The sequence below is a fragment of the Siminovitchia fortis genome, from assembly GCF_003605365.2.
Classification (GTDB): Bacteria; Bacillota; Bacilli; order Bacillales; family Bacillaceae_C; genus Siminovitchia; species Siminovitchia fortis.
On sequence record NZ_QYTU02000005.1, the window covers coordinates 1 to 57,373 of the forward strand.

58 protein-coding genes and 2 other annotated features (1 of these 60 cut by a window edge) are annotated in these 57,373 nt (G+C 44.7%); of the genes, 17 read left to right on the forward strand and 41 right to left on the reverse strand.

The window, feature by feature from the left end; all coding sequences use genetic code 11:
* Positions 1–199: 199 nt before the first annotated feature.
* Positions 200–1,654: a cardiolipin synthase gene (cls, locus tag D4N35_RS03880; protein ID WP_120070267.1), complete on the reverse strand. Its 1,455-nt coding sequence runs from the start codon at positions 1,652–1,654 to the stop codon at positions 200–202.
* 340 nt (positions 1,655–1,994) lie between these two features.
* On the opposite strand from cls, the gene D4N35_RS03885 reads away from it, so the two are divergent.
* A complete protein-coding gene (locus D4N35_RS03885) occupies positions 1,995–2,822 on the forward strand; it encodes a leucine-rich repeat domain-containing protein (RefSeq protein ID WP_164876278.1) in 828 nt (275 codons plus the stop codon).
* 263 nt (positions 2,823–3,085) lie between these two features.
* On the opposite strand, the gene D4N35_RS18040 is transcribed toward D4N35_RS03885, so the two are convergent.
* From D4N35_RS18040 to D4N35_RS03945, 11 genes are all read right to left on the reverse strand, one after another.
* Positions 3,086–4,483 (reverse strand): murein hydrolase activator EnvC family protein, encoded by a 1,398-nt coding sequence (locus D4N35_RS18040; protein ID WP_164876279.1) that lies wholly within the window; start codon positions 4,481–4,483, stop codon positions 3,086–3,088.
* An 81-nt stretch (positions 4,484–4,564) separates the two neighbouring features.
* Positions 4,565–5,449 carry a permease-like cell division protein FtsX gene (gene ftsX, locus D4N35_RS03900; RefSeq protein WP_120070278.1) on the reverse strand — a complete coding sequence of 295 codons (885 nt, stop codon included), beginning with the start codon at positions 5,447–5,449 and terminating at the stop codon, positions 4,565–4,567.
* Positions 5,439–6,125, reverse strand: coding sequence for a cell division ATP-binding protein FtsE (ftsE, locus tag D4N35_RS03905; RefSeq protein WP_120070281.1), 687 nt, complete (start codon positions 6,123–6,125; stop codon positions 5,439–5,441). Before ftsE ends, ftsX begins: the two co-directional genes overlap by 11 nt.
* A 575-nt stretch (positions 6,126–6,700) precedes the next feature.
* On the reverse strand, positions 6,701–7,045 hold the full coding sequence (gene cccB, locus D4N35_RS03910; protein ID WP_120070284.1) for a cytochrome c551: 345 nt from the start codon (positions 7,043–7,045) through the stop codon (positions 6,701–6,703).
* A 122-nt stretch (positions 7,046–7,167) separates the two neighbouring features.
* A protein-coding gene (gene prfB / locus D4N35_RS03915; protein ID WP_120070288.1) for a peptide chain release factor 2 occupies positions 7,168–8,266 on the reverse strand; the annotation gives its coding sequence in 2 pieces (ribosomal slippage) (positions 7,168–8,193 and positions 8,195–8,266; 1,098 coding nt in all).
* Between the two features lie 47 nt (positions 8,267–8,313).
* Positions 8,314–10,827, reverse strand: a complete 2,514-nt coding sequence (gene secA, locus D4N35_RS03920) for a preprotein translocase subunit SecA (protein ID WP_120070596.1) — start codon at positions 10,825–10,827, stop codon at positions 8,314–8,316.
* A 711-nt stretch (positions 10,828–11,538) separates the two neighbouring features.
* Positions 11,539–12,096 carry a ribosome hibernation-promoting factor, HPF/YfiA family gene (gene hpf / locus D4N35_RS03925; protein ID WP_120070290.1) on the reverse strand — a complete coding sequence of 186 codons (558 nt, stop codon included), beginning with the start codon at positions 12,094–12,096 and terminating at the stop codon, positions 11,539–11,541.
* 159 nt (positions 12,097–12,255) lie between these two features.
* Positions 12,256–12,603 (reverse strand): flagellar protein FliT, encoded by a 348-nt coding sequence (gene fliT / locus D4N35_RS03930; protein WP_120070294.1) that lies wholly within the window; start codon positions 12,601–12,603, stop codon positions 12,256–12,258.
* Positions 12,600–13,007 (reverse strand): flagellar export chaperone FliS, encoded by a 408-nt coding sequence (gene fliS / locus D4N35_RS03935; RefSeq protein WP_120070297.1) that lies wholly within the window; start codon positions 13,005–13,007, stop codon positions 12,600–12,602. Before fliS ends, fliT begins: the two co-directional genes overlap by 4 nt.
* Before the next feature lie 41 nt (positions 13,008–13,048).
* Positions 13,049–15,034, reverse strand: a complete 1,986-nt coding sequence (gene fliD, locus D4N35_RS03940; RefSeq protein WP_120070300.1) for a flagellar filament capping protein FliD — start codon at positions 15,032–15,034, stop codon at positions 13,049–13,051.
* 25 nt (positions 15,035–15,059) lie between these two features.
* Positions 15,060–15,419 (reverse strand): flagellar protein FlaG, encoded by a 360-nt coding sequence (locus tag D4N35_RS03945; RefSeq protein WP_120070304.1) that lies wholly within the window; start codon positions 15,417–15,419, stop codon positions 15,060–15,062.
* A 197-nt stretch (positions 15,420–15,616) separates the two neighbouring features.
* On the opposite strand from D4N35_RS03945, the gene D4N35_RS03950 reads away from it, so the two are divergent.
* The 3 genes from D4N35_RS03950 to D4N35_RS18500 all read left to right on the forward strand — a co-directional run bounded on the left by D4N35_RS03950 (position 15,617) and on the right by D4N35_RS18500 (position 16,783).
* Positions 15,617–15,808, forward strand: a complete 192-nt coding sequence (locus D4N35_RS03950; RefSeq protein WP_120070307.1) for a hypothetical protein — start codon at positions 15,617–15,619, stop codon at positions 15,806–15,808.
* 153 nt (positions 15,809–15,961) lie between these two features.
* Positions 15,962–16,564 carry a Dph6-related ATP pyrophosphatase gene (locus D4N35_RS03955; protein ID WP_120070309.1) on the forward strand — a complete coding sequence of 201 codons (603 nt, stop codon included), beginning with the start codon at positions 15,962–15,964 and terminating at the stop codon, positions 16,562–16,564.
* Positions 16,565–16,654: 90 nt separating this feature from the next.
* Complete coding sequence (locus tag D4N35_RS18500) at positions 16,655–16,783, forward strand: hypothetical protein (RefSeq protein WP_260842109.1); 129 nt, start codon at positions 16,655–16,657, stop codon at positions 16,781–16,783.
* Positions 16,784–16,981: 198 nt separating this feature from the next.
* On the opposite strand, the gene D4N35_RS03960 is transcribed toward D4N35_RS18500, so the two are convergent.
* Positions 16,982–17,854 (reverse strand): enhanced serine sensitivity protein SseB, encoded by an 873-nt coding sequence (locus D4N35_RS03960; RefSeq protein WP_120070312.1) that lies wholly within the window; start codon positions 17,852–17,854, stop codon positions 16,982–16,984.
* An 823-nt stretch (positions 17,855–18,677) separates the two neighbouring features.
* On the opposite strand from D4N35_RS03960, the gene D4N35_RS03965 reads away from it, so the two are divergent.
* Both D4N35_RS03965 and D4N35_RS03970 read left to right on the forward strand, forming a co-directional pair.
* A complete protein-coding gene (locus tag D4N35_RS03965; protein WP_120070317.1) occupies positions 18,678–19,166 on the forward strand; it encodes a helix-turn-helix domain-containing protein in 489 nt (162 codons plus the stop codon).
* Positions 19,167–19,769, forward strand: a complete 603-nt coding sequence (locus tag D4N35_RS03970; protein WP_120070320.1) for a PIN domain-containing protein — start codon at positions 19,167–19,169, stop codon at positions 19,767–19,769. It begins immediately after the preceding gene.
* A 212-nt stretch (positions 19,770–19,981) separates the two neighbouring features.
* Here the strand turns inward: D4N35_RS03970 and csrA are convergent, their stop codons facing one another.
* From csrA to D4N35_RS04025, 11 genes are all read right to left on the reverse strand, one after another.
* A complete protein-coding gene (gene csrA, locus D4N35_RS03975) occupies positions 19,982–20,209 on the reverse strand; it encodes a carbon storage regulator CsrA (RefSeq protein WP_120070323.1) in 228 nt (75 codons plus the stop codon).
* 4 nt (positions 20,210–20,213) lie between these two features.
* Positions 20,214–20,648: a flagellar assembly protein FliW gene (gene fliW / locus D4N35_RS03980; RefSeq protein WP_120070326.1), complete on the reverse strand. Its 435-nt coding sequence runs from the start codon at positions 20,646–20,648 to the stop codon at positions 20,214–20,216.
* A 13-nt stretch (positions 20,649–20,661) separates the two neighbouring features.
* The gene (locus D4N35_RS03985) at positions 20,662–21,231 is read right to left on the reverse strand and encodes a DUF6470 family protein (protein WP_120070329.1); all 570 of its coding nucleotides are present in this window, start codon (positions 21,229–21,231) and stop codon (positions 20,662–20,664) included.
* A 58-nt stretch (positions 21,232–21,289) separates the two neighbouring features.
* Positions 21,290–22,192, reverse strand: a complete 903-nt coding sequence (flgL, locus tag D4N35_RS03990) for a flagellar hook-associated protein FlgL (protein WP_120070332.1) — start codon at positions 22,190–22,192, stop codon at positions 21,290–21,292.
* A gap of 13 nt (positions 22,193–22,205) precedes the next feature.
* Positions 22,206–23,642, reverse strand: coding sequence for a flagellar hook-associated protein FlgK (flgK, locus tag D4N35_RS03995; RefSeq protein WP_120070334.1), 1,437 nt, complete (start codon positions 23,640–23,642; stop codon positions 22,206–22,208).
* 36 nt (positions 23,643–23,678) lie between these two features.
* Positions 23,679–24,164, reverse strand: coding sequence for a flagellar protein FlgN (locus tag D4N35_RS04000; protein WP_120070338.1), 486 nt, complete (start codon positions 24,162–24,164; stop codon positions 23,679–23,681).
* 19 nt (positions 24,165–24,183) lie between these two features.
* Positions 24,184–24,450, reverse strand: coding sequence for a flagellar biosynthesis anti-sigma factor FlgM (gene flgM / locus D4N35_RS04005; RefSeq protein ID WP_120070341.1), 267 nt, complete (start codon positions 24,448–24,450; stop codon positions 24,184–24,186).
* Positions 24,451–24,534: 84 nt separating this feature from the next.
* On the reverse strand, positions 24,535–25,236 hold the full coding sequence (locus D4N35_RS04010) for a ComFC family protein (RefSeq protein WP_120070344.1): 702 nt from the start codon (positions 25,234–25,236) through the stop codon (positions 24,535–24,537).
* The gene (locus D4N35_RS04015; RefSeq protein WP_120070347.1) at positions 25,229–26,656 is read right to left on the reverse strand and encodes an ATP-dependent helicase ComFA; all 1,428 of its coding nucleotides are present in this window, start codon (positions 26,654–26,656) and stop codon (positions 25,229–25,231) included. The genes D4N35_RS04010 and D4N35_RS04015 overlap by 8 nt, the downstream gene beginning before the upstream one ends.
* Before the next feature lie 156 nt (positions 26,657–26,812).
* Complete coding sequence (locus D4N35_RS04020) at positions 26,813–27,493, reverse strand: response regulator (protein ID WP_120070350.1); 681 nt, start codon at positions 27,491–27,493, stop codon at positions 26,813–26,815.
* Positions 27,494–27,521: 28 nt separating this feature from the next.
* Positions 27,522–28,661 carry a sensor histidine kinase gene (locus D4N35_RS04025; protein WP_120070353.1) on the reverse strand — a complete coding sequence of 380 codons (1,140 nt, stop codon included), beginning with the start codon at positions 28,659–28,661 and terminating at the stop codon, positions 27,522–27,524.
* 153 nt (positions 28,662–28,814) lie between these two features.
* On the opposite strand from D4N35_RS04025, the gene D4N35_RS04030 reads away from it, so the two are divergent.
* On the forward strand, positions 28,815–29,450 hold the full coding sequence (locus D4N35_RS04030; RefSeq protein WP_120070356.1) for a YigZ family protein: 636 nt from the start codon (positions 28,815–28,817) through the stop codon (positions 29,448–29,450).
* Positions 29,451–29,526: 76 nt separating this feature from the next.
* On the opposite strand, the gene D4N35_RS04035 is transcribed toward D4N35_RS04030, so the two are convergent.
* Positions 29,527–30,390: an ROK family protein gene (locus tag D4N35_RS04035; protein ID WP_120070359.1), complete on the reverse strand. Its 864-nt coding sequence runs from the start codon at positions 30,388–30,390 to the stop codon at positions 29,527–29,529.
* 109 nt (positions 30,391–30,499) lie between these two features.
* Between D4N35_RS04035 and D4N35_RS04040 the strand changes: the two genes are divergently transcribed.
* Positions 30,500–31,684 carry a M14 family metallopeptidase gene (locus tag D4N35_RS04040; protein WP_120070362.1) on the forward strand — a complete coding sequence of 395 codons (1,185 nt, stop codon included), beginning with the start codon at positions 30,500–30,502 and terminating at the stop codon, positions 31,682–31,684.
* On the opposite strand, the gene D4N35_RS04045 is transcribed toward D4N35_RS04040, so the two are convergent.
* The gene (locus D4N35_RS04045; protein WP_120070366.1) at positions 31,655–32,062 is read right to left on the reverse strand and encodes a VanZ family protein; all 408 of its coding nucleotides are present in this window, start codon (positions 32,060–32,062) and stop codon (positions 31,655–31,657) included. The genes D4N35_RS04040 and D4N35_RS04045 overlap by 30 nt on opposite strands.
* Before the next feature lie 71 nt (positions 32,063–32,133).
* A complete protein-coding gene (tagU, locus tag D4N35_RS04050; protein WP_120070369.1) occupies positions 32,134–33,060 on the reverse strand; it encodes a polyisoprenyl-teichoic acid--peptidoglycan teichoic acid transferase TagU in 927 nt (308 codons plus the stop codon).
* A gap of 169 nt (positions 33,061–33,229) precedes the next feature.
* Between tagU and D4N35_RS04055 the strand changes: the two genes are divergently transcribed.
* A complete protein-coding gene (locus D4N35_RS04055; protein ID WP_120070372.1) occupies positions 33,230–33,688 on the forward strand; it encodes a low molecular weight protein-tyrosine-phosphatase in 459 nt (152 codons plus the stop codon).
* A gap of 116 nt (positions 33,689–33,804) precedes the next feature.
* Here the strand turns inward: D4N35_RS04055 and D4N35_RS04060 are convergent, their stop codons facing one another.
* Positions 33,805–34,944 carry a YsnF/AvaK domain-containing protein gene (locus tag D4N35_RS04060; RefSeq protein ID WP_144462169.1) on the reverse strand — a complete coding sequence of 380 codons (1,140 nt, stop codon included), beginning with the start codon at positions 34,942–34,944 and terminating at the stop codon, positions 33,805–33,807.
* Between the two features lie 211 nt (positions 34,945–35,155).
* On the reverse strand, positions 35,156–35,623 hold the full coding sequence (locus tag D4N35_RS04065; protein ID WP_120070379.1) for a hypothetical protein: 468 nt from the start codon (positions 35,621–35,623) through the stop codon (positions 35,156–35,158).
* A gap of 215 nt (positions 35,624–35,838) precedes the next feature.
* Between D4N35_RS04065 and D4N35_RS04070 the strand changes: the two genes are divergently transcribed.
* The 5 genes from D4N35_RS04070 to D4N35_RS04090 all read left to right on the forward strand — a co-directional run bounded on the left by D4N35_RS04070 (position 35,839) and on the right by D4N35_RS04090 (position 44,877).
* A complete protein-coding gene (locus D4N35_RS04070; protein ID WP_120070382.1) occupies positions 35,839–37,362 on the forward strand; it encodes a TIGR02677 family protein in 1,524 nt (507 codons plus the stop codon).
* Positions 37,337–38,509, forward strand: a complete 1,173-nt coding sequence (locus D4N35_RS04075; protein WP_120070385.1) for a TIGR02678 family protein — start codon at positions 37,337–37,339, stop codon at positions 38,507–38,509. The genes D4N35_RS04070 and D4N35_RS04075 overlap by 26 nt, the downstream gene beginning before the upstream one ends.
* Positions 38,496–42,617: a TIGR02680 family protein gene (locus D4N35_RS04080; protein WP_120070388.1), complete on the forward strand. Its 4,122-nt coding sequence runs from the start codon at positions 38,496–38,498 to the stop codon at positions 42,615–42,617. Before D4N35_RS04075 ends, D4N35_RS04080 begins: the two co-directional genes overlap by 14 nt.
* 6 nt (positions 42,618–42,623) lie before the next feature.
* Complete coding sequence (locus D4N35_RS04085) at positions 42,624–43,928, forward strand: TIGR02679 family protein (protein ID WP_120070391.1); 1,305 nt, start codon at positions 42,624–42,626, stop codon at positions 43,926–43,928.
* A 307-nt stretch (positions 43,929–44,235) separates the two neighbouring features.
* Entirely contained in the window at positions 44,236–44,877 is a 642-nt protein-coding gene (locus D4N35_RS04090) for an NAD(P)H-binding protein (protein WP_120070414.1), read from the forward strand.
* A gap of 41 nt (positions 44,878–44,918) precedes the next feature.
* Here the strand turns inward: D4N35_RS04090 and D4N35_RS04095 are convergent, their stop codons facing one another.
* The 9 genes from D4N35_RS04095 to brnQ form a co-directional block, all read right to left on the reverse strand.
* A complete protein-coding gene (locus D4N35_RS04095) occupies positions 44,919–45,281 on the reverse strand; it encodes a DUF2512 family protein (RefSeq protein WP_120070417.1) in 363 nt (120 codons plus the stop codon).
* A gap of 64 nt (positions 45,282–45,345) precedes the next feature.
* Positions 45,346–46,182 (reverse strand): metallophosphoesterase, encoded by an 837-nt coding sequence (locus D4N35_RS04100; protein ID WP_120070599.1) that lies wholly within the window; start codon positions 46,180–46,182, stop codon positions 45,346–45,348.
* A gap of 179 nt (positions 46,183–46,361) precedes the next feature.
* Positions 46,362–46,631, reverse strand: coding sequence for a YbyB family protein (locus D4N35_RS04105; RefSeq protein WP_164876280.1), 270 nt, complete (start codon positions 46,629–46,631; stop codon positions 46,362–46,364).
* 64 nt (positions 46,632–46,695) lie between these two features.
* Complete coding sequence (gene trpA / locus D4N35_RS04110; protein WP_120070420.1) at positions 46,696–47,490, reverse strand: tryptophan synthase subunit alpha; 795 nt, start codon at positions 47,488–47,490, stop codon at positions 46,696–46,698.
* Complete coding sequence (gene trpB / locus D4N35_RS04115; protein ID WP_120070423.1) at positions 47,483–48,688, reverse strand: tryptophan synthase subunit beta; 1,206 nt, start codon at positions 48,686–48,688, stop codon at positions 47,483–47,485. Before trpB ends, trpA begins: the two co-directional genes overlap by 8 nt.
* A 15-nt stretch (positions 48,689–48,703) precedes the next feature.
* Entirely contained in the window at positions 48,704–49,312 is a 609-nt protein-coding gene (locus tag D4N35_RS18345) for a phosphoribosylanthranilate isomerase (protein WP_235870283.1), read from the reverse strand.
* Complete coding sequence (trpC, locus tag D4N35_RS18350; protein ID WP_235870284.1) at positions 49,313–50,101, reverse strand: indole-3-glycerol phosphate synthase TrpC; 789 nt, start codon at positions 50,099–50,101, stop codon at positions 49,313–49,315.
* A 1-nt stretch (position 50,102) separates the two neighbouring features.
* Positions 50,103–51,128 (reverse strand): anthranilate phosphoribosyltransferase, encoded by a 1,026-nt coding sequence (trpD, locus tag D4N35_RS04125; RefSeq protein ID WP_120070426.1) that lies wholly within the window; start codon positions 51,126–51,128, stop codon positions 50,103–50,105.
* 68 nt (positions 51,129–51,196) lie between these two features.
* Positions 51,197–51,448: a binding site (T-box leader), on the reverse strand.
* A 34-nt stretch (positions 51,449–51,482) separates the two neighbouring features.
* Positions 51,483–51,735: a binding site (T-box leader), on the reverse strand.
* An 82-nt stretch (positions 51,736–51,817) separates the two neighbouring features.
* On the reverse strand, positions 51,818–53,188 hold the full coding sequence (brnQ, locus tag D4N35_RS04130; protein WP_120070432.1) for a branched-chain amino acid transport system II carrier protein: 1,371 nt from the start codon (positions 53,186–53,188) through the stop codon (positions 51,818–51,820).
* Positions 53,189–53,403: 215 nt separating this feature from the next.
* On the opposite strand from brnQ, the gene D4N35_RS04135 reads away from it, so the two are divergent.
* The 3 genes from D4N35_RS04135 (at position 53,404) to wrbA (ending at position 55,284) form a co-directional block, all read left to right on the forward strand.
* Complete coding sequence (locus D4N35_RS04135) at positions 53,404–53,835, forward strand: MarR family winged helix-turn-helix transcriptional regulator (protein ID WP_120070435.1); 432 nt, start codon at positions 53,404–53,406, stop codon at positions 53,833–53,835.
* Between the two features lie 159 nt (positions 53,836–53,994).
* Positions 53,995–54,618, forward strand: a complete 624-nt coding sequence (locus tag D4N35_RS04140; protein ID WP_120070437.1) for an alpha/beta hydrolase — start codon at positions 53,995–53,997, stop codon at positions 54,616–54,618.
* A gap of 54 nt (positions 54,619–54,672) precedes the next feature.
* Positions 54,673–55,284 carry an NAD(P)H:quinone oxidoreductase gene (gene wrbA / locus D4N35_RS04145; RefSeq protein ID WP_120070440.1) on the forward strand — a complete coding sequence of 204 codons (612 nt, stop codon included), beginning with the start codon at positions 54,673–54,675 and terminating at the stop codon, positions 55,282–55,284.
* A 365-nt stretch (positions 55,285–55,649) separates the two neighbouring features.
* Here wrbA and D4N35_RS04150 read toward each other — a convergent pair whose 3' ends face one another.
* The 3 genes in view from D4N35_RS04150 to D4N35_RS04160 are tightly spaced (at most 49 nt apart) and all read right to left on the reverse strand, a layout consistent with a single transcriptional unit that may run on beyond the window.
* Entirely contained in the window at positions 55,650–55,871 is a 222-nt protein-coding gene (locus tag D4N35_RS04150) for a hypothetical protein (RefSeq protein WP_120070444.1), read from the reverse strand.
* A 49-nt stretch (positions 55,872–55,920) separates the two neighbouring features.
* Positions 55,921–56,706: a TatD family hydrolase gene (locus tag D4N35_RS04155; RefSeq protein ID WP_120070448.1), complete on the reverse strand. Its 786-nt coding sequence runs from the start codon at positions 56,704–56,706 to the stop codon at positions 55,921–55,923.
* Positions 56,703–57,373, reverse strand: the 3' portion of a protein-coding gene (locus D4N35_RS04160) for an ABC transporter ATP-binding protein (protein ID WP_120070452.1). The gene runs 85 nt beyond the window's last position; only the last 671 of its 756 coding nucleotides appear in the window; the start codon falls outside the window, past its right edge; the stop codon is at positions 56,703–56,705. The genes D4N35_RS04155 and D4N35_RS04160 overlap by 4 nt, the downstream gene beginning before the upstream one ends.

Sequence of the window (57,373 nt, forward strand, 5' to 3'; positions counted from 1 at the left end):
CGCTGGCATTCATCCCGGCATTGAAATGCCGGGCCTTCTGCCAGTTGTTCGTAAAGGTCTGCTGCCTGCTTTTTTCGCTGAAGTCTTAAATATACATAAACACTGACAAAGGCGGCAGCAACAGCCGCCCAGAAAGCAGGAAAGGACAGAGTTCCAATCGAATACCATTTCATCACAATAACCTACTTCCAGGGTATTTTTATAAAATGGGTGAAAGCAGGCGTGAGATCGACTCCTTGAAACGGATGATTTTCGGCCTTCTCAAATATTGATCGTATGTCAGCGCACGGGATAATGAAGCATCTTTTTCAAAAATATCGACAAGCTCCTGAACGAGTTCCTGATCATATAAGAAGGCATTCACTTCAAAATTCAGGCGGAAGCTCCTCACATCAATATTGGCTGTTCCCACGCTTGCAATTTTTCCGTCAGCAATCATCGTTTTCGCATGAATGAAGCCATTTTCATATACATACACCTTTGCTCCTGTCTTCAACAGCTCCCCAACATAGGAGTACGTCGCCCAATAGACGAAGGCGTGATCCGGTTTATTGGGAATCATCAGCCTGACATCCACACCGGATAATACAGCAATTTTCAACGCATCATGCACACTGGAATCCGGAATGAAATACGGCGTCTGAATGAGAATATAGTCTTTTGCCGAGTTGATCAGCTTAATATACCCATACTTGATCTGCTCCCATTCTGAATCAGGACCGCTTGAAACAATTTGAACATCAGTATTGCCCATCGGCCCGATTTCCGGGAACAGCCTGTCTTCATAGCTGATTTTATTCGATGAGGCCTGGTTCCAATCAAGGATAAACCTTGTTTGCATTGCATAAACAGCTTTCCCGTAAATTTTTAAATGAGTATCCCGCCAATAGCCGAATTTCTTGTTCAAGCCAAGATATTCGTCACCAATATTGAAGCCGCCGATATATCCGACAGCACCGTCAATAATGGCCAGCTTTCTATGGTTGCGGTAGTTCACCTGCAAGTTCAAATGGGGAATAATGGCTGGAAAAAAAGCACTTACCCTTCCGCCTGCAGCGATCAACGGGCGGAAAAATTTCCTGGGGAGCCTTCTCGACCCCATCGCATCATAGAGAACCCGCACCTCCACACCTTTCTTGGCCTTTTCCACAAGGAGCGCTAACAAGTCGTTGCCCAGCCTGTCGTTGCGCATAATGTAATAAACGAGATGGACATGATCTTTCGCACTGCGTATGTCGGCCATCAGGGATTGGAACTTTTTATTTCCATCTGTAAAAACATCCACTTTGTTATCCTGTGTCAGGACGGCGCTGTCATTGACAAGCAGCATGTAAATCAAATCCTTGTACTGCGCCGTTTTATTGTCATGGAAAGGGAAATCACCGCTTCTCAGCATATCAATTTGGGTATCCGTAATTTCCATGATCCCTATTTTCTTTTTATCTTTCCATTCAAAAATTTTTTTCCTGCTCAGGTTCTGGCCAAAAATCAGATAAAGGACAAATCCTACAACCGGAACAAAAAACAAGACAAGAAGCCATGCCCATGTTGCGCCAGCGTCCCTTCTTTCCAGAAAAACAACGAAGCCGGCAAGCACAATATTCAAAATGAGAAATATACTTAATACAGCCGTACTGATCGTAGCAATTGTCATCGTCTCAACCTCGCAGCTCATTTAGATACAAAGACAAAACTCTCATTCATTTTACCATATAACTCCAACCGAACATATAAACTGTCAATGGTTTTAAATGATCGGTTCCTGTTCATTCAAAATCATTAATAGACTGAATTTTCCAATTTAGTTAAATGAAACCAAAGGTGGAGTTGTTTCGTACATTAATAATAAGAGTTTTTAAAACGGCTTTATGTACATAACAGTCCTTTATTTACTTTTTTGCTCTTCTATTTATTAAATGAGGGTGAAGTATATGAAGAGAGCATTTGTATGTTTATTTGTATGTTTATTTGTATTATTCCTTTGTTCAGGATGTATGGGGGAAGACCGTCAAAAACAGCAGCCTGCTGAGACGGAAACCGCCGCCGTGCAACTCCCGGAAAAAAAACCGGATCCAGTCATGCAGAAGGCTGTCGACAGCTACGAAGGGATTGAAGATCCCGTTTTACGCGAACGGGTGCTGGAAGAATTGGGGCTTGAAGAATATGCAGCCGACAAAACAAGGCCGACTGTCGAAGACATGGAAAAGCTGATCGTTTTCAGGGCTGACGATAGATGGAGCATCACCTCCCTGAAGGGGCTGGAAGTTGCTTTCAATCTCAAAATACTGAGTCTTGACGGTACTGGTGTCAGCGATTTGCAGCCAATCTCACATTTGCCTTCTCTGGAAAAACTGTACCTGTCCGGAAATGAAATCAGGGATATCAGCCACTTATCAAGTTTGACTTCTCTCCAGGCGCTGACATTATGCGGTAATGACATTGTTGACTTTTCCCCGTTAAAAGAGCTGAAAGAACTCCGGATTTTGGGGTTGGGTACAAGCGGTTTGACTGATATTTCCTTTTTATCGCATTTAACTGAATTGGAAACTTTGAACTTAAGTGGAAATCAGATAACGGATATATCGCCTTTATCAAAACTGACGTCATTGTCAAAATTGGATCTGTCCAGCAACAGCATCGAAACAATTGACGCCTTGTCAAACCTCGATTCATTGACGACTCTCATTTTATCCAAGAACGCCATTAAAGAAATTGATCCTTTAACGAACATGACATCCCTGCTTCACCTGGACCTTTCCGAAAATCACATTGATGACTTCAGCCCGGTGGAGGATCTGGAACTACTTGAACTGATAAGATAGATACCCCTTATGGGCCAATGAAAAAAGCGAATACAATGGTGGAATGATTGGTTCAATTATATGAAAATCAATCAATATCAAAAGTAGAATCCACAAATAACCGGGAGAATACAAAGACTAAAATGGCCGCTTTACTTACATTGCTCTTACCTTTACCCCTGAAATGGAACGACAAGGGGGCATATCCGGGCAGCCCATGAGATGGAGTGCTGTAGAAAGAAGAGCCGCATCCATTTGGATGCGGCTCTATATATTTTAGAGATTTATAAATTTATATAACCTGCCGGATTTACACGGCTTCCATTCTTAAAGATCTCAAAATGAAGGTGTGTTCCATCTCCGCCTTTTCCTGCTACAACATCTCCTGTGTTACCCATAGCTCCAATTACCTGACCCTTGGATACTTTGGTACCTACTCCAACAGAGCGGCTGCTCATATGGCCGTAAAGTGTTTTATAGCCATTCCCGTGGTTAATGATGATAACATTTCCATAGCCACCCCAATTTCCAGGTGAACCAAATGTTGAAACCTCTACAGTTCCACTTGCTGCCGCTACAATCGGCGTACCTTTTCCTGCTGCAATATCTACCCCATTATGCATTGCACCCCAACGGGTACCGAATCCGGATGTAAATATTCCAGAAGCAGGACGTGTAAACATTCCTGAGCTTACTGCAGGTGCTTTACCTACAGGAGCAGAAGGCTTGTGGTATGTAGTAGTTACTTTACTTTTTCCTGGTGAAGAAGATTTTGATGCTGTCTTCGTTCCAGATGAAGTAGTTCCAGATGAAGTAGTTCCTGATGAATTGGAAGCTTCGTGTACACGGGCTGTCGCTTTAGCTTTCTCTGCTTCTTCTGCCTTTCTGGCTTCTTCTGCAATACGGGACTCCTCAGTACTAATGGCCCCTTGGATTTCTAACTGCTTGGCATTAAGCTTTGAAATTTCTGCTTCCAGAGATTTCTTTTCATCTGAGATGCCTGCTTGTTCAGCCTTCACATTTTTCATTGCTTCATTTTTTTGTGCTTTTTGAGAGTTAAGATCGGCTTTCAAGTCTTCCAACTCTTTAAGCATACCATTCAATTTTTCCAGATTCTTTTTGACCTTTGCCTGCTTTTCCTCTAGTGCATCCTTATCTCGCTGCTGCTCTTCCATGATTTCTTTATCTGCACTGACAATAGTTGTTACTGCAGAAACTCGGTCAACGAAATCGCTAAAACTTTCAGCCCCTAGCAAAACATCGATGTAATCGACTGATCCGCCATTTTGTTGGATGCTCCTTGCTCTTTCTTTAAGAAGTTCACTTCTTTTTTCTATCTTTTGTTTCAATACTTCTATTTCTTTTTCAAGCTTTTCAATTTCTGCTTTCGTTTTTTCTATTTCCTGCTCTTTTCCTTTTATTTTTGTATTAGTGGTATCTATTTCCGTTTCCAGCTTCTTTACTTCAGCTTGCATATTATTAAGCTGGTTTGTCAAATCAGCCAGTGCACTTTCTTTCTGGGCTAAAGAATTGTTAATATCGGACAGTTCAGAAGCAACCTGAGACTGTTGGTCTTTCAAGTCAGATAGTGATGTTGCGGATGCCCCGCCGGCTAATGAGAATGTTCCTCCAAAACCTATGACGCCTGCTACAGTAATTGATAGTAATGAACGTTTCTTCAAGAACTAATTCCCCTTTCTCCCTGGCACGAAATTTTTATTTACGTTTCAGATTTTACCGTCTGGGTAAAATTAACTATATACTCATATTTTCAAAAAGCGTTTGACAGATATAAAGCTACCCCAGGCACCGATAATGACACCGATCAACAGCATCAGTCCAATTAATTGGTATACAAATGGACTATAAGAAAGCGGTTGAATGACCTGATTCGGAATACGCGAAGCCAAAAAGTCATAGGCATAATAGTAGCCTGCCGCCACAACTGCAATCGGAATAATCGCACCGATCAATCCGAGCCACATGCCTTCAAAGAGAAACGGCCAGCGTATGAACCAATTCGTCGCTCCTACCAGTTTCATAATCTCAATTTCCCTGCGTCTTGCAAAAATAGTGATCTTAATAGTATTTGAGATTAAGAACATTGCTGTAAACAGCAATCCGACAATCAGAACAAGACCAATGTTACGGCTTGTCTTTAACGTATTGAATAATTTTTCGACTTTTTTCTCTCCATAGAGCGCTGAGTCAACAAAATCAAAAGAGCTGATTTTCTTGGCAACTACCGGCGTGTCAACCGGTCTTTTCGTTTTCACAATAAAGACATCATGCAACGGATTTTCCTGCTCATACAGCTTCCAGTCTTTTCCCATTGTTTTGATCAAATGGTCCAGTTCCTGCTCTTTGGATGAAAATGTAACTGATTCCACCTGATCGATTTCTTCAATTTTTTTCTTTAGCGCTTCCTTGTCTTCTTTCTTGGCCGTCAATTCTATATGCGTACGAATTTCGACATCATTCTCAATATCTGTGGCAAATTTATTCATATTCAGCATGATGACGAAAAAAACACCAACGAGCAGCAACGTGACAGTGACTGCGCTTGCGGAGGCAAAGGTCATCCACCCATTGCGGCGCAGACTTTTGAAGCTTTCTCCCAGATGGCGCCGAAACGTCCTAGCTTTCATAACCGTATTCCCCCTGCTGTTCATCACGGACAATGATTCCATTTTCAATGGCGACAACCCGGTGCTTGATCGTATTTACGACTTCGCGGTTATGGGTAGCCATAATGACCGTTGTGCCTTGTGCATTGATTTCTTCCAATAAATTCATAATCTCCCAAGATGTTTCAGGATCCAAGTTCCCTGTAGGCTCGTCAGCTATGACAACCTGCGGCCTATTGACTATTGACCTTGCGATCGAAACCCGCTGCTGTTCCCCGCCGGAAAGCTCAGATGGAAGCATTCGGACTTTATGCTTCAAGCCGACCAGTGCCAAAACTTCCATGACCCTTCTCTTAATCTCTTTGGGATGGTGTTCAGTGACCTCCATCGCAAATGCTACATTTTCAAAAACTGTAAGAGTCGGAAGGAGTTTAAAATCCTGAAAAACCACTCCGATGTTTCGACGTAAATATGGAACTTCCCTATTCTTAAGTTTTGATATGTCCACTCCATTGACAATGATTTTTCCTGAAGTAGGACTTTCCTCCCGGTACACCATTTTAATAAAAGTTGTCTTACCAGCACCGCTGGGACCTACTACATATACAAATTCACCTTGGTTAATCAGGATGTCCAAGCCGTTTACAGCAATAATACCGTTAGGATATTTCTTGCTTACATCCTGCATTTCAATCATACAAACCACCTTACTCCTTTAAGTAAATCATTCGCTATGTATTTTGCTCACATTGTGTCAAGGTGAAATTCCTCATGACAAGTGGATGGAAAATAAACATTTCCATACAAAGCGCGGCTTATCCGGTAAGCCGCATGTTATGAAAAACTCGTCAAATTATATCGAAATTTAAACCCAGACCCATTATAACACTTGGCGTCCATAATTTAAGGTACATTTATATTACATTTGTGTTTCAAAATGTCATATTACGGTAATATTCGAGATGATTAGACATTCATGAAAAAACTGCCTGCTCCGTAAAAATATCCCTTTTAAGCATTTACTGACTACCGGATATAAAGACCTATGACAAACGGATTGATCGGTTAAGCGATTAACAAAGGCCGAACAGTTTTCTTCAAAAAAAAAAGAGACAAGCCGATCCATTTTCAGCTTGTCTCTTTTGTCCAGCTCCAGGCGCCATCGGCGCCAGGATTAAGCCAATCGCTGATGAAGGCAAACCACGCCGTCTTCAGCGATTGGCTTATGCTTGTCACCGATAGACGGGCGCCTTGCGCTTTTCTTAATCCTATTTACTTTTTCTCTGCCAGCCATGCAGCCACTTTGTCTGCATCATCACCTTTGATGATGCCTGCCGGCATTCCTGGCCTTCCATTTTCGATTACATCATGGATTTCATCTTGGCTTAATGTTCCGCCGATTTTTTGTAGATTAGGGCCATTGCGTCCTTCCAAGTTTTCACCATGGCAGCTTGAGCAGTTTTGCTTGAAAATAGCTTCCGCGTCATTTGTAGCAGTTGCTCCGCCGCCTTCATTTCCTCCGCCGGCATTGTCATTATCATTGCCGCCACCGCCGCAGGCAGCAAGTCCGATGGCCAATCCAGTACTCATTATTAGGGCCCACATTTTTTTCTTCAAGGTATACATCTCCTTTTTAAAAATGGTGCTCTTTTAGTATACCAATTAACATGCTTTTTTAAACAAATAAGGATGCGGGCATTTCCTTATAATGGAAAATTAGTGACAACTATTGGGACCCTTTATAAACGTGAACGCAAAAACGCGTTAATGAACACATCAATGTCTCCATCGGTCACCGCCTGGACGTTTCCGACTTCTGTATTTGTGCGGTGATCCTTTACCATGGAATATGGATGGAACACGTAGGACCGGATCTGGCTGCCCCAACCAATCTCCTTCTGCTCCCCTCTGATGTCGGCAATCTCTTTTTCTTTTTCTTCGATTTCGCGCTGGTAAAGCTTGGCCTTCAACATTTTCATCGCACTTTCCCGGTTTTTGATCTGTGACCGCTCGTTTTGGCACGTCACGACAATACCGGTCGGCAAATGCGTGATCCTGACGGCAGAGTCTGTTGTATTGACATGCTGGCCGCCTGCTCCGCTGGAGCGGTACGTATCAATTTTCAAATCTTCGGACCGGACCTCGATTTCAATGTCTTCATTCAGCTCGGGCATGACCTCACAAGACACGAAGGAAGTGTGGCGCCTTCCTGAAGAATCGAAAGGAGAGATCCGTACAAGGCGGTGAACGCCTTTTTCAGATTTTAAATAACCGTAGGCATTATGCCCTTTGATCAGGAGGGTCACACTTTTGATTCCGGCTTCATCACCCGGAAGATAATCGAGAGTCTCTACTTTGAAGCCATGTTTTTCAGCCCATCTTGTGTACATTCGGAGAAGAATCGATCCCCAGTCCTGGGACTCGGTCCCGCCGGCACCTGGATGAAGCTCCAAAATGGCATTATTCTTATCATACGGTTCGCTCAATAGAAGCTGGAGTTCAAACTTATCAAGCTGTTCCTTGAATTCCTTCAAGTCATTTTCCAGCTCTGCTTCAAGGTCAGCGTCTCCCTCTTCCTTGACAAGCTCGTGGGTAACTTCGAGATCCTCCTGGGTTTCAACGAGCCCTTTATATTCGCCAACCAAATCTTTTAAAGCGTTGGCTTCATTGATTACGGTCTGTGCGGTTGATTGGTCATCCCAGAAGGAAGGGTCGGCCATTTGCTCTTCCAGTTCGGCAATCCTCGTCTCTTTTTCCTCTAAGTCAAAGAGACCCCCTAAAGTCAGCTAACCTCTTAGCCGTATTTTCCAGTTCAGTTCTTATTTCAAAAAGTTCCATACTACCACCTCGGATGTTTTGTTTAATTTGTGCGTTGGCCGTTTCAATTAACCAAGACGGCCGTGGCAATGTTTGTATTTTTTGCCGGAACCGCAAGGACATGGATCGTTGCGTCCGACAGTTTCCTTGCGGCGGACAGGTTTCCTTTTCGCCTTCCCGCCTTCTTCTTTCGGATTGACAGCCTGCCCTTTTGCCACTTCTTCACGCTGCAGATTGTTGCGGATTTCGGCTTTCATGATATATTTTGCAACATCTTCCTCAATGGAAGCCACCATGTTTTCAAACATGTTGAAGCCTTCGTTTTGATACTCACGAAGCGGATCAATTTGTCCGTACGCGCGCAAGTGGATTCCCTGGCGAAGCTGCTCCATCGCGTCGATATGGTCGATCCATTTCGTATCGACAGCCCTGAGGAGAATGACTTTTTCAAATTCGCGCATTTGGTCAGGCGTCAAAAGCTCTTCTTTTTCATCGTAGCGGGCTTTGACTTTTTCAAAAATAAGCTCCGCCATTTCTTCCGGATCCCTGCGTTTCAAATCATCGGCTGTGATGTCGCCTTCAGGAAGCAGGTTCGCATTGACATAATCCACGATTCCCTGCAGATTCCATTCCTCTTCCTCCTCGTGGCGAGGTGTGTGGGCGCCAACAGCACGCTGGATTACGGTTTGAATCATTTTTTCCACGATATCGCGAAGGTTTTCCGCCTCCATGACTTCATCACGCTGTTTGTAGATGATTTCCCGCTGCTGCCTTAGCACATCGTCGTATTGAAGCAGTTGCTTACGGGCATCAAAGTTATTACCTTCAACACGCTTCTGCGCGGATTCAACAGATTTGGACACCAGGCGGCTTTGAATCGGCTCGGTATCGTCCATTCCGAATTTTTCCATCATCGATTTCAGGTTGTCGGTTCCAAAACGGCGCATCAGCTCGTCTTCCAGGGAGAGGTAAAATTGCGTAACACCCGGATCTCCCTGACGACCTGAACGACCCCGGAGCTGGTTGTCGATCCTTCTGGATTCATGACGTTCTGTCCCGATAACAGCCAGGCCGCCCAGTTCCAAAACTCCTTCTCCAAGCTTAATGTCCGTTCCCCTTCCGGCCATGTTGGTCGCAATGGTCACTGCGCCTTTATTTCCGGCTTCTGCAATGATTTCCGCTTCGCGCTCATGGTTTTTGGCGTTCAATACATTATGCGGTATTTTTCTTTTCTTAAGCAGGGAGCTGATCAATTCGGATGTTTCAATCGCCACCGTACCGACGAGGACCGGCTGTCCTTTTTTATGGCGCTCTGCGATGTCGTCCACGACCGCCTGGAATTTACCCTTCATTGAAGCGTAGATCAGATCCGGCCGGTCATCCCTGATAATGGGTTTATTTGTAGGAATCGCAATGACACGCATATTATAAATATTGCGGAATTCCTCTTCTTCCGTTTTTGCCGTACCCGTCATCCCGGCAAGCTTTTCATACATCCGGAAATAGTTCTGGAATGTGATCGTCGCCATTGTCATGGACTCATTTTGGATTTCGACGCCTTCTTTGGCTTCAATGGCCTGGTGAAGGCCGTCGCTGAAGCGGCGGCCTTTCATCAGGCGGCCGGTGAATTGGTCAACAATGACAATCTGGCCTTCTTCAACTACGTAATCGATATCCTTATGCATGCTTACATGGGCTTTTAACGCCTGGTTGATATGATGGTTCAATGTCACATGCGAAATATCAAACAGATTATCGATGTGGAAAGCGCGTTCTGCCTTGTTGATCCCTTCTTCCGTCAACTGGACGCCTTTCGTCTTTTCATCGTACGTATAATCTTCTTCTTTTTTCAATGTATTCACAAAAGCATTCGCCTGAAGGTAAAGCTGGGTCGATTTTTGAGCCTGGCCGGAAATGATGAGCGGCGTCCGGGCTTCATCGATCAAAATCGAGTCCACTTCGTCAATTACGGCAAAGTGGAGCGGTCTTTGGACGCGGTCTTCCTGATAGAGCACCATGTTGTCACGCAGATAATCGAAACCGAATTCATTATTCGTTCCATACGTAATATCCGCTGCATATGCTTCTTTTTTCTCGTCCTTGGTCATACTGTTCAGATTAAGCCCTACAGTAAGGCCAAGAAATTCATATAACTGCCCCATCTCCTGGGCATCCCGGCTGGCCAGGTATTCGTTCACAGTGACAACGTGGACCCCTTTGCCTGTCAATGCATTCAAGTAAACAGGAAGGGTGGCCGTTAATGTTTTACCTTCTCCTGTTTTCATCTCGGCGATATTTCCTTCATGGAGGGCAATTCCCCCCATCAATTGGACAGGGTACGGATAAAGGCCGAGCACGCGGCGCGCTCCTTCGCGGACCACAGCAAAAGCCTCGACAAGCAGGCTGTCAAGTGACTCACCGCCTGCGTAACGGCTTTTAAACCTTTCCGTTTGTTCTCTGAGCTCTTCATCCGATTTCTGTTCCATCTTGGAGCCAAGCTTTTTGATTTCTGCTGCCATTTTATCTAGACGTCGTAATTCACGAGTGTTTGAATCGAATAATTTCGTTATGAAAGCCATCATTTTATATTTTACTCTCCCTTTATGATCAAATACGGGCGACATTACATATTGATTCTGTTGATGATCAACATGATCATCATCTTTATATTTTAACATTAATAATTGGTTCATGACAATAACGTGGGGAGGGGGAAGAAGTCGATGCAGTTCGTGGAGGAATTTGGAGGTTTCAAAGATAATTGCGTATGAATGGGGAATTGGATTATATGAACGGCTATAGTTGGAATATGAGCGAGAAATTAAAATATACGATCTGCTTTAATCGGGATATGAGCGGAAACTTGCCCTATATAATCCGATCCAGTTTCATTTTTTGTACGAAAGTATGACGCCTGCTTAGCAGATTAAGAAAAGCGCAAGCGCCTTGCCCATCGACGTACAGACTGGAGTGCCTCCGACGAGATAAAGGAAACACGGCGAGGAACGAGCCGATGTTGACTTATCGTAGGAAAGCTACTACTTGAAATGGCCTCGTGTGATGCTTCCTCGAGTTGGCATCGTGCAGCTTTGCGACGAGGTGAGCCAAACATCCTCGAATAAGCTACGCCGCAGGAGCACACCAGGTGCGAAGTCTGCTAGTCGATAGGCGCTGGAGCTAGACATGACGCTTACTTTTCTAAAGAAAATTTTAGTCAAATTATATACTTTCCTATATCTGCACAGCAAAAGCACGCCCACCTCAAAAAGGCGGCGTGCTTCTTAATGTTTCATTCAGCTTGTTTCAATTAATCCATATTTTCCATCTTTGCGTTTGTAAACGATGTTTGTTCCGTTTGTTTCCGCGTCAGTGAAGACGAAGAAGTTATGGCCGAGCATATTCATTTGAAGCACGGCTTCTTCACTGTCCATCGGTTTCAGGTCGAAACGTTTAGTGCGGACAATTGTCAGTTCATCGTCGTCTTCCGTTGTTTCAGCAGCTGCTCCGTTCACTCCAGTGGCAAACAATTGTTGCAAATCCCCTTTTTCACGGAATTTGCGGTTTACCTTTGTTTTGTGTTTGCGGATTTGCCGTTCAAGCTTATCTACAATCAGATCGATCGCAGCATACATGTCATTGTTCACTTCTTCAGCTCTTAAAACAAGCTGCGGAAGGGGAATCGTTATTTCAACCTTAGATTTTTTATCGGGGTTTACTTTTAAATTAACATGCACATTTGCTTCAGGAGTTTCGATGAAATATCTTTCTAGCTTGTTCACTTTCTTTTCTACGTGGTCTCTAATTGCCTCAGTTACCTCGATGTTTTCACCGCGGATTTGATACCTTAGCATATAAACTCCTCCTTTAAAGGCTATGTATATATACTTCTATATCATACCTCGGAATCCTGCAAAAAAAAGCGAAAGTTTTTGTCGAATTTCGGAGAAAGACGATGATTGATGTCAAGGCTTTTAAAGTAAGATAAAAGCTTTGGCACAAAAATAGTCCCTCTACCGCCTTTTATCATAAAAAACGCCGTCATTTTGCACCTTTGTATAAGGATTATTATAACGTGCCGCAGAAGTCTTTTTCAATTCAATCGCATTCAGATCCCGTATGATATTCTTATTAAGCCTTTCAAGCAAAAATGCCAATTCCTCATTCAGCTTCAGAAGTTCTTTTCCTGCAGCCTCATCTTGAGAAGAAAAGGGAGGCCGGATTTCCGGAAGCAGCTCCTCCCTCTCAGCAAGCATTTTCTCCATTTGACTAATGGCCTCATCCCGGCTGCTGTCACTTTTATTTTTTAATATGTCAACGAGCGCCTTTGTAACAGCGAGGCATTCCTGGACCGCACTCATCGATTCACGCTTTCCAGAGGGGCATGCTGGCGCTGCCTGTTCAATTGAATCACCTGTTTCCATACATCGCGAAATTCAGTAATAATCCCTTCGACTTCTTCGAGGATGGAAATATCCTGTTTGATATTCGCTTCCATCAGCCGCCTGTTTGCGTACTCATATAAGGAGCGCATGTTTTTTGAAATTTCGACATCCATATTCAAAGTTAACATCAGTTCACTTATAATATTCTGCGCCTTTTGGATGTTTGTGTTCCTCTGCTCAATTTCTTTATTTTCTATTGCATGCTTTGCCAAATTGATAAATTTAAGGCAGCCATTATACAGCATCAGTGTCAATTCTCCCGGTGAAGCAGTCGTGACTGAGTTGTTTTTGTACGCTTCATACGGATTCCTGCTTGCCATATTTCCACTCCTAACGTAAAAAGTCATAAAGCAATATTATCCTACATTCCGCCAAATTGCTGCATCAAGTAAAGGGATTGATCATTTGCCCTTTGAATGGCTTTTTCCATCGCAGCAAATTGTCTCCATAAGCGGTCTTCCTGCATTTTCAACCTTGTCTCAAAGCTGTCGATGTTTTTATCAACTGAGATTAATTCCCTTCCCAAGGCGAACTGTTGGTTCGTTGAAGTTGCCCGGCCGGCACGATCCTGGATCTTCGTAATGGACTGGTTCACCGAATCATAGAGCTTGTGGATGACGCCCCTTTCCGAATCGTTTGTTCCAGTGCCCCGGAATAGATTTTCCACAGCCTCCGGATCCTTTTCAATTGCTTCTTTTAATTTTGTTTCATTAATTTCCAACTTCCCGCCGTCAAGGTAATTCGCTGTTGTTGTGATGCCGATCGCAGCCAGCTGCCTGTAGAGGCCATTCGTTTCAACAGAACTGGACATATCCATGCGCATATTTGTCAGAACACCGGATAACAATGGGTCACCTTTGAGAAGCCCGCTTTTAGCCAGCTCTTCCCATTTCTCCTGCTGTTTGTCAGAAAGCTCCTCACGCTCGTCATCAGTGAGCGGAAGATATTTTCTGTTGCGCTCTTCATTCAGCTTTTTATTGATGTCTTCAATCAATTTATTATATTGGTCGACGAACTCCTTGACTGTGTTAAGGACACCTTCCGAGTCGTTGGAGACGTTCACCGTGATCGGCGGATCTGTTTCCTTTAAGGTTTGTTTCAACGTAAAGGTGACACCGTTCATCGAGAAGGTGTTGGATTGGCGTTCTGTTTCAAGGCCGTTGATGGTGAATTTGGCGTTTTGGCCACTTTTCTCTTCATTATTAAACTTTAATACCTGGTTATTAAAATCACCAGAAATATTAATATCATTTCCCGATTCATTGAACTTCCCTGTCTCTTTCCTGGTCACCGTCAAACTGTCGGAAAAAGAATCATAGAACATCGTTACGCCGGCGGGTGATTCGTTCACCTTTCGGATCACCGTATCCAATGTATCATTTCCGGTAACGAAAATCCGCTCGTTCACTTCGCCCTTGGATGTATGGGTGCCGATAGTGAAATCGGTGTAGTTTTGCTTAAACTTCACTTCAACTTTAGCACCTTCCCCAGGCGCTTTATCATCAAACATAATATTTCCCGAAGTCAGGTCGACCTTCCAACCATTGCTTAATTCAGCAATACCATTTGTTGGCCCTTTTGTTATGACGAGGTTTTCAGTTTCCTCACCAATTGTAACCTTTACGGAGAAACCCTCTTCAAGCAGTGATCCTTTACCAAGACTAATCATATTTTGCTTTTCGCCTACCGTAAAAGATGCGGTCTTTTCTTCGAGCACGTAGTCAACCTTTACCGCACTTCCGCTGGCCACCTCATTGGTAAACGTAAGCTTTCCATCAGCCAAAAGTACTTTCCCACTCGCCAGATCGGATTCTTCTGTAACCACATCATATGATTTTCCATTGATTTTCACACTCAATGTACCTTCGACAAGTTTGTCACCATTTAAGCCTAAGCTGACTGAATTCCCTTCCGTACGGAGTGTTTTTGATTCTACAACTCCCTTTTCCCAACTGATACCTTCACGTTCTATAAGTTTTTGTGATGTATTAAATTTTTCATTCCCATCGCTTAGCTTCCCACTGATTTTGGTAGCCGCCGACGCCAGCTGTTTTATTTCCGAAATGCTATACGAGGCCTGCGCCGCTCCGCTCGTCACAGTTGCAGACACTTTCGCCTCGTCTGTGGAGGCTGCCATTCTTGCACGGTAGTTGCTCGTCAGCTTCAACTGAGCCAACCGGTCACGGAAGCCGAGCAACATTGTATTGATGGAACGGTAATCGTCCCGCTTCCATTCAAGAATCTGTTTCTGCTGTTTCATTTTATCAAGGGGCATTCTTTTGGCCTTCATCATATCCTTGACGATCTGGTCAATGTCCATCCCGCTTGCCAATCCACCGATACGCATTTGTTACTTCACTTCCTTAGTTTCCCTATATTTTTTTATCTACGAGGATGCCCATGGCATCCGCCATTGCCGCAAATATATCGAGAAGCTTTTTTGGCGGGATTTCCCTTACCACTTCATCCGTCTCTTCATTTACGACTTTAACGTAATATTTATTTAGCTGATCGTGATATTCAAATTTCAAGTATTGCTTCGACGTTTTTAAGTGGCTGTTTGTGAATGCAACTGCTCTTTCAAGCAACGCTGTCGCGTCTTTTTCCGAAAGTTCGTATGATCGTTCTTTCGTTGCGTTTGACTCCCGGTTAGACTCTCCGATCCCGATAGCAGAGCGTACAGGCATCGCAGCACCTTCCACTGGAAGCCTTCCTCCGATCGATCCAATCATCCTCTTTCTCTCCTTCGGTAAAAATTGAATTCTTACAGGTATTATCGGCTCAGTGTCGAATTCCTTTATAAAAATCTCCTGAAATCTATGAGAAATGCCCATTTTGTTTCCCACGTCCTGATTCCAATGCCCTTTTATAGGTCAAATTCATAGGATAAGTTGAACATTTTAATAAAAAAAGATGAGGAGGACCTGAATTGAATCATTATTATCAAACAGATCCTTATGGATATCCCATGGCAAATTACGGATATCCTGTGATGACAATGCCTCGTGGAGATGAAAGGCTTTGGGGAAGGCCCTGGGGTTGGGGCTGGGGATTTGGCGGCCCCTTTTTCAGGCCATGGGGATTTGGATTCGGCTTTCCTTTTTTTCCGTTTTTCTGGTAAAAGAGAATTCGGAAACCGGACAGACCATATGTCCGGTTTCGTCAATTTCCACATAATTTCCCAGGAAATGCTCGTTTTTTGTCTTTTTGTCAAATCCGCTTTTCAAAATGTACTATAATATAGTCATCACAAAGATGTTGAGGTGTGAAAAAAATGGTCCGAATCGCATTATCATGGAGCGGCGGCAAAGACAGCTGCATGGCCCTTCATGAATTGATAAACAGAGGGGACGAGGTCGCCTGCCTGCTGACGACTGTACCACAGGAAACAGGAAAAACTTTTGCCCATAACGAAGACATAAAAAAAATGGAAGCTCAGGCAGAATCACTGGGAATTCCACTGGAATTAGTCCACTGCACATATGATACATATACCGAAGACTTCCTGGAAGAATTGGTGAAATTGAAAACGAAATACAGGCTGGATGCCATCGCGTTTGGAGATATGTATTTGGAGGGCCATCGGGAATGGGGGCAAAAACTGGCGGATGCAGCAGGATTGAAAGCGGTGTACCCCTTATGGTCTGAGCAATCGGAAATGCTGACGATGTTAAATAAATTCATAAATAGCGGATATAAAGCTGAGGTCATCAAGGTCCGGGAAGATGTGCTGCCTTTGGATTGGGTCGGCCGTCTATTAGATGAAAGTTTTATAAAAGACATTAGCGAAAAAGATGTCTGCCCGATGGGGGAATCTGGAGAATACCATACATTTGTTTATGATGGTCCTTTATTTAAAAAGGAAGTAAGAAGCTAACTTTCACACAGTCACTACGAAATATTTTCCTGTTTATTCTCTGAACGGACCGGGAAAAAGAAACATACAAAAGCAAAGGGGTGACAACTTATGAATAGAAACAAAGCCATGATGACAGGTTTGGCGCTAGGAGCCGCGTATCTGATGAGAAATGAAAAATCCCGCAATAAACTCAAAAATCAGCTGAAGTCCTTGGGAACTACAAAGAAATCTAAATAATAGTGATGAAATAGGCGGGTATTGGGCTCGCCTGTTTTTATTTGGACAACCCCCACAGTAAACTTTGTATATCCCTTTCTTTACACAAACTTTTCCATTATCCTATTTGCAAGATATAAATTTAAATTGGGAGGCTGCCCATGTCCTGTAAGTCATAGTTTGATTAAGCTGACACTCCTTTGAAACGAAGAGGCAAAATTACCGTTTCTTGAATAGGCCTTTTAGAAATCCTCCCTTATTCTCTTTCTTTACATAGAAAGGACTTTGATCCTTAACGGCGTCCTTGCCAAACGAATCACCCAAAGGAACAAAATCAAGTTTTTCATTCTTTTTTAAAAAGGGCGTGGCCACTTCAGCCATCTCAGCAAATGTATCTCTAGGATCGTTTTCTGTATCAACGACCATCAAAAAACTTTGGTCCGTTTGATTTCTCACCATCAAAAGCAAATAAGCACTCTTCACATGGGCCATTTTCGGAAGTTGCTTCTTTAATGCATCAATCATCTCCGTCGGATAGTCATTTGGAATGCCGATCATCACCGACTCGCCTTCATCCATTTGCAGAGCGCTGTTATTTATTATTTCGATCAGATTCCCGTCAATCAAAAGATTCTCGCCAAATGGATTGATCACAACCCCCTCGAAACTTCCATTCCCCAGCATACTCTCATAATCTTTGAAAGTGGTAATCAAGGTCTGCTGATTGGGCTCACTGCTCCACTTCCGAAGTTCATCCCAGTCTGTGAACGCCGGGAAGAAAGTCTTTCCATCCTGAGTGGTGATTCCGGCAAATTGTATCTTTGTGTCTTTTTCAAGAACTGATTCCCCGCCCGTATTTTCCGGCATAGGATCAATAATGACCGGAGCGAGAAAGTGGGCTTTCAGCAGCTCGTGAAAAAAAGCTTGCTCATTTCCGCGGCTCGGTTCCTCCCTCAATACAGCAACACTCTTCACCAAATCCGGATTTGTGACAGGCTTGTTTACGTCTACCATCGTGGACACCCTTTCTATGCGTGTTCTTTTATGAAAAAGACAAACCATGGCAATATGTAGTTCTTTGTCAGCACCCATGTTTCCATTTTTTCCTTCATAAAACGTTGGCCTTATCTTCGTATTAGAAGCAGCCGTGAAGAAATTCTTTTTTCAGCTGCTCATACTTATGTTACGAACATGGAGCGATAAAGTTTCCTGGATGCTTGGACCAGCATCGGAATTCCCGCTGACAAACAGTCATAAAGTCAACTTTCCCAGGAAAAGCCCACATTATAAAGGCAACCTTGAAAAAGCGAGCAATTGTAAGATTAAATGAGGAAAACAACAATGACATTCGCTTTCATTGACATTGTTTTCGTTTTCATTCAATTTTTCTGACTTTGTTTATTTTAAGGAAAAAGATGATAATGAAATTACAATGATACGAAAGAGGGTAGGTTAAATGAAGACTTTCATTAATGGCCTAGTCAACAAATACGAGGGTTTCGTACGAGTCAGAACAGCAAGAGTCTTAAACAAACGTAACTAAGGTATAAGCACCTAGATATTGCATATAGATATATTCAGTGAGCCAAGTCTTTCGAGACTTGGTTTTTTTGTTAGGGCTATTGTGATATCGATTCTACTTGTTATCTTATCTGCCCGGATGTCTTCCGATCACTATAGCACAAATCGCATTGCCCTTGCCTCATAACAATCCCATACCCTGATCTTCACCTTCATTATCAGATTCTACTCTTATTACGCTACCTTCAAAAAGGTCCATATACCAGTCATCTTTTTCCTCAAGAATATTATGTCTAAAAACGGGTATTCTATATAAAAATAAAGCAAGTTTCGTTTGTTTCCTTTTTATGTCTTTTGTTTCTTTTCTGAATAATTTATACTGGAGGTGAGAGGAGTGAAAAAACATATGGCTGTAAAAACGGGAGTTGTTTTTAAAGGCATCTCTGACGTCATGGCCCAAGTTAACAAGGAAAATATCAGTGAAAACGCCAGGCAATATGTACAACTGCTCCATCAATCCATTGAAATCGATCAAGAGAAAGAAATGTTTTATCTGGAACTGAACGATGATGAAAAAACCGAAGTAGAACATGTACTGAAAGACGTTTTCCATACGAGACTGCCAGAATATATGCCGGTAACAGAAGTAGCACAAATGTTGAATGTTACGCCGCAGATGGTAAGAAGATATTGTGCTGAAGGGAAGATTAAAGCAAAACAACGCATGGAGAATTCCGGCAAATGGCTTATCCCTACAGAACAATTTTTAGCAAAACCTGAATTTTCCAAGCATCTAAAACAGAAAGAAATTAATAGAATGAAATCAATGAAAGCGATTGATCTCGTATTGCAAGGCATTGATGAAGAAGAGGAAGAGGACTAAATGCCGGAAAATTTTCTTTCGGAAAAGAGATATATGCTGGATACAAACATTTTTAGATATAAAATAGACTCAAGCTCCCACTATAGAAATGAAGCCAAAAAGTTTTGGACAATGATACTCTCCGAAATGGAAATTGGCGAGAGCGAGATTTTTGTCCCCCATGAAGTGCTAAGGGAGCTTGAGATCCAATCCTACTTAATGATGGACAAGGAAAAACGCAGATTGGATGCAGTTAGGGGATTCCTCACCATTTTACCTGAAATTAATAATAGGCAGGCAGAGCATATGATAAGAAAAATCTCCGCATATATTCGATCAAATTATAAAAAGGAGTTAGATGTCATAAAACGCGGTGTAGAATATCCTTCTGTCTCCGACTCTAGAATTCTATTAAATGCATGGCAATACGATTGTATCCTGGTTACAGCAAACATTAAAGACTTTATGTTATTTCCCTTACTCTTTGACTCGGATGCATTAAAACTATATGACCCTATTACCGAAAACTATGTTGTACTGGACCCAATAGTACATGAAACAATAACTAATGATAAGCAGTTCAATGTTATGAAACAGGAACTTGTACAACTTTTAAATTACTGATTTTTTTTGCAAGGTAAAGTACGGGAGGATATAGCTTTTACCAGTGCATTCCACTCAAAAGCAATCACTTGGATACATATCGGCTTCGTTGCACCAGTTTGTCGCCCATTTAAAACTTCTTCAATCCCGCTATTGTCAACGCCATATTCACAAAGCGGAATACTGAGTCAATGGCTCTTTTACCTGCTGTTTGTATGCGTAGAAGGTGGAAATTATTCTTTTTTCGTTTTTGCCAAAATGCCCGAGAGATCCGTAACTTCTTTTAGCGCTGCCGTATTTTCATTCTGTATTTCCAGCCACACTTCTTTGCGGTGGACTTCTACATTCTTAGGCGCGTTAATGCCGATTTTGACTTGATCCCCCTGAATGGCTGTAATAGAGATTTCTATGTCAGGTCCAATTTGAATAGCCTCGCCCTTTTTCCTCGATAATATCAGCATGACGTCACCCCTTCACTTTCTGTCCAAACAGGGGGTGCCTGGTGTTATAATCGGTGTCATTCAGAATCACTTGCTTCGCCCTATTATTATGTCTGTTGATGACCACCGGTGCTTGCAGGTTAGCCGTCGTCTTTTCAAACGGATCCTGCACGGTTAATATCGCGTAGACCACTGCATCCTCCGGCTGTTTAAGAGCCAACTGCTCAATCGCTGATTCGCTCAGTTTAAAGTCATACTCCGGGAAAAATGAAAAAGGATCCGTGACGATAAAGCCGATTTCCGGTGTTTTAACTGACTGCATCACCAACAAAGTGCCCTCATCCAATGGCAGCAAGACAAAATTCTTCTCTTCCGGAAATCCGGGAATCCCGCTGTCAAACCTCAAAACAGCTTCTTCGTTTATCTGCTGCGTTCCATGATATTTCGTTTCAATGTTCATTTCCCCGCTCCTTTCATGCTTCCAAATTGACAAAATCTATTTTTAACGACGGCTCGCGTTCCATATAAATATCCACTTTTCCCGGTTCATTTTCGATCACAGGCTCTTGGGGCTCCGCATGGATGATCGGCTTATTTTGTTTCCATTGGATGTGCAATACATCCGGCTCATAATTGACTTTGACACTGAAAGGAGAAGGTATGAATGTTATATTCAACGAAACCTGCGGTTTTTCAAAATTTCGCTTGGCTATATGCGGAATTGGATTGCCGCCGCCCAGCTCAATCCGCATCAGCTCGTCTCCCTCTTCCGCTCGCCTTGCAATGCCCTCAAGAAGCTGTGAGCGTCCATCTTGAGCAAACTCTTCCACAAGCCTTGGTGTAGACTTCAAATTCATATCTTCCCAGGCTTTAGTCTGGTCAATCGTAAGCTTTCCAGGCGTACGTTCAATCTGCATAACAGCTGGAGGCTGCTGAATCTCCAATACCGCTCTAGGCTGTTCTATCGACTGCCTTGCCGGGATTGTCCGCATGCCAATCTGCCCTATAGTGGATTCAATCCGAATTTGTGGCATCAATCTCATAAAAGCACCTCCGTTTGCTTTTTAAAAGAGAAAAAAGCTACCCAGCGAAAGTAGCTTTCTATCTTAAAAAGTCAACCAGCGTCGGCTGAACAATCCGTGCGCTTACACTCAACGATGCTCTAAGCATGCTCTCCTCCATCACCAGTTCGGTGATGACCTTTTCATATTCCACACCTTCATTATCAGCGACCATCTTCTTTAAAATCTCTTCCTGCTGATCAATCCGGTTCTCCATCAGATCAATACGATTTGCGCGGGCACCGAGCGAAGCCCTTTTGGTTAAAAGATTATCAATCTCAATATCGAGATCTCCAAGATAGCTGCCGATATCTTTATTTTCATCATTAGGGTTTCCTTCAATGGCATCGGTCAGTTCTTTTAGCTTATTGAATAATTCTTGTGTAAAAACATTAGTCACATTAATCGGAATCTCGATGCCTTTACTAAGCTCTATTTTAACTGCCTCATTATTATTATTTACATCAAAAGTTCCATCGTCTTTAGGGGTTACAGGTTTTTTTATCTCATCCGAAGATGCATCCGTATCCGTTCCATTAAAAATATACCTTCCGGCAACTTCCGTATTGGCGATATTTGCTAATTGCTCGGTCAGTTCTTTTATCTCTTCAGCAATAGCATCACGTTGGCTTTGATCCAACGTTCCATTGGCTGCACTCTCTGTCAACTCACGTATGCGGTGCATCGCTTTCGTTGCCTGATCCAAAGCCGCATCCGAATTGTCAATCCAGTTATGCGCTTCTGTGAAATTCCGTTTAAACTGCTCATTCTGCTTAACATTAGTACGATAGGCAAGACTTTTCATGGCAACAACCGGATCATCTGACGGCCTGCTAATCTTTACCCCTGTATTCAGTTGTTCCTGCAGCATCCCAAGACGGCCGTAAGTATTGCTCAAATGTCTGAGTGAGTTGTTTGCAATCATAGATTGTGTAACACGCATATCAATTTACCCCCTATCTCCCGACAACGCCCATGCCGTTAATTACTTTATCGAGCATTTCATCAATCACAGTTATATTCCTTGCAGCCGCATTATAAGCGTGCTGGAACTTAATCATATTCATAATCTCTTCATCTAAAGAAACAGCGCTGACCGAAAGCCGTTTTTCGTCAACTGCGGCCTGAAGGGTGCTGACATTCTTTGCCTGCCCTTTGGCATATTGCGCTTTAACGCCTAGACTCCCAATTAACTCCTGATATTTGGTCATTACATCTTTTAATGAATCGGCCATAGCCAATGCTTTTGATCCGTCACCAGGAGAACCCTCCGGTTTTAATCCTTCTGTATCTTTTAGTATCATCTCAAGGTCACTTGCACCCGCGTTATTATTAAAAAAATCACCATCAAATGCCCCATTTACTTTTTCCACCAGAAGATCCGCTATACTATCCAATTCTTTCATGACAGTTATATATGAATCCCCTTCTTGACCTTGGTACCCATAATTCTCAATGAGGCTTTTCAATGTTCCATCTGTTAAATCTTTAAGAATATCCTCTTCACCAATCTTAAGCCCAGTTACAACATCCGGCTCCTCACCATATGAAACATTGATTTCTGCAAATTTGAAATCCTTGCTGACAAGTTCATATTCCTTCGTAGTACTGTCACCTTTCATTTTAATGACATAGATCCCTTCCATCTCGCCTTTGGGATTTTTGTGGCTGGGTACCTTTTGCACCTCTATATCCATAAACTTGGAAAGCTCATCCACAAGCAGGTCCCGCTCATCATACAGGTCGTTCGGAACATAACCCAGCGGTTCAACTTCCGCTATTTTTTGATTTAGCTCGTTGATGTTTTTCAACAATAAATTGATTCCCCTTGGATCATCATCTTTTCCACTTTCGTTTAGGTATGTATTTAGCTGGACCTTCAAATCCTGCCTATAGTCCTCCATCGTGTTGTATATGTGGTTAAATGTATCTGCTACGGTTTTTCCGCGCTCAAGGACAACTTCCCTCGCACCGGAGTTTTCCGGGTTTACGCTCAGGTCTTGGAGGGCCTGCCAAAAGTCGTTTAGCACCCTGGAAATACCTGTGCTTTCTTTACCTGTCTCATTTAATATATCTTCCAATCTGGAGAGGGCCTCTGCATTTGTTCCAAAATACCCCAGCTTTGCATTTTCTTTTCGATATTGCGTGTCAAGGAAGGATTCCCTTATACGTTGAATGGAACCTGCCGAAACGCCCGTCCCGATCTGGCCCGGAATCATCGGCCGGTTCATCGATGCAGGCGGATACGCTTCTGAGGCCTGCATATTGATCCGCTGGCGAGTATAGCCCGGTGTGTTGGCGTTCGCTACGTTATGTCCGGTCGTGTATAGCCCGGCCTGCTGGGTGTTCAGTGCTCTTCTTGCCGTTTCCAGGCCATGAAAGGTAGATGACATGTTATTTCCTCCATATTTCTCATTCAATTATATTAATCAAGCCTTTGAATCGAAGAAGGACTTGTTTGGTTTGGGTTGTTTTTTCTCATCCGGCCTGCCGTAGGCGGCCGTTTCCTTTTCCGGCTGCAACAGGTCGAGGTTCATGTTGACGTACTGCAATGATTGGTAGATGAGCTGCTTGTTCAGATCGTTCTGGTTCTGAAGCCTTTCAATCACTGTTATCAGCTGTTCCTGCAGCGCCTTCAGCGTTTCGGCCGCTTCGGGGTTTGCGGCTGCTATGCAGTCCGCAATCGTGATTTGGCCGTCCCAATTCTTTTTTAAAAACGCTTTTGCAACCGTCTGCCGTTCGTCTTCCATCATGGTGATGGTTGTTGTCAGCTTCTGTTCTTCGCGCATAATCTCCTGGAGGCTGTCCACATCACCTTTTTTCAGGACCTCCGTTTTCTTGACCGCATTTTTCAGCAGGCTCTCATGCAGTTGATACTGCCTGGTCAGATTGTTGATCAAAGTCTCCGCAGACATGGAACAGCCTCCTTTCGATTTATTGGTTGAAGTAGTATTTGGCCATGCTGTAAGCAACTTTTTTCGGATCGACTTTATAATTGCCTTGCTCGATCTGATTTTTCAATTGCTCTACGCGGGCTTTTCGCTCTGCATCAAATCTGGATGACTGCTGGAGCTCTTTGGCTTCTTTGGAAATTTGTATTTGATCCGCATCCATACGTTCTGTGCGGGTTTGCTTTTCTACATGATTAATCTGCTTAGAATACGGATTCGTATCAGGCCTGTTGAAAGAATTGATTTTCATCAGATAACCTCCTTGCTTTCAACGTTTCGTATCTATTATATCGGTTTATCGGAATAATTGTTTAGATAATCTTCGCTGAAAAATTCACCCCCTCGCCAATGTAAAAGAGCTTACACTTTTCGCACCAGCCTCCATCAGGGCATGCGCTGCGTGATGAAGCGTCGATCCTGTCGTATAAATGTCGTCTATTAAAAGAATAACTTTTCCTGAAACGTCTTGATTCACTTTAAAAACCTGTTTCAGGTGAATCCTCTCTTCCCGGGATTTTTTCGATTGCTTTTCACCGTGGATCCGCACGAGCGCATCAAACGTTTCAAACCCGGCCTCAGCTGCCAAAGCGGCGGCCTGGTTGAACCCCCGCTCCATCAGCCGCTCACTGCTCAACGGAATCGGCACGGCCAAATCGAAGGACGCCCTTGAAACGATGCTTCGGACCTCCGGCGAAAATGCCTTCGCCAACGCATAATCCCCCCGGTATTTATAGCGTGCCAACATTTCTTTTAAAAAATCATTGTAATCATATATGGAAACATTTCGTTCAAGGACGCCCTTCCACTTCGAGTCTTTTTCCCAGCGAAAGCAATCATGGCAAATATCTTCATGAATATACTCAGCTTCCAGCTTGGCAAACGGCCTGGAACATTTCCGGCAAACCGGATCCGTGATGATTATCAATTTTCCTTTACACGTTTTGCATAAACTTTGTTCAGGCGCCCCAAATAGAAACTTTCTCCATGTCATCTCCTCCTGAATGACCGCGTCGCAATACAAACAATGATTATTCATCGAGCAGCCCCGCCTTCTGCGCTTCCTTGTTCATATGGTCGATATGAAGCAAAGCCCGGATCATCGCTTTTGTCCTGCCGTAATGAAAAAAAGTAATATCCCCTGAGGGGTATTCCGAACTTCTGCCCACCCTGCCGGCAATTTGAACAAGGGCAGCCTCAGTAAAAATATCATCTTCTGCACCAAGCACTGCCACATCTATATTTGGAAAAGTGACGCCCCTTTCCAAAATGGTTGTTGTAAGAAGAATCGGTGTCTCCCCCGCTCTCATTCTTTTTACTTTTTCCTTCCTTAACGGGTCTTCCGCATGAACGGATTCAATCGCCGGATGCAGCTTCTGAAAAATGGAAAGGGATTTTTTCATCAGCTCAATATGCGGAAGAAAAATAAGCGCCTGTTTTCCGAGCTTCAGCCGATTTTCCGTCCACTCCATTACATTATAGGGAAGCCGGCTCTTTTCCAGCCGTTTCTGCCAATTTCCACACCATGCAAATCGCGGCAGCGGCAGCGGCCTGCGGTGAAAGCGGGCAGGTATTTTAATGAATTTTCGCTTTCCAAACCGGCATTCATCCTGCCATTTCCTGCTCGGGGTTGCGGTCAAATAGATTCGCGCAGCTTCCGGCTTGGCCGATTTTTTTACTGCCCATTGCAGGCTTGCATCAAATGTATATGGAAAAGCATCGACTTCATCGACAATCATCGTGTCGAACGCATGGTGAAAACGAAGGAGTTGATGAGTAGTGGAAATCGTGATGGGAGAAAATCGGTGACGGTCTTCACTGCCGCCATACAGTGCGGAGACTTCGGCAGAGGGAAACACTTTTTGAATACGGGGCGCCAGCTCCAATACAACGTCCGTCCGCGGAGTCGCAATGCAGATCCGATGGCCAAGCTTCAACGCTTCATTGATGCCTGAAAATAGCACCTCGGTTTTTCCAGCGCCGCATACCGCCCATACAAGAAATTCATCTTTGTTCCGGACAGCGGCAACCACCGCTTCAGAAGCAGCTTCCTGTCCTTTGGAAAGCTGACCGTCCCATTGCAAATGGCTACCGGAATCCCATTTCAAAGGAGGGCTGGTCCAACGATAAAAGTCCGTGCATTGTGACACTCTTCCCATCATGAGGCACTTCCTGCAATAGACGCAGTCCTTTCCGCATGATGCACAAGGAAATTTCGAAAAAAGCCTGCCAACCCGGTTATCGCAGCGATGACACAGCCATCCTGTGTTACTGAGCCTTAATCCGGGGACTTCTTCAATATATCCATTTTTGATATGTACATTAATCTCTTCTTTGGAAAATGGGATTTCATTCAAGAGGAGCATTCGTCCGAATAAAAATCGTTGAAGCTCAGGAGAGAATTGCTGCAGGGGGTCAGATAAACGAGAAAACTTCGTATTCAATATATCACCTCTCATCACTTGCCATTCGTGCGATTATTCAGAATATCGCGCGGGCAGCAATAATCTAAAATACGCTCAATTAGAAAGTCAGAGATTGTCCGGCGCCCGGTTGGCCGCCTCATATTCAGACCGCACAAGGCCGAAATGCCTCTTTGCATCCCGGCCTCAATATTATCGTACTTCGACCCATCCATTCTTGATGGCTGTGATGACCGCTTGGGTACGATCGTTGACATTCATTTTTTGTAAAATGTTGCTCACGTGGTTTTTGACTGTTTTTTCGCTTATATAAAGCGTTTCCCCGATAGCGCGGTTGCTTTTTCCGTCAGCAAGCAGCTGCAGGACTTCACATTCGCGGCTTGTCAGCAAATGCAGGGGCACTCTCACTTCCGGCTGCTGGTAGCCTGTTCCTTTATTGTGCTGGTTGGCCAGTCTCCTGTATTCCCTCACCAGTTTATGAGTGACCTTCGGATGAATATAGGAACCTCCGTCTGCCACAACTTTGATTGCACCGATCAGCTCGTCTGAATCCATTTCTTTTAACATATAGCCCGCGGCACCGGTCTTCATGGCATGCGTTACATATGCTTCCTCATCATGGATGGAAAGGATGATCGCTTTTGAATCCGGATGAGTCTCCATCAGCTGCCTTGTTGCTTCGATGCCGTTTGTATCTTTCATATTAATATCAAGCAGGACTACATCCGGGGAATATTCCTCAACAATCCCAACTGCATCACAGCCGTCTTCACCCTCTGCCACGACAGAGAAAGTCTTTTCAAATTCCAGGATTCTCTTTACACCCTCGCGAAACAATTCGTGATCATCAATAATGGCTATTTTTGTTTGCATTCGTTATTCCCCCTTGATTGTTTTTTAATCAAATGATGGGTATCTTGATTGAAATGACTGTTCCCGCTCCTTGTTTGGAATGGATTGTGAACAGGCCGTCCAATATTTCGACGCGCTCTCTCATTCCCATCATACCGTAGCTTCCGCTCTTTCTCACGCTGACGTCAAAGCCGATGCCGTCATCCTTCACAAGAACGTATACCTTCTCAGGCTGCACTTCAACCTTTACCTGGATGGTCTTTGCCTTAGCATGCTTTAACGCATTATGTACAGCTTCTTGGATGAGCCGAAAAAGAGCCACTTCATATTTCGATGGAAGTCTCGTATCCTTCCCTAAATAAACGAACTCGATGTTCGTTGTTTTGTGGTAATCCTCGACTGTCGCCAAATATTTCTTCAATGTCGGAATCAGCCCGAGATCATCAAGGGCCATTGGGCGCAAGTCATAAATAATGCGCCTGACTTCATATAGGGTCGTACGGATCATTTTCTTGAGGCTGCGTATTTCCTCAAGTGATCGCTCCGGTCCTTCTTCTTTATGCATTTTTTCCGCCAAGTCGGAACGGATCAGGACGCTTGCGAGCAATTGCGCGGGCCCATCATGGATCTCACGGGACAGCCGCTTTCTTTCTTCTTCCTGAGCCTCGATGATGCGTAAACCGAAGTCCTGCTTCATTTTCGCATCTTCCAGGGCTTCACCCATTTCTTTGATGTCGCTTACCAAATAATTGGATACGACCGAAATTTGCGAGACAAGCATCTCTGCCCGCTCAATCGTTTGCTGCAGAATAAGCAAGCGCCTTTCAAGATCATCCCTTCGCTCTCTGAGCTGTTTTTCCAGTTGCCGGTTTATCATTAATTTCGTTTGGAGATCATGGGCTTGTTCATATGCGGTGCGCACCTGTTCTTCGCTGAATTCCTTAAAGTGCAGGCTTATGGTGGACAGGCGCTGTCTTGAGAGCCTTGATTGCACTTCCAGTTTATCGCCTTCATCAATGACTTTGCTGACTTCTTCCTTGATTTTTTCCAGTTCTTTTAATATGCTGTCATGGTCACGGCGGCACTGCTCGCCAATCTGGAAAATCTCGTGCTTGCTGCGGTCCACGGTGTTGATCATCTGTTCGACAATATTATCCAGCTCTTTTATATTCACTTTCTTAAGTGCCATTTTCCTCGAGGGGTCCCCCTTTCGGATCGGTATACTGGAAATAGGTGATAAGACATACCTACCATTCTACTAAAAGTATTATATCATGTATAATTTTATTAAACACACTATTTTAGTTGGGAAAATAATTAGCCTTTTGAAAGGAGCAGGGTCGTGCTTGCACAATATTTGACGGTAAAAGCGACGGGTACCCATGAAATCAATATTCAAAAATCAAGGTTCATCGCACATGTTAAAAGGGCCGAGACTGAGGAAGAGGCGCAGGCTTTCATTCAAGAAATTAAAAAGGAACACTGGAATGCCACCCATAACTGTTCAGCCTACATGATCGGTGAAAATGACCAGATCCAAAAAGCAAATGATGACGGCGAGCCGAGCGGAACCGCCGGAGTTCCAATGCTTGAAGTGCTGAAGAAAAGAAATTTGAAAGATACAGTTGTTGTCGTCACAAGGTATTTCGGGGGCATTAAGTTAGGGGCCGGAGGGCTCATCCGCGCCTATGGCAGAGCGGTTTCTGAAGGGATTGATGCCGTCGGGACCGTCCGGCGGACTCTCGTGACCGTCATGCATGTGAAAGCCGATTATACATGGCTTGGAAAACTTGAAAACGAAATCCGCTCCTCTGAATTTCAATTGAAAGACATCCATTATTCCGACCTTGTTGAAATCGAAGTTTATGTAAAAGAGGATCAGGTCAACGAATTCCGGGAATGGATGACGGAGCTGACAAATGGGCAAGCTGGCATATCCGAAGGCGGGCAGCTATACATGGAAACAGACATAAAGTAAGATCCTTTTTTTGTAAAGACAGGAGTAAAGACTCCCGTCTTTTTTATTAGGGAAAATTTCTTTTTGACAATAGAATTTATTTTCCATAGACAATGTCTTTCGCCATCATCAGGGCACCCAATATCCCTGAATCATCGCCGAGTGTTGGTGAAACAATATAGTTTTCCGGCTGCGGCAATGTGAGAAAGCCTTTGGATAACCGCTCCATTTCACGGTGGATGCGCTGAAGCAAATGCGGCTGCTTCATCACTCCGCCGCCCATGATGATTTTCTCGGGTGAAAGAATCAAAATATATTGCAGCAGGGCCTGCGCCAAATAATGGGCTTCTATTTCCCAAGCAGGGTGATTTTCCGGCAGCCCGGCCCCTTCTATCCCCCACCGTTTTTCGATTGCCGGACCGGCTGCCAAACCTTCCAGGCAATCCACATGATATGGACAAAAGCCTTCGAATTCGTCTTGGGGATGCCGGCGAAGGAAAATATGTCCCATTTCAGGATGGGAAAGTCCATGAAGAATCTTTCCATCCACAACGGCTCCGGCGCCGATTCCTGTTCCAACGGTCATGTACAAGCAGATGCCAAGCCCCTTGCCGGCACCAAAAAGAAATTCACCCCAAGCGGCCGCATTGACATCCGTATCAAATGCGACCGGAACATTTAAAGCTTTTTTCATCGTTTCCACAAGCGGGAAGTTGACCCATCCGGGCTTCGGTGTTGCTTTGATATATCCGTATGTATCGCTTTGCCCATTCAAGTCCAGCGGACCGAATGAACCGATGCCAAGAGCATCTATTTGATGTTTTTGAAAAAATTCAATCACTTTCGGGATCGTCTTTCCCGGATATTCCGTTGGGATCTGCACGCGCTCCATTATCTTCCCGTCTTCGGTTCCGACAGCGCAAATATACTTGGTCCCCCCGGCTTCAACCGCTCCAAGCATGTTCGTTCACTTCCTTCAAAAAGATCATTCACCTTTCATTCTATCATCATATTTATCTGTTATGAACATACACCTAGTTATGATAAAGACAATTTTTGGGGGGACGGTTATGGAAATCCGGGTACGGTCAGGAGATACGCTTTGGCATTACAGCCAGTTATTTCATATCCCGTTCATTTTGATCCTCGATTCCAATGCGAATCTTGCCAATCCAAACGCCCTTCAAGTTGGACAGACAATCCAAATTCCCGGTTACCTAACAGGAACGTATACGATCAGGCCCGGCGATACCTTTTGGAAAATTGCCCAAGACCGGAGTGTAAACGTAGATGCCCTTTTGATTTTAAACCAGGATATCAATCCGAATGAACTAACTGCCGGACAGCAGATCAATATTCCGGTAAGAGTCATGTCAAGGGTCATCGATGGCAATGAACCGTATGATTTTCAGAAAATGTCCCGCGATATGAACAGGCTGATGGCGATTTATCCTTTTATTAAAAGGCGGGAAGCGGGAAAAAGCGTACTCGGGAACCCCCTGCATGAAATGCAGATTGGACGGAAGGGAAGAAAAGTACAGATCAATGCGTCCTTTCATGCAAATGAATGGATCACTACACCTATTTTCATGCGTTTTTTAAACGATTACATGCTGGCCCTCACCAGCGGTTTGACGATCAAGGGCATACCTGCATTAACGATGTATACGGAGAGCCGGCTGTATGCCATCCCGATGGTGAATCCTGATGGTGTCAATCTTGTCCTGAACGGTCCCCCGCCCGAAAGGGAAGCCGAGCTTGTCAGGCTGAATAGGGATAGCCGGGACTTTTCCGGCTGGAAGGCGAATATTCGCGGGGTGGATTTGAATAAGCAATTCCCGGCCAAGTGGGAGTTTGAAAAAGAAAGGAAGCCGAAAGAGCCGGGCCCCCGTGACTTTCCGGGCTACACCCCTCTTTCCGAACCGGAGACTAAAACGATGGCCGGGCTGGCCAGAACGGAAAAATATGACCGGCTGCTCGCCCTTCATACGCAAGGGCAGGAAATTTATTGGGGGTATGAAGGACTGGAGCCGCCGGAGTCAAAGAAGCTTGCAAAGGATTTTGCCAGACTCAGCGGATATGAAGCAGTCCGCTACATCGACAACTACACCGGTTATAAAGACTGGTTCATCCAGGATTTCAGAAAGCCGGGCTTTACCATTGAACTGGGCAAAGGGCAAAATCCGCTGCCTCTTTCCCAATTTGAAGAAATCTATTCCCACATGCTAGGACTTTTTGTAAGATCGTTGATTTAACAATTTGATCATACCCAAAGCGATTAGGGCTCCCAGTGAATCCAACACTACATCCCATACAGAAGCCGTCCTGTCCGGAACGAATGATTGGTGAATTTCATCTGTTGCCGCATACACGGTTGTAATGACCCATGCCAATAGAAACCTGCTTTTTTCAAAACTGTTGAAAAGGAGTACCGCCAGCAGTCCGAACGCTCCCAGATGCACCAGCTTGCGGAATGCCACATTCACAAGAGCTGCCTGCCCTGAAGACAGACCAAACAATTTTTCTATTAAAACTTGTGTATTTCCGCCTGTGGAGGATGGCAAATGCGTGGCGATAAAAATGGCCGCGGCCCATGCAATGGCTGCAATCAGCCATATGTGACGTTTTCTCATGAAACACCTCTTTTTATTGGAATAATAAAGGCGGGACACTTGACATTTGCAGTCCCGCCTTTTCCGTTTTGTCAAATATTCAGATGTTCCTTCAGCACGCCTTGGACTCTTTCCCTTTCCTCTTGGGGAACAAGGTAATACCAAATGCCATCAATCTTGGTCCCTTGTCCTTCAATTTGATACTGGTCAATTTTCCGGCGCGCTTCTTTATAGTTCTTTTGAATATCCTTCATTTCATCGAATGAAAGATTTGTTTCAACATTTTTTCCCAGTGCATCAAGGACATCGTCATATTTCCAGATCGCCGAGATGTTGGCTCCTTTATTGATCACACCCTGGATGACTTGGCGCTGGCGCAGCTGGCGTCCGAAGTCTCCGCGCGGATCGTCATAACGCATGCGGGCATATGCCAGGGCATCTCTGCCATTCAAGGAAATCCGGCCTTCCGGGAAGTGTTTTTTACCGACAGAAAAATCAATGTCGTTGTCAACATCGACACCGCCGACAGCATCCACAATCTCCTTGAATCCTTCCATATTAATCTTAATATAGTAATCAATCGGAATGTCAAGAAACTTTTCAACCGTATTCATTGACATTTCAACTCCGCCAAATGCATATGCGTGATTGATTTTGTCATCGATGCCTTTGCCGACAATTTCGACCCTCGTGTCCCTTGGAATGCTGAGCATATCGATCGATTCTGTCTTCGGGTTGACGGTCATCACGATGATGGAGTCGGAACGGCCGCGGTCGCCAGGGCGTTCATCGACCCCAAGCATAAGCACTGAAAAAGGCTCTTTCTTATTAAGGGAAAGATTCGCCTCCCTCGCCACTTCCGGAGTACGTTCCAGCGGATTGTGCATGTTTTTGGCCGTTTTATTAATATTATGATAGATCGAGAAGGCAAATCCGGCTGTGGCAACAACTAGCAGAAGGATAACAGACAGCACGATCTTTAAAGTTTTTGATTTCTTTTTCGGTTTATGTCTTGCCATGAATTTTTCCCCTTTTAATGGTTCGTTTTTATAAATCTATTGATCTGCCAATATTCATTATAAATGACAATTCCCACAAATCAATAACAATTCCGGGCAGGTTGATTCACTTTGCCATTTCTATATGCTACTATATCAGGTACATTAGACGCAATAGGGAGACGTGTGTATGGTTAAAGTATTATTTGTCTGCTTGGGTAATATTTGCCGTTCGCCGATGGCTGAAGCGATCATGCGGGATTTGGTCGAAAAGGAAGGTTTGAGCGAAAAAATTTCGGTTGATTCCGCTGGTACAGGTTCATGGCATATCGGGGAACCGCCGCACAAAGGCACGGTGAAAAAGCTGGCAGAATACAATGTCAGCACCGAAGGGCTTGTTGCCAGGCAATTTTCCAAAAAAGACTTCGAAGAATATGATTACATAGTGGGAATGGACGAATCGAACATCCGGAATATTTCCAGGATAACAGGACAGCCTGACGACCCCAAGGTCGTCCGGCTTCTTGACTTGACGGATGCAAAAAAGGATGTACCTGATCCATATTATACAGGGGACTTCCAGGAAACATACGACTTGGTGAGTGAAGGGTGCCGTGTTCTGTTGGAAAAAATTAAAAAAGAAATGTAGCGTTGCTGGTTATCCCTCATTTACCGTGAGAAAACCCCGATTGATCAAGCGAACCATTTTTTTCGGAAAAACGAAAGAGGGAGCAGATTCGGAGCCGCTCCCTTGCTTTGTTCTTCTTATAATCTATGGTTTCTGTTTTCGCCGGAATAAGGATTGTAATTTTTCGCTTGCACTTCAGCTCTTCTTTTCTCCAATTCTTCGTCAAGTTTGCTCCTTTCGTCGATATTGGGATCGTTCTGCACATTTATTCCACTATCATTTGCAAGCACATTGTTTCCGCTTGGCTGCCCTTCATTCATCCTGGCATCAAGGGTGGAGGCATTTCCGAAGTCAGACTCCTCATTTATCCGGGCGGCCGTATTTATATTGCTGTTATCCATATTTTCACTATCATCACGATGCTCTCCATACATTTCGTCGATGTCAGCCTCTTCACGGCGAACCGTTTCTCTTACGGTTTCAGTATCTTCAACTTTCTTTTTGCCCACAATGAGCTCTTCATTGACAACCGGCTTCTTCGTCACTTCCACATGTTCTTCCTTTAACGGAATGCGTATGCTTTCTCCATCTTCTTCAAACGCCGCAGATGCTTCATCCATCGCTTTAGCTTCATCTGCCGGACGGCGTTCGATATACACTTCTTCACGGCTTACCGGTACATCGAAAGATTGTTCCTCTTCCACAACATTTTTCCGGACCCTGACTTCGCCGCTTTCTACTTGCTCTTTATCGACACGAAGCTTTTCCTCATACAATTGCATGCGGGCTTCTTCAGCCGTATCTTCGCTTGTGTTCATTCCGCTTGTTTGAGAAGTTGCGTCCACCTCGCTATGAGGCACAAAATTCGATTCAGTATGCATTTCAGTATCGGCATTATGCACATTCATCGGATTGTCATTCATATGTTCTTCAAGAGAATCATGTATGCGGCCATATTCCTTGTCCACATACAGTAAAATTCCGCCGTTATCGATCTCATGGTAGTAGTCGTCCATTTCAGGGCCGTCCAGACCCGCATTATGCAAGGCCTCCCTCACCGGCTCTTCCCCTGTGATAAATCCTACAAAGCGGTCAAACCAGTTGCCGCCTTTAGATTTCACGTCAATATTTGTTCTGCCGCGCACCATTGACACGTCATCCTCATCTTTTGCAACGGCATATATATCACTTGCGTCGTAACCTTGCGTTTCCAATTCCTCAACCTTCCGGATGGCTTCTTCTTCCGAGTGGAAAATTCCGATGATTTCCTTATCCATTAGTGTTCTCCTCCTTGGGTTGACTTTTGTGGTTCGTTTCAATGTATACCCGGGTTTTGAATATGGAAACACAATTATTTTCAATAGGAAAAAGCTCCGGATGTCCGGAGCCTTGTAAAGAAAGGGTTGTGGTTGATTTTTGCGGCTTTTGAATGAAGAATTCTTGTGAAGACAAACCTGGGGGCATCCGCTGCGGGGCATCATATCATGTTTACCTGCCTTTCCACCCAGGAATATGAGCCTTCATTGTTTTCATTTCATCTGAAACAATGCTGAAAATAGATTGATGTTCATCAAGTCTGGCCTCGACTTGTTTAAAATGACTGCGCATCTCCTTCGTCAGGTTATCAATCTTTTCACTGTTGCCGCGCAGCTCTGTTTTAACTTCCTGAAGTTCTGCATACATTGCTTTTTGGTTAGTCTTGACTTCTTGAAGTTCAGACCGCATCTTCCACTGGTCCTTCTGCAATTCCAGAATTTCAGCACGCATCGCTTTCTGATCTGACTTCACTTCCCGAAGCTCCACCTGCATCGATTTCTGACCAGACTTCACTTCCTGAAGCTCCGTCCCCATCGCTTTTTGACCAGATTTCACTTCCTGAAGCTCCGTACGCACCTCTTGGAAACCATTATCCAAATCGACCAGCTTTGTTAAAATTTCTTTCAAGACTGCTTCCATTTCTTTTTTCCACCTCCTCTTTGTGGACAATTATAGCATAGCCGGCATATTTGTATATGAAATATTACGTATACTTCCAATCTATTTACCTATTATTCTGTGTTATAATGAAGCAAATTGACTATTCTCCTTTTTTCTTCACCTTCCCCGTTTTCTCCCCAATTATTATTTTCCTTAAAAGACCAAAAAACAACATAGAAAGGCAGTGAGCCCATTTGGACGAGCGTTTGCTAAAGCCTATCACTGAGGCATCTTATTTAACCGCTGATAATGCCGGCAGATATCGGGCGATTTTGCGGTATTTTTACAAAAGGCACGAAAGGATGCAGCACTTCCTCTATCCTGAAGAGGTCTATGCACATTTACGGCAGTTTGAGCATTTTTCACAATATACAATGGAAATGCTTGAGCATGATTTAAACCAGCTTGTGAAATGGAAAAATTTATATGCCCGCCAAGAAACGAGCAACGTGAAAACAATAGAAGAGTTTAAAAAGAAAAGATTCCGTTACCAGTGCAGCCCCTATACAGTAGAAATAGAAAGAATGGTCATGTCTTTGGAAAACATGGGTGAAGGGTTTGGGGGATCCCTGGAAAAGACATTATTCGATCGACTCTATGAATCATTGCGAAAGCTTTCCGAAGCAGGTAAAAATACGGATTCAAACTTGACGGACGAAGAGTGGCACCGGATTTGGACAGATATCTATGATTATTTTACGAAGATCGTCCAAAACTCGACCGATTATATCGCTTACCTGTCAAGCGAAAATATTGAAGATCGAATGATGACCGAAGCCTTTTTGACCTATAAAGATCATTTCACCCAATATTTGCGTGATTTTATCATCTCCTTACAGCAAACAAGCCTGCAAATCGAATCGGTCATAAGCGGCCTGCCATCAAAAACAATTCAACATGTCGCCAAACGTGAGGCGGATTATCAGGCAAGTATACCAAGACTGGACCAGCAGACACTGACCGCTGAAGAAATCCAACAATCGGTGCAGGAACAATGGGACAACCTGAAGGAGTGGTTTTTGGGAAAAGACGGGCGCCCCAGCGAGTTGGAAAGACTGCAAAACAGCACGAATGAAACAATCCGTAGAATGACCCGCTTTGTTCAGAGACTTGGTGAGAGACATCAGCATTTTCGGAGCAGGAAAAAAGATTATCTTCATTTGGCGGATTGGTTTGCCCATTTGACTGACATCAATGAGGCCCATTGCCTCTCCTCTCTCGTTTTCGGCGTTTCGCATTCACGTCATATATACGCGGAGGAGAAACGGACTGAAAACATCTATTCGGATATTTGGGATGAGGAGCCTTCCGAATTAATCATCAAACCGCGTGCAAGACAATACCGGGAGAAAACCAAGCCGACAGCCATTCAAAATCATAAATTGGAGAAAATCGCCGCTCTTAATGATTATATGGAACAGAAAGAAGCCGAGCAGCGGATGATCGAGCAATATATCGATCAAAACACGATCACTTTTAAAAGCCTTCCGGTGATTGAGCCGCAGGTAAGAAAAGTTCTGTTGTCGTGGGTCGGAAAAGCGATGGCCAAAAAGGACCGGACCATTAAAGTCGAATCCGGCCGCGTACTGACAGTCGGCCTGATCGATGAGACCCTGATCCGGCTGGAATCGAAAGACGGGGTATTGCACATGCCCAATTTTCAAATACGGTTTCTCCCGCAGGAGGATGATGATGGAAAAAGACGTAAAAGCCTTTGATGAGAAAGCGAAAGCGGCATTGGAGCTGCTGATGGAACAGTTTTGGATATTAAGGGAAACACAGTCGGAAGAATACCAACTGATCCGGGAACGGGAACACAGCGTACGCAGATATGTAGAAGAAAAGTTCGGATTCCGTTTTATCGTACACCAGCATTTTATCAAACTTGAAAAAATCCCGTCAGAGCCGGAAAGCTGGATGGGAATCACATCCTTCCAGTCTCCGATGGATTACGCCATGTTTTGCTGCCTTCTTGGGTTTCTTGAAAGCAAATCGGTAGATGAACAGTTTCTATTATCCGATCTTACTGAAGAATTATCCGCGACTTATCCCGGCGTTTTTCAGCTTGACTGGACCCACTATGAACATAGGAAATCATTGATCAGGGTCATCCAGTCGGCGATAGACTTTGGCATCCTAAAAGCCATAGACGGCGATATCAAAGGATTCCAATTAAATGAAGAGCAGGAAGTTCTTTATGAAGTTCCCATAGTTTCACGATATTTCATGCGGTCCTATCCGAAAGACCTGTTCCAGTTTGACTCAATCGAAGAACTGATCCAATACGATAAAGCAGCTTCATCCAATGATGAGAGGCGGCATCGTGTATATAGACAATTGTTTTTGTCGCCCGCCATGTACCGGAAGCAACAAGATGATCCCGACTTTCACTATTTGCGTAATTTCAGAAACAGATTAAGAGATGATATTGAAGAACATACAGACTACCAATTCGAATTATATAAAAATGCAGCTATGCTGGTCGCTCCGGAGAAGAAGCAAAAGGCTGTTTTGTTCCCGGACCAAAAAGCCATCATGGACATCGTTCTGCAATTTTCCGGTGTTTTGCGCCAGTCTTTTTTACAGTTCCCCCCGAATGATTACGGGATTGTTCGCATGACAGCAACCGATTTTGAATCACTCTTGGAAGAGTGTTCGAAACAGTTCGGTGCCGGCTGGAGCAAGGCTCACCGTGAAGCTTCCACGAAACAACTGGCAAGAGAGCTTCTTGCAGTCATGAGTCAATGGAAAATGGCAGAGTTGGAGGAGGAGACAGAGATGATTTTAATTCTTCCTCTTCTTGGCAGGCTGACAGGAAGGTACCCGGACGATTTTCAAGGAGGAGAAAAGGATGACAGAAAATAAATGGAAGATGAACAGGGCAGGCCTTGTTAATTTCTGGTATTATGACGATGAAATATTCCAGTTTGCCGATGGTAAACTGTTGCTCCGGGGCAGCAACGGATCCGGAAAGTCTGTGACGATGCAAAGCCTGATACCTGTTTTGCTGGATGGAAGGAAAAGCCCCGACCGCCTTGATCCCTTTGGGTCACGTGCGAGAAAAATGGAAGATTACCTGCTTGGGGAAAAAGATGTCACCCAGCGTGATGAACGGACAGGCTACCTGTTTCTGGAATATAAGCGGCAAGGCAGCGAACAATATGTGACAACCGGGATCGGACTTAGGGCCAAGCGGCAGAAAAGCCTGGATTTCTGGGGCTTTTCCATCACGGACAACCGCCGGGTCGGCAAGGATTTTTTCTTGTATAAAGAAGAGAAAAACGGCGGCGATTATGAAAAAATCCCCCTGACGAAAAAAGAGCTGGAGACAAAAATCGGGATTGGCGGAAAAGTCGTTTACACTCAAAAGGAATATATGGACCTTGTCAATAAATCCATCTTTGGTTTCGAAGATCTGGATGCATACGATGAACTGATTAAATTGATTATCCAACTGAGAAGCCCGAAGCTTTCGAAGGATTTCAAGCCTACGGTCATTTACGGCATATTGGAAAGTTCTCTTCCCGAATTATCGGACGACGAGCTTCGTCCTTTGTCCGATACGATTGAAATGATGGATCAGACCAAACAGCAGCTTGACCAGCTTGAACGCGACCATGCCTCATTGCAGCGTCTCTGCAAACAATATGACAATTATAACCAATATATGCTGGCCGAAAAAGCAGACGATTATATAAAAGCAGTCAAAGCGCTCAAAGAGCGTACGGGAGAGAAAAACAGACTCGAACAGATGATTTCCGAATTTGAAAACCTGCTGACAGAGGGAGAAAAAGAAGAAAATCGGCTGCGGCAGGAAAAGGAAGTTTTTACAGAAACAAAAAGACAGCTGGAACAGCACGAAGTTTTTCAGGCTGAAGAAGAGAGGCAAAAGAAACTGAAGGAGCTGGAACAATACAGCAAAGAGTCCTCTCAAAAAGTAAGATCATATGATCAAAAGCTTGCACGTGAAGGTGAATTAAAGAAAAAAATTGAAGACCTGCAGCTTACCCGGGATAAAAGTGAACAAGAAATGGAAGATTGGCTTGAGGAACTATCAATCAACGCAGAAACCGCCGGTTTTCATAAGCATGCCATTAATGCATCCGATTTTTCAAGATTAAAAGAGGAAACGTTTGATTTTACAGTATGGAAAAACGAAGCCCGCCAGTACGCCAATCTGATAGAACAAATTTTACTGAAATGGTCTGAACATGACAGGGAAAAGAGCCGTTATGAGGATGCAAGCAAAGCCCATGGCGATGCTGACAGAAAGCTGGACGAAGCCATTAGGGACGAAAACAAATGGGAGCATTTATTTTCTGAGGAAAAAGACAGGCTTCTGCATGAAATCATCACATGGTACGAGGACGCCGATTTTATGGAAGCATCAAATGAGTTGTATCAGCAGACATCCCATTTAATCCACGGTCTATATGACTCTTATCCATACGGACAAATAAAAGAGCCGATCCAAAAAGAGCTTTCTGCATTTGAACAAAAGTGGAAAAACAGGGAACTGGCGCTTGACTTTGAAATAAAAACAGTCGAAAAGCAGAAGCTTATAAAAGAACAGGAATTGAATGATTGGAAGAATAAAAAAGACCCGGAACCGGAAAGACACCCAAAAACAATTGAAGCGAGAAGCTTATTGAAGAAGCAGGGAATTGACTTTGTCCCCTTCTATAAAGCCGTGGAATTTCAGGGTCATGTAAGTGAACAGGAGAAAGAAAGAATCGAAGCTGCACTGAAAGAAGCAGGGATTCTTGATGCGCTTATTGCGGAAAAAAGCACCTCGTCCATTAAGCATGACAAAGTGTTGATTCCCTGCCCTGTTAAAGGAAAGGAAACACTTAAAGCTTTGCTTCAGCCGGCTTTCAGTGAAGAGACGGCGATGCTGGCACATGAGATTGAAGATATTCTCTCCAGCATTGAAATTACGGATGAGGAAAATCCGGCTGGGGCATCCGTTTCCCTTTCGGGAAGTTACCGCCTGTCAATGGTGAAAGGGCAGGCGCCTCCCCTTGAAGGACCCCGCCTGATCGGAGTATTGGCAAGGGAACAATACCGGCTCGGAAAAATTAAGGAACTGGAGCTGGAAATCAGCCAGCTTCAGGAAAAAGTCGCATTGTTGGCAAGCGATCATCAAGAGGCCGTTTTGAAACAGCAGTCAGCCCGAAAAGCGTTTGAACAATTCCCGAGTGATGCAGATGCGCAAACCGCCCATCAAGAATACATCCAAGCTAAAGCAAAAACGAAAGTGGCCCAGTTGGACAAGCAGGAAAAAAACGAAAAAATGAAAGCCGCCTTTGATCAGTGGGAAGTTGTCCGCTCTGAACTCCATGCCCTTGCGAAAGATTTGGAATTAGAGTTCAATTCCGATGCGTATCATGAGGCAAAGGCCGAAATGAACGCCTATTCCAACCACTTACAGGAGATGCAGCTGGCATATGGTCAATATAAAAGTACAAAGGGCCATATAGAAACCCATCAGGAAAACTTGCAAGAAATCGTGGAGGATCTTCTGCAACTGAAGGGTGAAATGAACAGTCTGCAACACTTGATGGAAAAAACACAGCTCAGCCTGCAGCAGCTGGAAAGCAGGCTTCATGAACTGGGCGCCGATGAAATCAGGAATGAAATCGAACGGGTGACAGGAAAGTTGGCCTATATTGATGAGCGCATTCCCGAGCTTGCAGGAGAATTAACAGGGGCGCAAAAAGACAAAGAACGAGCCGAAGAGGACTTGGATGCCTGTATAAATGACATTTCACGTGATGAGCAGCTTGCAAAAATATTAAAGTCATTTCTGACGGAGGAAATTAAACTGCAGTTGACAGACATTTCGGTTCCGGAAACTGCCGAGATAGACGAGCTGGCCCGGATTGTTATCAAGAAAGCGGGAGAAATTTTGAGAAAAGAGACCCGGACATCTGTACATGAAAAACTGACAAGAGCTTTTTTCCAAGAACAGCAAAACCTTGTGGAATATCGGTTAACCGAAGAAATACAGCAATTTCAGTTTGAAACATCCTCCGGATGGGATAGCCGCCATTTATGGGAAAAGAACAGGCGGGTCATTTTGAAGCTCGAATTCAAAGGCCAGCGCATCAGCCCCTATTCCGCGCTGAAAGAAGTTGAAAACGACATTTATGTACAAAACGAAGTTTTAAATGAACGGGATAGGGAGCTATATGAAGAGATCATTTTAAACAGCGTGGGAAGGATTATCAGAGGCAGGATACATCGTGCCGAGCATTGGGTGAAAAAAATTAATCATTTAATGGAAAACAGGGATCCTTCTTCAGGGCTTACTTTTTCGATCAGATGGAGGCCAAAAACAGCCGATGCCGAAGAGGAAATGGATACAAAAGATTTGGTTGACTTGCTGAGGACCGATCCAAGACTTTTAATGGAGGCGGACATGGAGCGGGTTACAAGCCACTTCCGTTCAAAAATTTCCAGGGCCCGGGAACTTGCGGAAGTCGAAGGCTTCGGCACAACGCTGCATCAGGTAATAAAAGATATACTCGACTACAGGCAATGGTTCGCCTTCACCCTTTATTACACAAGGGAAGGAGAACGCAAAAAGGAGCTGACGAACAACGACTTCTTTAAGTTCAGCGGCGGTGAAAAAGCGATGGCCATGTATATTCCGCTTTTTTCCGCAGCCTATTCCCGCTACCAGGAAGCAAGAGCTGATGCTCCGTTCGTCATTTCGCTTGATGAAGCATTTGCCGGCGTAGATGAGAACAACATACGGGATATGTTTCAGCTCGTGGAGGAGCTGGACTTCAACTACATTATGAACTCACAGGCGCTGTGGGGAGATTACGACACCGTATCAAAATTATCCATAGCCGAGCTTGTAAGGCCGAAGAACGCCCCTTACGTGACAGTGATACGTTATTTCTGGAATGGGACTGAAAAACAGCTTCTTTATGATGAATACGAGTTTGAACAGTTGAAGGTGTGATTTGACATGAGTTTAATGGATGAATTGATTGAGTATGTGCGGAGCGAGCCGGGGCTGGATCGGCTGCTCCGCGCGTTGCTCGAACGATATATCCAATTAGGCCGGATCGGCGGGAGCGTAAAGCTTGCCAACTTGACATCGGAAGAAAAAGAAAGCCTATCTTTGTTTTTTAGAAAAGATTACAGCCGGCAGGCATCAGCCAGTATCTCATTCGCAGCTTTTGAAAAAGCCCTGCTAAAAACGAAGTTTGCCGAAATTGATATTCAGGCTTTATTAAATGCGTACGCAGGGAAGAAAGTTTACACCAGGAATGAGGCTGAAGAGCTGTACCAATTGCAGAAACATCACTTTTTTCGGGAGTTGCAGCAGGTTCACCCGCAATACGGAAGCTGGATCGAGTACGTAAGGAAAAAAGGAAGGGGAACAAGGGCCATTCACCAACTATATGATGAAAACCCGGAGTATCTTAGGAAGTTGATTCACATCGTTTGTGATGCACTCTCTCAGCTTCCCGCAGCACCAAAATATGAGAGGCTCCCGTTCTTCGCCCAGAAAATCACGCAAAACCCCCATGCCTTCGACATGGATCAGCATGGCGGTAGAATTCTGCTTCACGCCTTGCAATTCTTGTTATGGGAAAGAGGGGAAATTCCTTATATTCGCGGAAGATTAAATGCAGAAGAAGCAAATGACCTTTTGCAGAACTTCCAGCTCCTTCGCGATGACCTTTTGAATTTTGTAACGTTCACTGGATTAACTGGAGAAACTGTTTCTGGCGAGCACCCGGTTTTAAAAGCGGCCAATGAAGTGAAAGCGGTGCTGAACTTCCCCCTTAGGGAGGCTGCAAAATTGAGATCCTGCCGCCCAGTAAAAGGTAACGCTGTTTTTATCGTGGAAAATTCAGGTGTGTGTTCCGAATTGCTTGACCGATGGCCATTTCCTTCTCCTCCTCCATTAATCAGTACGAACGGGCAGTTCAAACTTGCTTCTTTACTGTTGATCGATCTGCTCACAGCCGGAAACACGTTTATTTATTATTCCGGTGATTTTGACCCGGAGGGATTGTTAATGGCCAATAGGCTGTTAAATCGATGCCCCTCTAAGATTAAGCTTTGGAGATATTCTGTTGAAGACTACAGGTCGTGCCAGGCAAAAGTGGATATTTCCAAGGAACGCCTTGCAAAACTTGATAAATTGGAATCAAATGAACTGCTATGCTTGAAAAAAGAGATCATTTCATCAAAGAAAGCCGGATACCAGGAAGAGTTGGTTCCATTGCTTTTAAAAGACATGAAGAAACAGCTTTTATAAGAAACACACATGATTTTACACTCACACCCCGGAGAATAGTTTTAAGCCGTAGTCTTGCCTTCTCCCATTTTATTTTCACAGAAAAAGCGCAAGGCGCCCGCCTATCGGCTTGTGACCCCGAACCGATGGCGCCTGAAGCTGGACATTACGTTAATCTTGTTTGAAGAGAAAATTTGGTAAAATTTTATGCTTTCTTTAGTTTAGAAAAAGGCCTGCATTTATAAGGAGGCCTTTTTCTCCTATCATAACAAGAGATTGTTTAATATGTCTTCATTCAGGAAAAATAATTTAAAAAGGAGCGGTGCCCATGAATGTATTGATTGCCGGAGCTTGCGACGATACCGGCCGGTGTTTAGTCGAGTATTTAGTCAAAAACACCGATCACGAAACATATGCTGTGGTTCATGAAGAAGAGCAGAAACAAGCTTTGGAATATATTGGCCAGGACAGAATTTCCACTATGCCTTCAGATGTGGAGGAACTGAATGCTTTGACAGAAGAAATGGATGCCGTGATTTATGCAGGAGGCTGTGATGTCAAAACGAATGACCAGAAAGTGATCAAATCCGTGTTGGAGGATACGAAGGCGCTGATCAATGCTGCGGCCCGCAATAAAGTGAAACGTTTTATTCTACTCAGTGCAATGGGGGCGGATGATCCGCAGGGCTCCAAAGAAGATTATTTATATAAAAAGCGGGAAGCGGAGGATTATTTAAAAAATACCGGTATGGATTTTACCATTATACGGGTTGGGGAGTTATCCTCCGAAAAGCCGTCCGGAAAAGTCAAACTCGAGGAAAGTATCCACTGGATCAAAGATCCGGCCGTTTCATGCGAAGATGTCGCCAAAGTGATGGCCGCATCCCTTGATTCCGACCGTATGACAAATAAGACAGTTGAGCTGATATCAGGGGACACTTCTGTAGAGGATGCCCTTCAAAAAATGTAAGGCGGGTTATGCCTTCCGAACGAGGCGCTCCCGCCTTTTGATCATCCCAGTTTCATTTCTTTCCTTGCGCGGCCCGACCGGATCAGCCACATATGGACGAAAAACTCTACAAGTGTTAAAAGAAGAGCAGTGACAACAGCTCCAAAAAAAGTAACTTGAGCGGTAAAAAAGAAATAGCCTAAAATATAAATGATTAATGTAGAAAAGACAAAGTCCGTAATTGTACTGAACCAAAACGTGTTTCTCGACAATAATGCCCATTCGAGCAAATGTCCCGCAACAGCCAATGTGGCACCAATGACAATGGGCTGGTAGACATGGGAGAAATTCACATTCGTCAGCATACTTCCCGCGATGGCCACAACAATGGGGCAGATGATCAGTTTCATGATGAGATTCAACATAAAAAAAGGCCTCCTTTATTGAAAAGGATGCCAAGACTTCTGCTTTTTTATTCCTTTCCCTTTCTCATTCTTTCTTCAGCGTCACTAAAACAATCTCGGGACGGTTAAAAATCCTGTATGGGATGATGCTGTTACCGAGTCCCCGGCTTACGGCCATCGTCGTAATGCCTTTCGTATAGATTCCCGCGGTATATTTCGGGAACCATCCCTGACCAGGAGCAAAAAGGCCGCCGATTCCCGGAATCCGCACCTGCCCGCCATGGGCATGGCCGGTAAAAATCAGATCGACCTGCCTGTCAACATAAACATCAAACACCTCGGACCGGTGAGAAAGAAGCAGCCGATAATTTTGATCGGGTATACCATCAAAAGTACGGTCCATATACTTGGCAATCGTTTTCTCAGAAAGCTCGGCCGGCTCCATCAAAGGATCCTCAATGCCCGCAATCACGAGCTGTTCCCCGTTTTGCTCCAGAACCTTTGCTTCATTATTCAGTACAATGACCCCCAAGGCCCGAAGGGCGCCTGTGATTTCATCCACCTGATTGACGGCAACTTCATGATTGCCCGTAACATAATATACGTCTGCAACGCCGACCAATTTCCTGACGAGATGGAGGCTTTTTTCAAGATCATACCGGTTGCTGTCAATCAGATCTCCCGTCAGAAAAATCAAGTCCGGATTCAGTTTTTTTACTTTTTCAGCCAATTTCACTTGTTCTCTTCCAAATTCCGCGTCATGCAAATCTGACAGCTGCACAATGACGAGTCCATCAAAGGCTGCCGGAATCCGGTCAGACGATATTTCATGGGAAGACACCTGAAGCCAGTGATTATTGACATATAAAAACACACCGACAAGTGCAATAATAAAAATGATTTTCAATACCTTATTTTTCATCTTTGTCAAATTCGGATTTTACTAATTTCATAGATTTCCGTCCCCTTCTATCCTCTGCATATTGTATCATTTTTTTCTTGGCCGAATAATGCCTGTACTAAATTTTATGCAAACGGCGGGCGGCTTCATTACAAAAAAAGCCAGCCAATCGTGTCATCCACAGATTGACTGGCGTATTTTTAAGGCTGCTGGACTTCTTTATTGTAATACTCGACGCTGTACTGCGCGCCTTCTCCGACCATTTTTGCATCTTCATGGTCGTATGGGTCAGGGCGTCCGGCTTTTTCCAACAAATCCGGTTTTTTGCGCCCTCCCCAAAGGTTCGATACTTTTTCCTTTATTTTTTCAAACATATCCATCGCTTTTCCGCGGTTTTCCTTAGTAGATAAAAGAGCCCCTGCCACACCAACTCCCAACAGTACATAAGGCATTTTTCCGGGTTTACCCATTAAGAGGTTCCTCCTTTATTCCTTTCCCCTTATTTACCCGATTTTAAATCATTAAAACATGTTTTTACGCCATTTTTACATCGGCGTGTTTCGCGGCGTTGATTAGCTCTTTAATGTCATCCGGCTTTTCATCTGCGAGCGCCCGGACGATCTTGCTTCCGACAATGACTCCGTCGCAGTGCCGGCTAAGACTTTGCACGTGTTCCGGCGTAGAAACGCCAAAGCCTGCCAATACCGGGGCGGAGGATAAAGATTTCAATTCTTTCAAATATCCTGCAACCCCTTCTTCGTATTCAGATCTGGCCCCAGTCGTTCCTTTTACAGTCACCGCATAAAGGAACCCTTCCGTCCGTTTCGCGATTTCTTCCAGCCTGCTGCGCGGACTTGTCGGAGCAGCGAGGCGGATCAAGGCAATTTCATGTTTGGAAAGCGCAGGGACCACCAACTCCTCTTCCTCAAGTGGAAGATCCGGAATGATGACGCCGTCTACACCTGCTGCTTCACATTCTTCGGCAAACCGTTCCACTCCATAGACAAAAATCAAATTGAAGTAAGTCATCAGAACGATCGGAATCGAGCGCGATGCCTTGGATCCTTTCAATGTGTCCAGCACTTTTTCCAATGTTGTTCCATTGGAGAGCGCCCTGATTCCCGCTTCCTGTATCGTCGGGCCGTCTGCCACCGGATCGGAAAATGGAATGCCTAATTCAACGACAGTCGCCCCGCTTTTTTCCAAAAATGAAATTTGGTCCGCTAATTTTTCAAGGCCTCCGTCGCCCGCCATGATATAAGGGACAAAAACTTTGTTTCCCTGTTGCAAAACGCCCTGGATCGCTTCATCAATCCTTTTTTTACCCATTCTGTCCGCCTCCCAACGCTGCTCTTACTGTTTCGACATCCTTGTCCCCTCTTCCGGACAAGCAGATGACCAATGTTTCTTCCTGACTCATTTCCTTAGCCAGTTTGATGGCATAAGCGACGGCGTGCGAGCTTTCCAAAGCAGGAATGATGCCTTCCGTTTTCGATAAAAGCTGGAAGGCTTCCAATGCTTCACCGTCTGTCGCGGAAGTGTATGCCACCCTTCCGGAATCTTTTAAATAGGCATGTTCCGGACCTACTCCGGGATAATCCAAGCCGGCCGAAATGGAATGTGCTCCTTGAATCTGTCCCGCTTCATCCTGCAGCAAATATGTCAACGTTCCGTGTAAAACTCCGGCTTTTCCGTCCGTCAGCGTCGCTGCATGCTTTCCGGTTTCAATTCCGGATCCTGCCGCTTCAACCCCATAAATCTTCACTTCTTTATCTTCCACAAACGGATGGAACATTCCCATCGCGTTGCTCCCGCCTCCGATGCAGGCAACGACTGCATCTGGAAGCTTTCCTTCCTGCTCCAGCATCTGCTTTTTCGTTTCCTTCCCGATCACGCTTTGAAAATCGCGGACAATTTCCGGGAACGGGTGCGGCCCTACAACGGATCCCAGAATATAGTGCGTATCCTCCACATTGGCAACCCAGTAGCGCAGCGCTTCGTTCACCGCATCTTTCAATGTGCCGTTTCCTTGGGACACACTTCTCACTTCAGCTCCGAGCAGTTCCATCCGGAATACGTTCAGCTGCTGGCGCCTGATGTCTTCTTCCCCCATGAATACGATGCATTCCAATCCAAGCAGGGCGCAGACTGTAGCCGTCGCAACCCCGTGCTGGCCTGCGCCTGTTTCGGCAACAACTTTCTTTTTGCCCATCCGAAGCGTCAGCAGCGCCTGCCCGATCGTATTGTTGATCTTATGAGCGCCAGTGTGGTTCAAATCTTCGCGCTTCAAGTAAATTTTCGCCCCGCCGATTTTTTCGGTTAAATTTTCCGCAAAATATAACGGCGTCTCCCTGCCGATATACTGTTTTAAATAATAATCCATCTGCTCCGTGAATCCGGGGTCGGCAGCCGCCTTTTTATATTCCTCTTCCAATTCCAACACTGCGGTCATTAACGTTTCCGGAACAAAACGTCCTCCGAACTGTCCGTACCGGCCTTTTTCATCAGGTAACACATTGATAGCCATAGCCTTTTCTCTCCCTTAATAAGATTGTTTTGCCGTTTTGATAAAATCAATTAGTTTTTGATGGTCTTTTTTCCCGTTTGTTTCCACGCCGCTTGATACATCCACTGCCGCGGGCTGGACTTGCCTGATCGCTTCAGTCACGTTGGCTTGATTGAGGCCGCCAGCCAAAATCATTTTTTCCCTTGGAAGGTTTTGATCCTGTAGAAGGCTCCAATCGAACGGCTTCCCGCTTCCTCCGCGGTAATGGATTCCGGGACTGTCCACAAGGTAAAAGTCACATTCGTATTCAGACAACTTTTTCACGTCGGCTGCTTTCTTGATGGTAAAAGCCTTAATGAGCGGAAGCGATAGCTCTTTGCAAAATGCCGGTGTTTCATCTCCATGGAGCTGGATGTAATCAAGTCCGGCTGTTTCTGCGATACGACGAATATTTTCAATTGTTTCGTTGACAAAAACGCCAACCGCAGCCACATGGTCAGGAAGCCGTCCCACGATATTCTTTGTGGCATCAGGCTCGATCCTCCTTGAACTGTCGGCAAAAACGAATCCGAGCATGTCGGCTCCCGCTTCGTACGCCGTTTGTGCTGTTTCCATTGTTGTAATGCCGCAAATTTTCACTTTCAATCAGCGCACCGCCCTGCGCAGCGGAATCCGGATTTCATCCATCGTTGCAGCGATATCCGCCGATCGCATGAGCGTTTCCCCGACAAGCACCGCCCTGGCTCCCGCAGCTTCTGCAAATGCAACATCTTCCCGAGTCCGGATCCCGCTTTCGCTGACAACCACAATATTTTCGTCCTTTATTAAAGCGGCTACCCGCTCTGTCACCGCCAAATCGACGTTGAATGTTTTCAAGTCGCGGTTATTGATGCCGATAATATCCGCACCGATCCGGAGGGCCGTCTCCGCTTCCTTCTCATTGTGGACTTCAAATAACACATCCATGCCAAGCGATTTCGCGTAGCCATACAAATCCCTGAGCTGCTCTTCCTTCAATGCCGCTGCAATGAGTAAAATGATGCTTGCCCCATGATCAACGGCTGTGTCGATTTGCACACGGTCAATCATGAAATCCTTGCAAAGCAGAGGGATTTCAGGTACTGCTGAAGCAACTGCCGACAAATCAGCCATCGATCCGTTGAAAAACTGCCGGTCCGTCAGTACCGAAATCGCCGCGGCACCAGCTTTTTCATATTGCTTTGCCTGCGTGACCGGGTCCACCGTTTGATTGATGTCCCCTTTGGATGGCGAAGCGCGCTTCACCTCTGCAATGACGCTCATCGTCTCGGATGTCCTTAAGCTTTCATATAATGATTTTCTTTTCACAGGCTTTTGGTGCTTAAAACTATAAATGGCTTTCAGTTCGTTTACTTCTATTTCTTTCTGTGCAATGATACGATCCAAAATTGTCATATTAAACCACTCCCCGCTCTAATCTCCCGTTTTTTCTGATTAAAAACTCCAATTTTGACATGGCCGCCCCTGAATCGATGCTTTCCTTTGCCAATTGAATCCCTTCCTGGATCGTGTCCGTCCTGCCGCTTGCAAAAATCCCTACCCCGGCGTTCAGAAGAACGGTATCACGGAAAGGGCCGTCATCCCCGCGCAATATACTCATCAAGATGCTGGCATTTCTTTCCGCATCTCCGCCTGTAATTTCTTCCAATGAATAAGTTGGGAGGCCGGCTTCCTCAGGAGTCAAGGTGATTGAATGAAGCTTCCCTCCATCCAAAATGACCAGATGATTTTCACCTGCCAGTGACAATTCATCCATATGGCCTGCTCCATTTACGATAACCGCGCGCTTTCTTCCAAGTCTCTTCAGAACGCTTCCCATCAGCTCCAATTTATCGCGGCGGTAAATTCCCATCAGCTGAGTGTCGAGTTCAATCGGATTCGTCAAAGGCCCGATCAGGTTAAAAATGGTCGGAACCCGTAAATCCTTTCTAACTTTCATCACCTGCTTCATTCCGGGGTGAACGTACGGTGCGAATAAAAAAGCGATATTATTTTCTTCGAGCAGCTCTTCCGTCTGTTCCGGCGTACATTCAAGCGCCACTCCCAAATGCTCCAGAACATCCGCGCTGCCTGTCTGGCTGGACACACTCCTGTTTCCGTGCTTGGCGATTTTGATGCCGGCTCCGGCAATGACAAACGCAGAAGCTGTGCTGATATTGAAGCTTTTCGAACCATCGCCGCCTGTTCCACAGTTGTCCATAACGCTTCCCCGGACCGATTTGATGGGAACTGATTTTTCACGGATGGCCTGAACCAACCCCGCGATTTCGTCCGCCGTTTCCCCTTTTAACGCAAGGAGCCCGAGCAATGCCCCCGCCTCACTGTCCGAAGCTTCCCCCGTAAAAAGAAGCCCGGCCGCTTCCTTCATCTCTTCTATGCTCAAACTTTCACCGGCCATCAGTTTTTGCAATTGTGATTTCATGTGAATAACCTCCCGTTTTTATCTTTTACAAAACAAAAAGCCCTCTATAAATACACATAAGTGCATTTATAGAGGGCGATATAGTCGCGGTGCCACCTCTTATTGAAGATCATCAAACATCTCCATCTCATTCGGGTACAGCGCCTTTTTTAACATGCGCGATACCCTATCCCTGTAACGGGGGAAGCCGTCTTTCCCTACTCGATTCAGGAAAACTCTCATAAGCCCATTCCACAAAGCGGTGCGCGCCGGATTCCCACCATCACCGGCTCTCTGTTCCGTCACCTGCCAAGTGTACTCTTCTTATTCATCGATTTTTATTTTTTAAATTATAATACAAAAAGGGCCCCTCATCCAAAGGACGAGGGAACCCGTGGTACCACCTTTATTAGCCGAAGAACGGCTCGCTTTGCCGGCAGCAAGCTTGATCGCTTATTGCCCGTCTCTTTTAACGTCGAGACCCACGTCGAAACCTACTGCCTGCCCGCGGCAAGGTTCAGTTTGAAGGCTCGGAAGTCCATTCACCGTTTCCGCACACCAGTTCTCACCTGCCACTGGCTCTCTTAAGTGCTGAAAAACAGCTACTCCTCTTCGTCACAGCCGAAAATATCCGTTAAAGTTTTAATTATTTAAGATGATAACTTTTTGATAAATGGAAGTCAAGGACTTTTTCATTTTTTTAAGTCAATTTAGACTTCAGTTGCCCGCATATCTTCCTGCTTTTGATATTTCACACGTCCGATGATTCCTGTCACCAGGATGACAACAAGCACCGGCACAAGCCAGCCGAGGCCTTCCGTGTACATTGGAAGATTGTTTTTATAAAAGTCAATGATTGAAAACAGCCAATTCGGATACTGAATCTCAAAAGTATCAAAGAATGTTTTCAAACCGTCGATGATGCTGATGCAGAAAGTCACAGCAATCGTAGCAACATAAACAAGCCTTGAATGTTTAAATAACGGCGACAGGAATGTGAGAAGCATGAGTACAATGGCCAGCGGATACAGGAACATCAGCACCGGAACCGAGTAATTGATAATGTTCGCCAACCCGAAATTCGCAATCGTAAATGACAGCAGGGAAAAGAATAGAACAAATGCTTTGTAGCTGATTTTTGGAAAAAGCAAGTTAAAATACTCGCCGCATGCTGTAATCAGTCCGATGCTTGTTGTAAGACAGGCAAGAATGATGATTATCGCAAGCATCACTGCTCCGAACGTTCCGAAATAATAAGAGGATGCATTGCTTAAAACAGGTCCGCCCGTATCAAAAAGACCGAACATTTCGGTGCTTGTCGCACCCAAATAGGCGATTCCCACATAAATGATTCCTAGAAAAATAGTTGCAACTATACCCGATTTCATCGTTGCCGACAGAATTTCTTTTTTAGACGTGATGCCAAGTGCCCTGATCGCGTTGATGACAATGATACCAAAAACAAGTGATGCAAGGGCATCCATCGTATTGTAGCCTTCGGTGAATCCTTTCATGAACGCACCGCTGCTGTAGGCTTCCTGAGGAGCTTCAAATGATCCCATCGGTTTGACAATGACGGTAATCAATAAAACCGCCAGAAGAATGATAATCCCCGGTGATAGGATTTTTCCGACACGGTCGACAATTTTTGATGGATTCAAAGAAAGCCAGAGAGTGACGCCGAAAAACAGCAGAGTAAAAATAAATAGCCCTATTTTGACATAATCATCGCCCACAAAAGGAGCAATCCCGATATCATAAGCTACGGCCCCTGTCCGCGGAGTAGCAAAAAAAGGTCCAATTGTCAGATAAAGAAGCGCAGTAAAAATCACGGCGTAAACCGGGTGAATCCGGCTTGCCAATTCCTGAAGATTACGGCTTCCCGAAAATCCCATGGCCAGGATTCCCAGGAACGGCAAACCTGTTCCTGTAATTAAAAATCCGATAACTGCAGGCCAAAGATTAGTTCCTGCATTTTGCCCGAGTGAAGCCGGAAAAATGAGATTCCCCGCTCCGAAAAACAAAGCAAATAACATCACTCCAATGACGAAGTATGATGAAAATGAAAGTTTTTCCTTCATAATGATTTGTTCCCCTCCAAGATGTAAGAAAAGTAAGAAATTTTGTCGAAATATTTATTTTATCAGACTTTACTATAATACCTTTTTTATGGCATGTGTGCAACGGACGGAAGATTTTTCAAGATTCATTACTCGACAATAAGTATCCTGCGGTTTAAAATTATACTGAATTCAAAATATATGAATTAAGGATAATTGTAGAATGGAGGTGCGAAATGAGCCAAAACTTATCATTAAAATCATTTGTCGTTTTAATGAAGGCGGCCAAGTCGATGCAGGAAAAAATCAAACAGGATGTGTCCAATTATGGAGTCAATCTTTCGGAGTTCACAGTTTTGGAGGCACTCTATCATAAGGGACAGATGACGGTTCAGCAGATTTGCAGCAAAGTGCTGATCGCCAGCGGGTCGATGACCTATGTGATCGACAAACTGGAGAAAAAGGGAATGCTTGAAAGGAAAGCCTGTCCCGAAGATCGCAGGGTTGTCCATCTAATGTTGACCGAAGCGGGAAAGGCATTCATGGAAAAAGTTTTTCCAAAGCACCAACAATTGATTGAAGATATTTTTGGTGATGTTAGTGAAAAGGAAAAAGAAATGTTAATCGATCTGCTTAAAAGAATCGGCCAACGTGCTAACAATATATGAAAGGAGCTTTCATGATGAATAAAACAACAGACGGCATCCACCATATCACTGCGATTGTCGGACATCCGCAGGAGAAGCTGGACATTACGTTAATCTTGTTTGAAGAGAAAATTCAGTAAAATTTTATGTTTTCTTATCTTTCAATGAAAGGAGTACACAATGAAACATATTTTTCAAAAAGGGCCTAATCCCGCAGCTCCCACTTTACTTTTGCTTCACGGCACGGGTGGAACAGAAACGGACCTTCTCCCTCTTGCCGAAAAAATCGACAAGGACGCTTCCGTTTTGAGTGTGCGCGGAAATGTCCTGGAAAATGGGATGCCCCGGTTTTTTCGAAGATTGGCCGAAGGCGTATTCGACGAAGCCGATCTGATTTTCCGGACAAAGGAATTGGATGAATTTTTGGATGAGTCAGCGGAAAAGTATGAATTTAACCGAAATAATGTGGTGGCCATCGGTTATTCGAACGGAGCCAATATTGCGGCAAGTTTACTCTTCCACTCTGAAGATTCATTAAAAGGCGCTATTTTACATCATCCGATGGTCCCAAGGAGAAACATCGAACTTCCGAATCTGACAGGCAGACACATTTTTATAGCGGCCGGAAAAAACGATCCCATGTGCCCGCCACACGAGTCTTTAGAACTTCAAGACCTGCTTTCCGGAGCGCATGCGGATGTGACTGTACATTGGGAAAATAACGGACATCAACTCACTTGGACGGAAGTTGAAGCGGCTGCCGGCTGGTATAGAAAAATCGGCCTCCGAAATTCCGAAGATTGACTTCTGCAAAAAAGGGGAAACTAAAAGTTGAAACTAACTCAAGGAGGCAATGAAATGGAGAATGTAAAACTGGCAGTCATCTACTATAGCTCAACAGGAACAAACCATCAATTGGCCAAATGGGCGGAGGAAGGAGCGAAGGAAGCGGGCGCTGAAGTAAAAGTATTAAAAGTGCCTGAACTGGCTCCCCGGTCTGCCATTGAATCGAATCCATTATGGAAAGCCCATGCGGATGCAACGGAAGATGTGCCTGAAGCCAAATCCGAGGATTTGGAATGGGCGGATGCCATCATTTTCAGCGTTCCAACCAGATTCGGCAACGTTGCGAGTCAAATGAAACAGTTTCTTGATCTGCAGGGCGGCCTTTGGGCTCAAGGGAAACTTGCAAACAAAGTGGTCAGCGCCATGTCTTCAGCACAGAACCCCCACGGCGGCCAGGAAGCAACAATCTTGGCATTGTATACAACCATGTATCATTGGGGCGCCATTGTGGCGGCTCCGGGATATACGGATCCCGTTTTGTACGGAGCGGGCGGAAATCCGTACGGGACAAGCGTCTCTGTTGACCAGGATGGCAACATGGTCGAGGATGTGAAGGACGCCGTAAAATATCAGGCCAAGCGGACCGTCACGGTGGCGGAGTGGGTGAAAAAAGGGAGCCAGTAAGCGGCGATTGGCTCCAGTTCTTATGTAGAAGATTCGTCGATTTTTAAGAAAAGCGGAAGCGCCTTGCCCATCGGACGTACAGACTGGAGTGCCTCCGACGAGATAAAGGAAACACGGCGAGGAACGAGCCGATGTTGACTTATCGTAGGAAAGCTTCTTCTTCGAGAGTCTTCCTAAGCTTTGCGACGAGCTGAACAAGGCTTCCTTGATAAGCTATGGCGCAGGAGCACCAGAGGTGCGAAGTCTGCTAGTCGATAGGCGCTGGAGCTAAACAACAAATGGCTTTGTTCAAAATTTTAAAGCTAAAACATCTTATACGCTTAAACAGCAAAAAAGCTGACCGCCGCCGGTCAGCTTTTTTGTGCTTATTCATCTTTTAAATCACGCGGGCCGTATGAAGCGTGTTTATCATCCTCGAACTCTTCTCGTTTTTCTACCAATTCATCGGATACATCATCGACTGGCATAACGAGCTGGTCGCGCTGCGCTTGCTTCACTTTATCATTGTAGAAAGCTTTGCCTTTTTCATTTCGTTCCTTCAAAGCTTTTGCTCTGTCTATTTTATCCTGTGTCGGTTTAGACTCCATGTTTGATCCCTCCACTCTCTTTACTCTTCTTTTTCCGTTCTGAGGGATGTTAAACCAGTTTTAGTTGATAGAAGTCAGCTGTGTTCTTATAAAGAGTTTCATAGACCTCTTCCAGCCTGCATTTTTTAATAGAAGCGATGCCGGCAATTGCTTCATGAATCATGTTCGGATGCGTCATTTTTCCGGAGAACGGTCCTTCAAAGCGCCACGGTCCATCCGTTTCCACCATCATTTGATCGAGCGGGTACGCCTTGACAAGCTCCTGAATTTCTTGTTCGTAAACCACATCAGGCGTCACGGAAATGAACCAGCCGTTAGCAATCATCCGCCGGACTGTCTTGGAATCTCCTTTAAACCAATGGAAATGCGCTTTCTCCACCCCATGTTTTTCAAGTAAGTCGCAGGTGATCGGTGCATCATCGTATACGGCGTGTAAGATGACCGGCTTGTCCCATTGTCTGGCCTTTACGATAAATTGTTCCAGCAATTCGATATATCCACTGATGGAAAAATTAGCTCCCTTTTCCGAACGCAAATAATAAGGCAGTCCGACTTCCCCGACAGCGACCATTTGCTCCTGATGTTTTTCCATCCATGAAAGCAGATCCTGAAGGTCCTCATCAGCAGGCAGTTCCTGCTCCGGATGGAATCCGAATGCCGCATGCACCCAGCGATATTTTTCAGCCAGGCGCAAATTGTGAAGGCAAGATTCCAAATGAAAGGAAACTGAAATTAAATCCGTACAACCAGCGGAATCCATTCCATCCAGGACTTCTTCCGTTTCCTTCCCCATGTATAGATCCAAGTGAATATGGGAATCGATGATCTTTTTCACTGTCGCTCACCTTCCCCGCTGCCATTTATGATCCAACTGCTGACCTCCTGTTTCCAGTCAAGGAACTCGCGCATAAAAAACAGGTCCTTCTCCCGCGGCCTGCCAAAAGGCAGCTTGAATTCCTTCATCACGGTCGCCGGCTTTGTTGACAGGACTGCAATCCGGTCAGAAAGGAAAAGAGCCTCTTCAATATTATGTGTCACGAACAGAATTGTCTTTTTATATTCCATCCATATGGATTGCAGCCATTGCTGCATATCCTGTCTCGTAAAATCATCAAGTGCCGAAAACGGCTCATCCAGCAAAATAAGCGGCTGGGGACTTAATAACGCCCTGATAAAAGCGGCCCGCTGCTTCATGCCGCCTGACAAAGCATCCGGCAACTCATTTTCGTATCCTGCAAGCCCGGCTTTTTCAATCATTTCCAAAGCCCGCGCTTTATCCGCTTTTCCGGCCAGCTCCTGTCCCAAGAGCACATTCTGCAAAATAGTCCGCCACGGAAACAGCGAGTGTTGCTGCGGCATATAGCTGATATGGCCGCGTTCCCCCGTAATTTCCTGTCCATCCAAAAAAACGCCGCCTTGATCTGGAGCCAGAAGTCCTCCGATAAGGTGAAAAAGTGTGCTTTTTCCGCTTCCGGAAGGACCGAGAATCGTGACAAATTCCC

Bases quoted from the DNA above. Each gene is read 5' to 3' on its own strand.
- cls (WP_120070267.1), bottom strand. From the start codon at position 1,654: ATGACAATTGCTACGATCAGTACGGCTGTATTAAGTATATTTCTCATT.
- D4N35_RS03885 (WP_164876278.1), top strand. From the start codon at position 1,995: ATGGGGGAAGACCGTCAAAAACAGCAGCCTGCTGAGACGGAAACCGCC.
- ftsX (WP_120070278.1), bottom strand. From the start codon at position 5,449: ATGAAAGCTAGGACGTTTCGGCGCCATCTGGGAGAAAGCTTCAAAAGT.
- ftsE (WP_120070281.1), bottom strand. From the start codon at position 6,125: ATGATTGAAATGCAGGATGTAAGCAAGAAATATCCTAACGGTATTATT.
- secA (WP_120070596.1), bottom strand. From the start codon at position 10,827: ATGATGGCTTTCATAACGAAATTATTCGATTCAAACACTCGTGAATTA.
- hpf (WP_120070290.1), bottom strand. From the start codon at position 12,096: ATGCTAAGGTATCAAATCCGCGGTGAAAACATCGAGGTAACTGAGGCA.
- fliT (WP_120070294.1), bottom strand. From the start codon at position 12,603: ATGAGTGCGGTCCAGGAATGCCTCGCTGTTACAAAGGCGCTCGTTGAC.
- fliS (WP_120070297.1), bottom strand. From the start codon at position 13,007: ATGGCAAGCAGGAATCCGTATGAAGCGTACAAAAACAACTCAGTCACG.
- fliD (WP_120070300.1), bottom strand. From the start codon at position 15,034: ATGCGTATCGGTGGATTGGCAAGCGGGATGGACATTGACCAGATCGTC.
- D4N35_RS03945 (WP_120070304.1), bottom strand. From the start codon at position 15,419: ATGATTGGATCGATCGGAGGAAGGCTTCCAGTGGAAGGTGCTGCGATG.
- D4N35_RS03955 (WP_120070309.1), top strand. From the start codon at position 15,962: ATGGTCCGAATCGCATTATCATGGAGCGGCGGCAAAGACAGCTGCATG.
- D4N35_RS18500 (WP_260842109.1), top strand. From the start codon at position 16,655: ATGAATAGAAACAAAGCCATGATGACAGGTTTGGCGCTAGGAGCCGCG.
- D4N35_RS03960 (WP_120070312.1), bottom strand. From the start codon at position 17,854: ATGGGTGCTGACAAAGAACTACATATTGCCATGGTTTGTCTTTTTCAT.
- D4N35_RS03970 (WP_120070320.1), top strand. From the start codon at position 19,167: ATGCCGGAAAATTTTCTTTCGGAAAAGAGATATATGCTGGATACAAAC.
- csrA (WP_120070323.1), bottom strand. From the start codon at position 20,209: ATGCTGATATTATCGAGGAAAAAGGGCGAGGCTATTCAAATTGGACCT.
- fliW (WP_120070326.1), bottom strand. From the start codon at position 20,648: ATGAACATTGAAACGAAATATCATGGAACGCAGCAGATAAACGAAGAA.
- D4N35_RS03985 (WP_120070329.1), bottom strand. From the start codon at position 21,231: ATGAGATTGATGCCACAAATTCGGATTGAATCCACTATAGGGCAGATT.
- flgL (WP_120070332.1), bottom strand. From the start codon at position 22,192: ATGCGTGTTACACAATCTATGATTGCAAACAACTCACTCAGACATTTG.
- flgK (WP_120070334.1), bottom strand. From the start codon at position 23,642: ATGTCATCTACCTTTCATGGCCTGGAAACGGCAAGAAGAGCACTGAAC.
- D4N35_RS04000 (WP_120070338.1), bottom strand. From the start codon at position 24,164: ATGTCTGCGGAGACTTTGATCAACAATCTGACCAGGCAGTATCAACTG.
- flgM (WP_120070341.1), bottom strand. From the start codon at position 24,450: ATGAAAATCAATTCTTTCAACAGGCCTGATACGAATCCGTATTCTAAG.
- D4N35_RS04010 (WP_120070344.1), bottom strand. From the start codon at position 25,236: ATGAATAATCATTGTTTGTATTGCGACGCGGTCATTCAGGAGGAGATG.
- D4N35_RS04015 (WP_120070347.1), bottom strand. From the start codon at position 26,656: ATGAGAGGTGATATATTGAATACGAAGTTTTCTCGTTTATCTGACCCC.
- D4N35_RS04020 (WP_120070350.1), bottom strand. From the start codon at position 27,493: ATGCAAACAAAAATAGCCATTATTGATGATCACGAATTGTTTCGCGAG.
- D4N35_RS04025 (WP_120070353.1), bottom strand. From the start codon at position 28,661: ATGGCACTTAAGAAAGTGAATATAAAAGAGCTGGATAATATTGTCGAA.
- D4N35_RS04035 (WP_120070359.1), bottom strand. From the start codon at position 30,390: ATGCTTGGAGCGGTTGAAGCCGGGGGGACCAAGTATATTTGCGCTGTC.
- D4N35_RS04040 (WP_120070362.1), top strand. From the start codon at position 30,500: ATGGAAATCCGGGTACGGTCAGGAGATACGCTTTGGCATTACAGCCAG.
- D4N35_RS04045 (WP_120070366.1), bottom strand. From the start codon at position 32,062: ATGAGAAAACGTCACATATGGCTGATTGCAGCCATTGCATGGGCCGCG.
- tagU (WP_120070369.1), bottom strand. From the start codon at position 33,060: ATGGCAAGACATAAACCGAAAAAGAAATCAAAAACTTTAAAGATCGTG.
- D4N35_RS04055 (WP_120070372.1), top strand. From the start codon at position 33,230: ATGGTTAAAGTATTATTTGTCTGCTTGGGTAATATTTGCCGTTCGCCG.
- D4N35_RS04060 (WP_144462169.1), bottom strand. From the start codon at position 34,944: ATGGATAAGGAAATCATCGGAATTTTCCACTCGGAAGAAGAAGCCATC.
- D4N35_RS04065 (WP_120070379.1), bottom strand. From the start codon at position 35,623: ATGGAAGCAGTCTTGAAAGAAATTTTAACAAAGCTGGTCGATTTGGAT.
- D4N35_RS04075 (WP_120070385.1), top strand. From the start codon at position 37,337: ATGGAAAAAGACGTAAAAGCCTTTGATGAGAAAGCGAAAGCGGCATTG.
- D4N35_RS04080 (WP_120070388.1), top strand. From the start codon at position 38,496: ATGACAGAAAATAAATGGAAGATGAACAGGGCAGGCCTTGTTAATTTC.
- D4N35_RS04085 (WP_120070391.1), top strand. From the start codon at position 42,624: ATGAGTTTAATGGATGAATTGATTGAGTATGTGCGGAGCGAGCCGGGG.
- D4N35_RS04090 (WP_120070414.1), top strand. From the start codon at position 44,236: ATGAATGTATTGATTGCCGGAGCTTGCGACGATACCGGCCGGTGTTTA.
- D4N35_RS04095 (WP_120070417.1), bottom strand. From the start codon at position 45,281: ATGTTGAATCTCATCATGAAACTGATCATCTGCCCCATTGTTGTGGCC.
- D4N35_RS04100 (WP_120070599.1), bottom strand. From the start codon at position 46,182: ATGAAAAATAAGGTATTGAAAATCATTTTTATTATTGCACTTGTCGGT.
- D4N35_RS04105 (WP_164876280.1), bottom strand. From the start codon at position 46,631: ATGGGTAAACCCGGAAAAATGCCTTATGTACTGTTGGGAGTTGGTGTG.
- trpA (WP_120070420.1), bottom strand. From the start codon at position 47,490: ATGGGTAAAAAAAGGATTGATGAAGCGATCCAGGGCGTTTTGCAACAG.
- trpB (WP_120070423.1), bottom strand. From the start codon at position 48,688: ATGGCTATCAATGTGTTACCTGATGAAAAAGGCCGGTACGGACAGTTC.
- trpC (WP_235870284.1), bottom strand. From the start codon at position 50,101: ATGACAATTTTGGATCGTATCATTGCACAGAAAGAAATAGAAGTAAAC.
- trpD (WP_120070426.1), bottom strand. From the start codon at position 51,128: ATGAAATCACAATTGCAAAAACTGATGGCCGGTGAAAGTTTGAGCATA.
- brnQ (WP_120070432.1), bottom strand. From the start codon at position 53,188: ATGAAGGAAAAACTTTCATTTTCATCATACTTCGTCATTGGAGTGATG.
- D4N35_RS04135 (WP_120070435.1), top strand. From the start codon at position 53,404: ATGAGCCAAAACTTATCATTAAAATCATTTGTCGTTTTAATGAAGGCG.
- D4N35_RS04140 (WP_120070437.1), top strand. From the start codon at position 53,995: ATGAAACATATTTTTCAAAAAGGGCCTAATCCCGCAGCTCCCACTTTA.
- wrbA (WP_120070440.1), top strand. From the start codon at position 54,673: ATGGAGAATGTAAAACTGGCAGTCATCTACTATAGCTCAACAGGAACA.
- D4N35_RS04150 (WP_120070444.1), bottom strand. From the start codon at position 55,871: ATGGAGTCTAAACCGACACAGGATAAAATAGACAGAGCAAAAGCTTTG.